This window comes from Streptomyces sp. NPDC029292 (genome assembly GCF_055569295.1).
Window position 1 is genome coordinate 1 of sequence record NZ_JBVHXR010000039.1, and the last position, 50504, is coordinate 50504.

At 70.8% G+C, this 50504-nt stretch carries 48 protein-coding genes; 13 read left to right on the top strand and 35 right to left on the bottom strand.

The genetic code is table 11. The annotated features are described in order from the left end of the window. Window positions 1–96 precede the first annotated feature (96 nt). Window positions 97–2025 (bottom strand): hypothetical protein, encoded by a 1929-nt coding sequence (locus ACZ4WS_RS45625; RefSeq protein WP_467989790.1) that lies wholly within the window; start codon window positions 2023–2025, stop codon window positions 97–99. 320 nt (window positions 2026–2345) lie between these two features. Here ACZ4WS_RS45625 and ACZ4WS_RS45630 point away from each other — a divergent pair, with 320 nt between their 5' ends. Continuing rightward, entirely contained in the window at window positions 2346–2765 is a 420-nt protein-coding gene (locus ACZ4WS_RS45630) for a hypothetical protein (RefSeq protein ID WP_467989792.1), read from the top strand. An 89-nt stretch (window positions 2766–2854) separates the two neighbouring features. On the opposite strand, the gene ACZ4WS_RS45635 is transcribed toward ACZ4WS_RS45630, so the two are convergent. The 10 genes from ACZ4WS_RS45635 to ACZ4WS_RS45680 form a co-directional block, all read right to left on the bottom strand. Continuing rightward, complete coding sequence (locus ACZ4WS_RS45635; protein WP_467989794.1) at window positions 2855–4402, bottom strand: DUF1996 domain-containing protein; 1548 nt, start codon at window positions 4400–4402, stop codon at window positions 2855–2857. Between the two features lie 212 nt (window positions 4403–4614). After that, window positions 4615–5268 (bottom strand): LuxR C-terminal-related transcriptional regulator, encoded by a 654-nt coding sequence (locus tag ACZ4WS_RS45640; protein ID WP_467989795.1) that lies wholly within the window; start codon window positions 5266–5268, stop codon window positions 4615–4617. Next, complete coding sequence (locus ACZ4WS_RS45645) at window positions 5253–6527, bottom strand: sensor histidine kinase (protein WP_467989797.1); 1275 nt, start codon at window positions 6525–6527, stop codon at window positions 5253–5255. Before ACZ4WS_RS45645 ends, ACZ4WS_RS45640 begins: the two co-directional genes overlap by 16 nt. A gap of 196 nt (window positions 6528–6723) precedes the next feature. Then, window positions 6724–7713 carry an SDR family oxidoreductase gene (locus tag ACZ4WS_RS45650; protein ID WP_467989799.1) on the bottom strand — a complete coding sequence of 330 codons (990 nt, stop codon included), beginning with the start codon at window positions 7711–7713 and terminating at the stop codon, window positions 6724–6726. Between the two features lie 92 nt (window positions 7714–7805). After that, window positions 7806–8420, bottom strand: a complete 615-nt coding sequence (locus ACZ4WS_RS45655) for a winged helix-turn-helix domain-containing protein (protein ID WP_467989801.1) — start codon at window positions 8418–8420, stop codon at window positions 7806–7808. Window positions 8421–8538: 118 nt separating this feature from the next. Further along, window positions 8539–8661, bottom strand: a complete 123-nt coding sequence (locus tag ACZ4WS_RS45660; protein ID WP_365343278.1) for a hypothetical protein — start codon at window positions 8659–8661, stop codon at window positions 8539–8541. An 89-nt stretch (window positions 8662–8750) separates the two neighbouring features. After that, window positions 8751–9689: a DUF6891 domain-containing protein gene (locus tag ACZ4WS_RS45665; protein WP_467989803.1), complete on the bottom strand. Its 939-nt coding sequence runs from the start codon at window positions 9687–9689 to the stop codon at window positions 8751–8753. Between the two features lie 86 nt (window positions 9690–9775). Beyond that, entirely contained in the window at window positions 9776–10804 is a 1029-nt protein-coding gene (glnII, locus tag ACZ4WS_RS45670; protein ID WP_467989805.1) for a glutamine synthetase, read from the bottom strand. A 401-nt stretch (window positions 10805–11205) separates the two neighbouring features. Beyond that, complete coding sequence (locus tag ACZ4WS_RS45675; RefSeq protein ID WP_467989806.1) at window positions 11206–11871, bottom strand: RlpA-like double-psi beta-barrel domain-containing protein; 666 nt, start codon at window positions 11869–11871, stop codon at window positions 11206–11208. A 135-nt stretch (window positions 11872–12006) separates the two neighbouring features. Further along, window positions 12007–12366, bottom strand: coding sequence for an arsenate reductase family protein (locus ACZ4WS_RS45680; protein WP_467989807.1), 360 nt, complete (start codon window positions 12364–12366; stop codon window positions 12007–12009). Window positions 12367–12659: 293 nt separating this feature from the next. Here ACZ4WS_RS45680 and ACZ4WS_RS45685 point away from each other — a divergent pair, with 293 nt between their 5' ends. Continuing rightward, window positions 12660–12968 (top strand): hypothetical protein, encoded by a 309-nt coding sequence (locus ACZ4WS_RS45685; protein WP_467989808.1) that lies wholly within the window; start codon window positions 12660–12662, stop codon window positions 12966–12968. Window positions 12969–13144: 176 nt separating this feature from the next. On the opposite strand, the gene ACZ4WS_RS45690 is transcribed toward ACZ4WS_RS45685, so the two are convergent. Then, on the bottom strand, window positions 13145–14341 hold the full coding sequence (locus ACZ4WS_RS45690; protein WP_467989809.1) for a winged helix DNA-binding domain-containing protein: 1197 nt from the start codon (window positions 14339–14341) through the stop codon (window positions 13145–13147). A gap of 213 nt (window positions 14342–14554) precedes the next feature. Between ACZ4WS_RS45690 and ACZ4WS_RS45695 the strand changes: the two genes are divergently transcribed. Continuing rightward, window positions 14555–15046, top strand: a complete 492-nt coding sequence (locus tag ACZ4WS_RS45695) for a hypothetical protein (RefSeq protein WP_467989863.1) — start codon at window positions 14555–14557, stop codon at window positions 15044–15046. Between the two features lie 5 nt (window positions 15047–15051). Further along, window positions 15052–16410 carry a DUF2252 domain-containing protein gene (locus ACZ4WS_RS45700; RefSeq protein WP_467989811.1) on the top strand — a complete coding sequence of 453 codons (1359 nt, stop codon included), beginning with the start codon at window positions 15052–15054 and terminating at the stop codon, window positions 16408–16410. 108 nt (window positions 16411–16518) lie between these two features. Here the strand turns inward: ACZ4WS_RS45700 and ACZ4WS_RS45705 are convergent, their stop codons facing one another. Both ACZ4WS_RS45705 and ACZ4WS_RS45710 read right to left on the bottom strand, forming a co-directional pair. Beyond that, a complete protein-coding gene (locus tag ACZ4WS_RS45705) occupies window positions 16519–18168 on the bottom strand; it encodes an alpha/beta fold hydrolase (protein WP_467989813.1) in 1650 nt (549 codons plus the stop codon). Window positions 18169–18189: 21 nt separating this feature from the next. After that, window positions 18190–18744: a DUF1269 domain-containing protein gene (locus ACZ4WS_RS45710; protein WP_467989815.1), complete on the bottom strand. Its 555-nt coding sequence runs from the start codon at window positions 18742–18744 to the stop codon at window positions 18190–18192. A gap of 282 nt (window positions 18745–19026) precedes the next feature. On the opposite strand from ACZ4WS_RS45710, the gene ACZ4WS_RS45715 reads away from it, so the two are divergent. Next, complete coding sequence (locus ACZ4WS_RS45715) at window positions 19027–19338, top strand: hypothetical protein (RefSeq protein ID WP_467989816.1); 312 nt, start codon at window positions 19027–19029, stop codon at window positions 19336–19338. A gap of 50 nt (window positions 19339–19388) precedes the next feature. Here ACZ4WS_RS45715 and pspAB read toward each other — a convergent pair whose 3' ends face one another. The 4 genes from pspAB to glnA form a co-directional block, all read right to left on the bottom strand. Next, the gene (gene pspAB, locus ACZ4WS_RS45720) at window positions 19389–19973 is read right to left on the bottom strand and encodes a PspA-associated protein PspAB (protein WP_467989817.1); all 585 of its coding nucleotides are present in this window, start codon (window positions 19971–19973) and stop codon (window positions 19389–19391) included. Between the two features lie 2 nt (window positions 19974–19975). After that, window positions 19976–20899 carry a zinc metalloprotease HtpX gene (htpX, locus tag ACZ4WS_RS45725; RefSeq protein ID WP_467989865.1) on the bottom strand — a complete coding sequence of 308 codons (924 nt, stop codon included), beginning with the start codon at window positions 20897–20899 and terminating at the stop codon, window positions 19976–19978. A 107-nt stretch (window positions 20900–21006) separates the two neighbouring features. Beyond that, complete coding sequence (locus ACZ4WS_RS45730) at window positions 21007–21495, bottom strand: hypothetical protein (RefSeq protein ID WP_467989819.1); 489 nt, start codon at window positions 21493–21495, stop codon at window positions 21007–21009. Window positions 21496–21635: 140 nt separating this feature from the next. Then, entirely contained in the window at window positions 21636–23045 is a 1410-nt protein-coding gene (glnA, locus tag ACZ4WS_RS45735) for a type I glutamate--ammonia ligase (RefSeq protein ID WP_467989821.1), read from the bottom strand. Between the two features lie 200 nt (window positions 23046–23245). Between glnA and ACZ4WS_RS45740 the strand changes: the two genes are divergently transcribed. Further along, on the top strand, window positions 23246–23713 hold the full coding sequence (locus ACZ4WS_RS45740) for an RDD family protein (protein ID WP_467989823.1): 468 nt from the start codon (window positions 23246–23248) through the stop codon (window positions 23711–23713). A 79-nt stretch (window positions 23714–23792) separates the two neighbouring features. On the opposite strand, the gene ACZ4WS_RS45745 is transcribed toward ACZ4WS_RS45740, so the two are convergent. The 4 genes from ACZ4WS_RS45745 to lipB form a co-directional block, all read right to left on the bottom strand. Further along, the gene (locus ACZ4WS_RS45745) at window positions 23793–24494 is read right to left on the bottom strand and encodes a DUF4191 domain-containing protein (RefSeq protein WP_467989825.1); all 702 of its coding nucleotides are present in this window, start codon (window positions 24492–24494) and stop codon (window positions 23793–23795) included. Window positions 24495–24574: 80 nt separating this feature from the next. Next, window positions 24575–24772, bottom strand: a complete 198-nt coding sequence (locus ACZ4WS_RS45750; protein ID WP_189190500.1) for an SCO2195 family GlnR-regulated protein — start codon at window positions 24770–24772, stop codon at window positions 24575–24577. Between the two features lie 303 nt (window positions 24773–25075). Beyond that, window positions 25076–26041: a lipoyl synthase gene (gene lipA, locus ACZ4WS_RS45755; RefSeq protein WP_467989827.1), complete on the bottom strand. Its 966-nt coding sequence runs from the start codon at window positions 26039–26041 to the stop codon at window positions 25076–25078. A gap of 107 nt (window positions 26042–26148) precedes the next feature. Next, window positions 26149–27246, bottom strand: coding sequence for a lipoyl(octanoyl) transferase LipB (lipB, locus tag ACZ4WS_RS45760; protein WP_467989829.1), 1098 nt, complete (start codon window positions 27244–27246; stop codon window positions 26149–26151). On the opposite strand from lipB, the gene ACZ4WS_RS45765 reads away from it, so the two are divergent. Continuing rightward, the gene (locus tag ACZ4WS_RS45765; RefSeq protein WP_467989831.1) at window positions 27194–28633 is read left to right on the top strand and encodes a regulator; all 1440 of its coding nucleotides are present in this window, start codon (window positions 27194–27196) and stop codon (window positions 28631–28633) included. The genes lipB and ACZ4WS_RS45765 overlap by 53 nt on opposite strands. Before the next feature lie 6 nt (window positions 28634–28639). On the opposite strand, the gene ACZ4WS_RS45770 is transcribed toward ACZ4WS_RS45765, so the two are convergent. After that, window positions 28640–30004 carry an NAD(P)/FAD-dependent oxidoreductase gene (locus tag ACZ4WS_RS45770; protein WP_467989832.1) on the bottom strand — a complete coding sequence of 455 codons (1365 nt, stop codon included), beginning with the start codon at window positions 30002–30004 and terminating at the stop codon, window positions 28640–28642. A 311-nt stretch (window positions 30005–30315) separates the two neighbouring features. Beyond that, window positions 30316–31233 (bottom strand): TIGR01777 family oxidoreductase, encoded by a 918-nt coding sequence (locus ACZ4WS_RS45775; RefSeq protein WP_467989835.1) that lies wholly within the window; start codon window positions 31231–31233, stop codon window positions 30316–30318. Between the two features lie 63 nt (window positions 31234–31296). On the opposite strand from ACZ4WS_RS45775, the gene ACZ4WS_RS45780 reads away from it, so the two are divergent. Beyond that, the gene (locus tag ACZ4WS_RS45780) at window positions 31297–31794 is read left to right on the top strand and encodes a GNAT family N-acetyltransferase (RefSeq protein ID WP_467989867.1); all 498 of its coding nucleotides are present in this window, start codon (window positions 31297–31299) and stop codon (window positions 31792–31794) included. A gap of 99 nt (window positions 31795–31893) precedes the next feature. On the opposite strand, the gene ACZ4WS_RS45785 is transcribed toward ACZ4WS_RS45780, so the two are convergent. Then, window positions 31894–32559, bottom strand: a complete 666-nt coding sequence (locus tag ACZ4WS_RS45785) for a TetR/AcrR family transcriptional regulator (protein WP_467989837.1) — start codon at window positions 32557–32559, stop codon at window positions 31894–31896. Window positions 32560–32738: 179 nt separating this feature from the next. Here ACZ4WS_RS45785 and ACZ4WS_RS45790 point away from each other — a divergent pair, with 179 nt between their 5' ends. Next, entirely contained in the window at window positions 32739–33524 is a 786-nt protein-coding gene (locus tag ACZ4WS_RS45790) for an SDR family NAD(P)-dependent oxidoreductase (RefSeq protein WP_467989839.1), read from the top strand. Window positions 33525–33536: 12 nt separating this feature from the next. Here the strand turns inward: ACZ4WS_RS45790 and ACZ4WS_RS45795 are convergent, their stop codons facing one another. After that, window positions 33537–34721, bottom strand: a complete 1185-nt coding sequence (locus tag ACZ4WS_RS45795) for a MarP family serine protease (RefSeq protein WP_467989840.1) — start codon at window positions 34719–34721, stop codon at window positions 33537–33539. A 367-nt stretch (window positions 34722–35088) separates the two neighbouring features. Between ACZ4WS_RS45795 and ACZ4WS_RS45800 the strand changes: the two genes are divergently transcribed. Continuing rightward, window positions 35089–35871 (top strand): peptidoglycan recognition protein family protein, encoded by a 783-nt coding sequence (locus ACZ4WS_RS45800; RefSeq protein ID WP_467989869.1) that lies wholly within the window; start codon window positions 35089–35091, stop codon window positions 35869–35871. A 36-nt stretch (window positions 35872–35907) separates the two neighbouring features. Here the strand turns inward: ACZ4WS_RS45800 and ACZ4WS_RS45805 are convergent, their stop codons facing one another. Next, complete coding sequence (locus ACZ4WS_RS45805) at window positions 35908–37107, bottom strand: M20 metallopeptidase family protein (RefSeq protein ID WP_467989842.1); 1200 nt, start codon at window positions 37105–37107, stop codon at window positions 35908–35910. Window positions 37108–37137: 30 nt separating this feature from the next. Continuing rightward, entirely contained in the window at window positions 37138–38577 is a 1440-nt protein-coding gene (locus ACZ4WS_RS45810; protein ID WP_467989843.1) for an MFS transporter, read from the bottom strand. A 134-nt stretch (window positions 38578–38711) separates the two neighbouring features. Between ACZ4WS_RS45810 and ACZ4WS_RS45815 the strand changes: the two genes are divergently transcribed. After that, window positions 38712–39764 (top strand): Lrp/AsnC family transcriptional regulator, encoded by a 1053-nt coding sequence (locus ACZ4WS_RS45815; protein WP_467989845.1) that lies wholly within the window; start codon window positions 38712–38714, stop codon window positions 39762–39764. Here ACZ4WS_RS45815 and ACZ4WS_RS45820 read toward each other — a convergent pair. Continuing rightward, window positions 39730–40059 carry a carboxymuconolactone decarboxylase family protein gene (locus tag ACZ4WS_RS45820; protein ID WP_467989847.1) on the bottom strand — a complete coding sequence of 110 codons (330 nt, stop codon included), beginning with the start codon at window positions 40057–40059 and terminating at the stop codon, window positions 39730–39732. The two genes, ACZ4WS_RS45815 and ACZ4WS_RS45820, sit on opposite strands and share 35 nt — an antisense overlap. Before the next feature lie 211 nt (window positions 40060–40270). On the opposite strand from ACZ4WS_RS45820, the gene ACZ4WS_RS45825 reads away from it, so the two are divergent. Beyond that, window positions 40271–40501 carry a hypothetical protein gene (locus tag ACZ4WS_RS45825; protein WP_467989849.1) on the top strand — a complete coding sequence of 77 codons (231 nt, stop codon included), beginning with the start codon at window positions 40271–40273 and terminating at the stop codon, window positions 40499–40501. A 22-nt stretch (window positions 40502–40523) separates the two neighbouring features. Here the strand turns inward: ACZ4WS_RS45825 and ACZ4WS_RS45830 are convergent, their stop codons facing one another. The 4 genes from ACZ4WS_RS45830 to ACZ4WS_RS45845 all read right to left on the bottom strand — a co-directional run bounded on the left by ACZ4WS_RS45830 (window position 40524) and on the right by ACZ4WS_RS45845 (window position 45901). Then, window positions 40524–41042, bottom strand: coding sequence for a DUF4240 domain-containing protein (locus tag ACZ4WS_RS45830; protein WP_467989871.1), 519 nt, complete (start codon window positions 41040–41042; stop codon window positions 40524–40526). A 103-nt stretch (window positions 41043–41145) separates the two neighbouring features. Then, a complete protein-coding gene (locus tag ACZ4WS_RS45835; protein ID WP_467989851.1) occupies window positions 41146–42117 on the bottom strand; it encodes a helix-turn-helix transcriptional regulator in 972 nt (323 codons plus the stop codon). 162 nt (window positions 42118–42279) lie between these two features. Further along, a complete protein-coding gene (gene aceE / locus ACZ4WS_RS45840) occupies window positions 42280–44982 on the bottom strand; it encodes a pyruvate dehydrogenase (acetyl-transferring), homodimeric type (RefSeq protein ID WP_467989853.1) in 2703 nt (900 codons plus the stop codon). A gap of 295 nt (window positions 44983–45277) precedes the next feature. Beyond that, a complete protein-coding gene (locus ACZ4WS_RS45845) occupies window positions 45278–45901 on the bottom strand; it encodes a GntR family transcriptional regulator (protein ID WP_467989855.1) in 624 nt (207 codons plus the stop codon). Between the two features lie 277 nt (window positions 45902–46178). Here ACZ4WS_RS45845 and ACZ4WS_RS45850 point away from each other — a divergent pair, with 277 nt between their 5' ends. After that, entirely contained in the window at window positions 46179–46859 is a 681-nt protein-coding gene (locus ACZ4WS_RS45850; RefSeq protein ID WP_467989857.1) for a hypothetical protein, read from the top strand. 61 nt (window positions 46860–46920) lie between these two features. Here ACZ4WS_RS45850 and sucB read toward each other — a convergent pair whose 3' ends face one another. After that, window positions 46921–48714, bottom strand: a complete 1794-nt coding sequence (gene sucB / locus ACZ4WS_RS45855; RefSeq protein WP_467989859.1) for a 2-oxoglutarate dehydrogenase, E2 component, dihydrolipoamide succinyltransferase — start codon at window positions 48712–48714, stop codon at window positions 46921–46923. A gap of 110 nt (window positions 48715–48824) precedes the next feature. Next, window positions 48825–50213 carry a dihydrolipoyl dehydrogenase gene (lpdA, locus tag ACZ4WS_RS45860; RefSeq protein WP_467989861.1) on the bottom strand — a complete coding sequence of 463 codons (1389 nt, stop codon included), beginning with the start codon at window positions 50211–50213 and terminating at the stop codon, window positions 48825–48827. Between the last annotated feature and the right edge of the window lie 291 nt (window positions 50214–50504).

The following is a 50504-nucleotide window of genomic DNA, read 5'->3' on the forward strand; positions in this document are numbered from 1 at the left end:
TGTAGACGTCGCAATCCACACCGAACCCGGAAGGCCCTCACTCGTTCAAGATCACCCAGCCGTGATCACTGTCACCAACCTCCGTGGACAGAACAGCTAGCGCAGTCCCGCGATCGACCTTCCGTCGTCCAGACTCCCCTTCAGCCCGGCCTGGGCCCCCCGCTTCGTCCGCACCGCGAGCACGCTGCCCTGCGCCGACCCGCTGACCCCGCCGGTCGCGGTGATCGACGCCGTGTCCTGGCTCCCGGCCGCCAGGAGGTACCAGGTTCCCGTGCCCGACTTCCACAGCACACCCGCCAGCACATGGGGGTCGCGGGAGCCGCACGCGGGCGAGTTCTCGGCCTTCGCCGCGACCGCCCCGTACGGCCCGCCCGGCGTGCGGAACTGCGCGAGCACGCGGGTGCCGCCGCCCCGCCAGGTGTCGGCCCGTGTGCAGACCCAGGCGGCGCTGCCGCTCGCGTCGGGCAGCGGCTGCTGCGCGTACTGCCAGGCGTTCACGGACCGCACGCCCTGCGAGCGCACGGAGGCGAGTGAGCAGGCGAACGGCGCCCAGGTCCGCAGCGCCTCGGAGCCGGACGCCTCGTGCGGTGCCGAGGGCTGCCCCGAGGTGAGGTGCGCCGGGGTCAGCTCGCCGAGGTCGGCCGTCAGACGCGTGCCCGAGTTGTCCGTCAGCTGGAGCACGTTCCACGACGTGCACGTGCCGGTCTGTGCCGGGCCGGCCAGCGGAGCGGTGACGCCTTCGGCCGAGAGGGCGAGGTCCATCGCACCGGAGGACGGCTTCATCAGGTCCCGCTCGGCGGCCTTGGTCACCCAAGGGGCCGTCAGATAGCGGACGTTGCCGTCGGCACGGTCGAGGACCACCGCGTCCGCCTCGGCCCCCGTCGCGCCGTCGACGCGGGCGAAGTCGAGGGCCGCCCCGGTCGTGCCGTCCTTCGGCTCGGCGTATCGCGCGATGCGCAGACCGTCGTAGAGAATCACCACACGCGCCTGGTCGACCTCGCCCGCGTACAGCAGCTGCGGCGGTCCGGGCGGGGCGCCCGACGGGGTGCCGGGGGTCGCCGAGACCGCCACGGACTCGCCGGGCCGTGCCCACACGGCGAGCGCGCGCCGCAGCAGTGCGCGGTTCCCGACGAGGTTCCCGCGCGCGGGCCACACGGAGAAGTCGGTGCGCGCGGACGACTCCCAGGCGGTGGCGGCCACCTTGGTCAACTTGCCGGGATCCAGGGCGGCTTCGGCCGCCGGGTTCTGCGCGTACGACGGCGCCGCGGCACCGTCGGGCCCCCACCCGTCCCCGGGCAGCACGAGCAGCGCACCGCACACGGCCACAGCCGCGGCGGCGGCCAGCGCGGCCTTCATGTGCTGCCTGCGCCGCATCAGGTCGGTGGGCCGGGCGTGCAGAGAACAGGGGTCGAACTCGGGGGAGTTGAGGAGGGATTCGTGGGCCTGCGCGCCACCGGCCTCCGCCAGCGCCGCGCCCGGGTCCTCGGCCCCGGCCGCCGTCAGCACCTTCCGTACGTCCGCGTCCGACAGCTTCTCCAGACCGCGCAGCACATAAGCGGCGCGGGCGGGTCCGGAGAGCGCGGACAGGCGCTGGTCCAGGGCGAGTTCGTCGGCGCCGCCCGAGCGCGGGAAGAGCCTGAGGCCCCACACCTGGGGCAGCAGCGGCGGCAGCTGGGACCGCTTGGGCCACGCCCGCCGCTTCAGCGGCAGGCCCGCCTCCAGCGCCGTACGCACCACTTGGAGGCGTACGAAGGCGTAGCCCGGGTCGCCGTCGCGGCCGCCGCCGGTCTGCTGGACCGGGATGACCGTGGCGTCACCGGACGTACGGCCCCGGGGCAGCGCGCGCTGGGTGAGGGCGTGCGCGGTCAGCACCCGGCGGTTGCGGCCGAGGCTCGGTGGCAGCACCAGATACGCGAGCCGGACGAGCCGCGGATAGTGCTCGACGAGCGCGGCCTCGGCCTGCTCGACGTCGACGACCGGTCCGGAGGCGGGTGCGGGGCGCGGGGCTACATCCTGTGACTGCACGTTCAGCAAAACGAGCGAATCATTGGATGGTCACGTTGGAGACCGGAGGCCCGGAAGGGGGCGTATCCGCCTCCGGGTCCAGTGCTGGTCGAGTGAGGTTCGCCATCGACCGCTGTTGACGCCCTCCCCCGCTGGGAGCGGGGGATTCAGGTCCGTGCCGCCGGCAGGGGACACCTTCGCGCGGACGTGCCCCTCGCGGCACCGGATCACCTCGCGGAACAGCGGTCGATTGAGCACGGGGCGTCCCGGAGCCGTATCGAAGGCAGAGCCCTCGCCGGGGCTCTCATCGGCGTGAGCGCCGACAGGTACCGGAGGAACGTATGAGGTTGACACGCGAGAAGCTTCTGGCCGGGGCGGCCGTGGCCCTGCTGATGCTCACCGGCTGCGGCGGATCGGGCGACAAGGCGGCCACGACCGAGGACACCGTCCCGGCCACGGCGACCGGCAGCCTGGAGGATCTGGCGGCCGAGGTGAAGTGCACGCCGGACATCCAGACGGACGCGGACGAGATCCGCCAGGGCGTCTGCAGGATCAGCGACGGCAAGTTCATCCTGGCGACCTTCGCCACCGACCGCGGGCAGCGCGAGTGGCTCAACGGGGCCAAGGACTACGGCGGTTCTTACCTCGTCGGCGCCAAATGGGTCGCCGTCGGGGACCAGAAGTTGGTCACGACGCTGCGCGGCCGGCTCGGCGGGACCCTGGAGGAGGGAGCCGCGCACGCCGGTCATCACAGCGGCTGACCGCGCGGGACTGCGGGGCAACGGAGAGAGCCGGTGGCGGGGAATCCCGCCACCGGCTCTCTCCGTGGGTGTTACTGCCGTGGGTGTTACTACTTGCAGCGCTGGCCGGTGTTGATGCAGTTGACCAGGGTGTTCATCGTGTTCTCGTCGAAGACGTTGATGAAGTCGTCGTGGTCGGTGGCCGGCTTGTGCAGCTGTTCCGGGAAGCCGTCCACCGCGTAGGCGTTCTTGACCTGCCCGTTCTGGATGACCGGCGCCGGCACGTTGTACACCAGGCGCATCGTCAGCTGCGGGATCGCCTTGAAGCCGTTCGCACAGTTGCCCTGGGCGTCGGCGAAGGCCACGTGCGTACGGTGGTTCGCGCTGTCGATGTTCTGGCCGTCCCAGCAGCTCTGGAAGGCGAACGTGCGCACCACGCTGCTGCCTTGGGGGCAGATCGGGTACTGCGTCGTCAGCTGCACCTTGCTCTCGAAGCCGGTGCAGCTCCAGTGGGCGTTGGCGTTCGCGAGGCCGTTGGTCGTGGTCTTCGCGTCACCGGTGATGATCCGCAGGAACTTCGGCATCGCGACGACCTTGCTCTTCGCGTTGCCGACGAACTTGATCTGCGCCTGCTTGACCTGCTGGATCTGACCGACGTTGCCTTCCTTGCCACCGCCGTCGTTGTTCTGGTCGAAGTCCTGCGTACCGTTCTGGATACGCACGACCGGCCAGTAGTACGACGACTTGTCGCCCTGGTTGGTGCAGCTGGTCTGAGCCGCCGCGAACGTGTCGTTGTTGGCGAAGGCGTCGTTCGACTGGTTACCGACGTAGTCGTGCAGGTGGTGCGCGCCGTTGGTGACGCCGGGAGCCACGATCACGTTGTCGGTGTTGAACTTCTTGTTGGCGTTCACGCCACAGGAACTCGTGAACGTTCCGGTTGAACCGCCGGCCCGGGTCCGCGCCTTCCGGGCCACATTCGGCTGGACCTTCGTGATGTCCACGAAGTCGGCCGCGACGGGACCGTTTCCGGCCTGACCGCCATTGCCGGCGGGCGCGGAGGCCGAGGCGCTCGGGGCCGCGCTGGCCGTGGCGCCGCCATTGTTGTTCTGGCCCTGCCCGGAATTGTTCTGGCCATTGTTGTTCTGACCATTGTTGTTGTTCCAGCCACCGGCGTTGGTCTGCGTCTGGTCGGCGGTGGTTCCGGCGCAGGTGGCAAGACCGTCCAGCGAGTCCGGTGCGGTGCCGCCGACCCGCGTGATCTCCAGCTGGATCCGGTCGATGATCGCCGCACGCCGGTCCTTGAGCGGTCCGAGCACGGAGTTCTGGACGAAACTGGCGTCCCTGGCCTGTGCATCCCGCGTGGTGGCAAGGCGTTGGTACGCGTCGGTGATCTGCTGGTCGAGCGTGGCGAGCTCGCCGTCGACCTCCGTACGGGCCTGGTTCGGCACGTCGGAGAGCTTCTGCCCGACATCGGGGCAGCTGATCGTGGCCACCTGGGCGGTGGCAGCCTTCGTGGTGTTGGGGGAGTTGTTCTCCTCGTGTGCCGAGGCGTAGAAATTCGCCCAGATCAGCCCGCCCCCACCGATCGCGAGAGCTGCCGACGCGGCAACGGCGCGAACGGCCAGCGGCGAACGGCGTTTTCGTATGTTGCGTCCCATGGAACTCCTCTGACTTCCTTGCGGGGCATCGAGGCGCCCGACAGGAGTGAAGCGGCTCCATTCCATACGCAGGGGGCGCGTGGGGCGTTCAGAAACCCAGGAAAATCTTAGAAGTTCATGAGGTCAATTCCGGCACAATGGGCCCAGAAGCCCGCGTTTCAACGGGAGTTGATCTCCCCCAGGAGGTTTGAACCAGCAGATTTGAATGATATTCAGCGCCCCTGATCCAAATACGCGAGGACCGCGAGCACCCGCCGGTTGTCGTCGTCCGAGACCTCGAGGCCCAGCTTGGCGAAGATGTTGGAGGTGTGCTTGGCGATCGCCCGTTCCGTGACCACGAGTTGACCCGCGATCGCCGCGTTCGAGCGGCCCTGCGCCATCAGTTCGAGCACCTCCAGCTCGCGCGGGGTGAGCCGCCCGAGCGGCTGGTCGACGGTGGACCGCCGCGACAGCAGCTGCTGGATGACTTGCGGGTCCATGGCCGTCCCGCCCGCCGCCACCCGTCGCACGGCATCGATGAACTGCTCCGCGTCGAACACCCGGTCCTTGAGCAGATAGCCCACCCCGCCCGTGCCGTCGGCGAGCAGCTCCCGCGCGTACAACTGCTCCACGTGCTGCGACAGCACGAGCACCGGCAGCCCGGGCCTGTCGCGGCGGGCCTGCAGCGCGCACTGCAACCCCTCGTCGGTGTGCGAGGGCGGCAGCCGTACGTCGACCACGGCGACGTCCGGCTCCAACTCGGCCAGGGCGCGGCTGAGTTCGGGCCCGCTCTCGACGGCCGCGGCGATCTCGAAGTCGTACGCCTCGAGCATCCGGACCAGTCCGTCGCGCAGCAGGAACAGGTCTTCGGCTAGCACAACGCGCAAGGGATCTCCATGGTGACCATGGTGGGACCGCCCGCGGGACTGCTGACGGCCAGGACGCCGTCGAATGTACCGAGTCGCCGCTCCACCCCGGAGAGTCCCGAGCCGGCGCCGATCCGCGCGCCGCCGCTGCCGTTGTCGGTGACCGCCATCCGCAGCATGCCGTCCGTGTGGTGCAGGTCGATCCAGAGGCGGTCGCCGCCCGAGTGCTTGACCGCGTTGGTCAGCACCTCGCTGACGGCGAAGTAGGCGGCGGACTCGACGGGTGCGTCGGGCCGCCCCGCGAGATCCACGTTCACCTCGCTCGCGAGGGGCAGCCGCAGCGCCAACGCCCGTACCGCGTCACCGAGTCCGCGCTCGGCGAGCACTGGCGGATGGATGCCCCGCACGAGATCCCGCAGCTCGGTGAGCGCGTCGGCGGAGGACTTGCGGGCCTGGGCCAGCAGTTCCTTGGCCTTCGCCGGATCCTTCTCGATCAGCGCCTCGATCGTCCCCAGATCCATGCCCATCGCCACCAGCCGCGCCTGCGCCCCGTCGTGCAGATCCCGCTCGATACGCCGCAGTTCGGCCGCCGAGGTGTCGACGGCGTCACGCCTGGTCTCGGTCAGCACGCGCACCCGCTCGGCGAGTTCGCCGTTCCCGGACGCGAGTACGGAGCGGGTGAGGAGGAAGTGGGCGCGCAGCAGCGCCGGGGAGAGGTAGTAGGAGCCGACGAGGAGTACGGCGGCCAGCGCGCCCGCGAGGAGTGCCGACCCCTGTCCGGAGATCGGCACGAAGCCGTACCACCATCCGACGTGCGTGCCGTCCGTGAAGACCCGCCACAGTCCGAGCGCCAGCGCGAACCCCTCCACCGGGTAGCAGAGCAGCGCGGCGGGCAGCACCGCGGTGACGAACCCGGCGGTCATGTCGAACAGCAGCCACGCCAGGTCCCGCCAGGTGGCCCGGTCCCCGAGCATCCGGAAACACCGCGCCCACGGGCTCGCCCCCTCCGGGACGGACCGATACGGCATGGCCGGAATCCGCACCCCGCACCACTCCGCGGCCACCACCCGCCGCCGGTCCGCGAACGCCCGCACGCCCGTCAGCACCCACGGCGTCGTGACGATTCCGACCCCGAGCGGCACGAGCACGATCGACACGACGGCCAGCACGAAGAGGGTGATCGACCCGGCCGGCCCCACGACCGCCAGCACAAGCCCGCGCCCACCTGCCACGACGACGTCCCGCACTCGCGCACGGATGTCGCTGCTCTGCGTCTCCATGCGCGTAGTCTTGCCGACCCGATCGCACAGGTCACTGGGCCGAGCACCCCGGCCGGGGTGGTGTTACCTGCACCCCAGATGGGCTGATTCTTGGCCCGTCCGGCGTTTGAGGACGAGGCCGTTCAGGCTGATAGCGGGGGTCTGGGGGCGGCAGCCCCCAGGTACGGGACGGGTAGGGGTGGAGGGGGCGAAAAACCTACCCCAGCACCTTCGCCTCCACCACAGGGTCCAGCCCCACCGCAGGCCGATCGGCCCGCTGCGGCGCAACCCCGCCAAGGCTCCGGAGCCAGCTCCAGGTGTCGGCGACGGTCTCCAGCACGGGCCGACACCGCAACCCGGCCCCCACCGCACGGGACACATCCGCCCGGTGCAGCGCATCGTGGAGATCAGTCCCACCCGGCACCCACACCGGCAGCTGAGTCCAGGGCTCGATCCCCGCGTCGAGGACGACATCGGGATCGGTCCACCGAAGCTCCACCTGGGCCCCGGTGACCTGAACGCACGCGTCGAGAAGCGCCCCCATCGTGGTGTGCCCCTGAGGCGCGACCAGGTTGTACGCCCCGCCCAGCCCCCGCTCCACCGCCCCGAGGACCCACTCGGCGAGGTCACGGACATCGACGTACTGGAGGGGGAGATCACGAGGCCCGGGCGCGAGCACGGGCCCACCACGGGCGACCCGGTTCAGCCACCACGGCAGGCGCCCGACGTTCTCGTACGGCCCGAGGATCAGCCCGGCCCGCACCAGCAGCGAACGCTCCGCCCCGAAGGCGTCGAGCACGGCCAGCTCACCGCCCCGCTTGTCCCGCGCGTAGTCGGTCTGCTCCGCGCCGGCGGACGCCCCCTCCACGAGGGCCGTTTCCTCGGTGTATCCGGCGGGCCGAGGCCACTCGTACACGGAGCAGCTCGACACATACACGTACTGCCGGACGCGACCGGCCAGCAGCCGCGCCGTGTCCCGGACGGCCCGCGGCGCCGCCGACCAGGTGTCGACGACGACATCCCACTCACCTTCGGCAAGCGCCGCGAGCCCGTCGGATGTGGTGCGGTCGCCCAGCAACGACCGTACCCCGGCAGGGGGTTCGTGCCGTCCCCGGTGGAAGACGGTCACGTCCCAGCCCCGTCCGAGCGCCGCCTCCACAACGGCGCGCCCCGCGAACTCCGTACCGCCCAGCATCAGAAGTCTCATACCGACGACTCTGCCCGGACGCTCCGCCGGACGGAACGGAAATCTGCTGACAGAAGATCCGCCGCGGCACGACCTCTGTCAGCGGCGCACGGTCAACGCCCCGTCGGCGGCGCGTACTTGTACCCCACCCGCCGCACCGTCTGGATCGCCTGCCGGTGCTCGGCACCGAGCTTGCGGCGCAGCCGCGCGACATGGACGTCGACGGTCCGCCCGTCGCCCACATGCCCGTAGCCCCACACCGTGGTGACCAGTTGGTCCCGGGTGTGCACCCGGTGCGGATGCGCGACGAGATGCGCGAGCAGCTCGAACTCCAGGTAGGTGAGGTCGAGGGGCTGCCCGTCGACCTCGGCGGTGCGCTGCACGGTGTCGACGCGGACGAGCGGGTCGTCGCCGGCGGCGGCCACCGACGGCTCGGGCCGGTCCGGCACGGCGACCGGCAGCACGGGCTGCTGGTCGGCGGGTACGAGGACCAGGTAGCCGATCATCGGCGGCTGGCCCGGCAGCACGGGCAGGGTGTGCTGGGGGGCGGGCAGCCAGGTGGCGCCCGGCGGCAGGAAGTCGGCGACGTCGACCACCTCGTCCCGGTCGACGGCGCGCAGTCGGTGCCGTGCCGAGCCGGTGGACGGGGCGGATGGGGGTCCCCCCGCTCGAGCGAAGTCGAGAGCGGGGGAGGTCGCGACGGAGGAGAAGGAACGGGTGTTCGCCATGTGAGGTCAGCTCTTTCGCGCGAGAAGTTCGTCGGAGAGCTCGACGACCGTGAGTTCGTGGTCTCAGTCGTCGAGGACGTACGTCGTGCGCGCTGGCCGAAGGCCGGGGTGTACGGCTTTAGAGGGCCCGCGCGTTCATCGCGCGGCAACACACCCGGTCGAAGTCGTGGTGCTGACGGGAAGGCCAGAAGGGCTCGAGGTCATGGCGACCCGTCGCGGTGTACTTCTGGAAGCTGGCCATGGTCCCATTGAAGCAGAAGCCGGAGCCGGGCAGGAGACTCCTCTCACAGGTCGGACGCTTCCTTGGCGTGAACTTGACGTTGCGTCTCCTTATCCGACCAGCCGTTTGTGCCACGTCAGGCCCGTGACCGTGATCGCTCTGTCCGGGGATCCGTCCCACTCCGTGGACAGTCCGGCCGCGGTGAGCGCCGCGACGACCTCGCGTCCGACGGCGGCCGTGGTCTCGGCCGAGTCGTCGAACCCGCCGTACAGCAGCGTCAGTCCGTGCCCCGCGGCCGCGCTCTCCGTGCACTGGGAGTGGAAATAGACGAAGCCCCGGGCTCCCTCGCCGCGCTCGGCGGCTATTTCCGTGGTGCCGCAGTTGCGGCAGCAGGTGAAGTTCTCGCGCGCGGTGATGCCGCTCGCGTCGAGTGCCGCGAAGACCCGGGTGACGCGCTCGGGGTCGGTGATCCCTTCCCAGGTCTCCTGCTCGGCGAGGCGCTCCAGCCAGAGCCGGTCGACGAGCTGCCGCGCCTGCGGCTTGGACACGGGACGGCTGTCACCGTCGACCAGGTACTCCTCGGCGTCCTCGGCCAGCTGCGCCCGGTCGCCGTAGCCGCAGCGCAGCAGCTCCCGGATCCGCTCCTCGACCTCTTCCCGTACGCCCTGCGGAAGCTCCGGGATCTCCTCCGGGGCATCGTGCCCGAGGGGCTCCCATGCGATCCCCGCGTCCCAGCCGTCCTCCTGCCGGGCCCAGCCCGCCATGGCCTCCGCGACCCGGTCGCGGTCGGCGAGAACCGTCCCGAAGAAGCGGCTGCGGCTCTCCCGGTACTCCAACTGGTAGTCCCCGCCGTGCTCGTGCCACGTCTGGATGAACACGTCCGGGACATCCGGTATGCGCTGCACGACCAGGTAGTGGTCGCCGTCACCACCGATCCGCTCCACCAGCTCCCGCAGCTGCTCCGCCGAAATCCGCGCGTGCTTCTGCCAGTTCTCCGTCTCGACCTTGATGGCGAGGGATGCGTCGGTGAGGGCCTTGTCGCTCTGCATGGATCAAGACTGGCACGCGCCACTGACAACGCGAGGGGGCGCCCACCGGGAATGGTGGGCGCCCCCTCGCAGGAGTCCGGAACGGATCAGACCTGGCCGGCCTTCTCCAGCGCGGAGCAGCACGTGTCGACGAGCAGACGCGTCACCACGTACGGGTCGACGTTCGCGTTCGGACGGCGGTCCTCGATGTAGCCCTTGCCGTCCTTCTCGACCTGCCACGGGATGCGGACCGAGGCGCCGCGGTTGGAGACGCCGTAGCTGTACTCGTTCCACGGGGCGGTCTCGTGCAGGCCGGTCAGACGGTCGTCGATGCCGGCGCCGTAGTTCTTGACGTGGTCCAGCGGCTTGGAGCCCTCGCCCAGCGACTCGCACGCGGTGATGATCGCGTCGTAGCCCTCGCGCATCGCCTTGGTGGAGAAGTTGGTGTGCGCGCCCGCGCCGTTCCAGTCGCCCTTCACCGGCTTCGGGTCCAGCGTCGCGGAGACGCCGAAGTCCTCGGCGGTGCGGTAGAGCAGCCAGCGGGCCACCCACAGCTGGTCGGAGACCTCCAGCGGCGCCAGCGGGCCGACCTGGAACTCCCACTGGCCGGGCATGACCTCGGCGTTGATGCCGGAGATGCCCAGACCCGCCTTGAGGCAGTTCTCCAGGTGCGCCTCGACGACGTCACGGCCGAAGATCTCGTCCGAGCCGACACCGCAGTAGTAGCCGCCCTGCGCGGCCGGGAAGCCGCCCTCGGGGAAGCCGAGCGGGCGCGAGCCCTTGAAGAAGGTGTACTCCTGCTCGATGCCGAAGATCGGCTCCTGGGCGCCGAACTTCTCCTCGACCTCGGCGAGCGCGGCACGCGTGTTGGACTCGTGCGGCGTCATGTCGATGTTGAGGACCTCGCACATGACGAGGACGTCGTCGCCGCCGCGGATCGGGTCCGGGTAGGTGGCGACCGGCTTGAGTACGCGGTCGGAGGCGTGACCCTCGGCCTGGTTCGTGGAGGACCCGTCGAAGCCCCAGATCGGCAGCTCGGCACCCTTGGCGTCGTCGCCCAGTATCTTCGTCTTGGAACGGAGCTTGGCCGTCGGCTCGGTGCCGTCGATCCAGATGTACTCAGCCTTGAAGGTCACGGGGCCACATCCTTCGGGGTGGGTCTTCAGTCGCACTGCGGGTGCTGCGGCGCTGCGGCACTGGGGCGCCGCGGGAGATGTCCGGCAGCCTGTCAACAGGCGATTTCCCGATCATTGCCCGAATGTGAACCCCGTGTTACCTGGGCTGTGTGTGCGCGGTGTCACTCGGCATCGCCCGACGGGAGCGTTCGCGACCGCGATCGGCGGCCCGGTCGCCTCTTGCGGATCCCGGGTGGGACGGCTCGTATGCGATGAGGGTGAGCGCGATTTATTCGAATCTTCCCTTTCTTCCCTTTCGTTGAGGTGTACGTCGATGGAGTGCGGACCGTTGCGGTTCGCGAACCGGTCCTGCCGCTCCCGGAGGGGGCGGCAGGACCGGAAATCAGCGGCAGCTGCGACTGTCACCCCACCTTCTCGATGCGGGCCTTGCGGATCAGGAACTTGCCGGGTTCCCGGACCTGTTCGAAGGCCGCGTTGTTCAGCAGGACGCAGCTGCCGGAGACCGAGGTGACCTCCACGGTGGTGGACTTGTTGTTGTCCAGGTTCGTGACCTTGAGCTTCGTACCGGCCGGGAACTGATTGCTGGACGCGGCCGGGGCGCCGCCCTCACCGGAGAGCGTGACGGTCGAACCGGCACAGACCTGCTGGCCGACGGCGCCACCGGCGTTGTCCGCGGGAGCGCTCTGGGCGGGCGAGGACTGTGCGGGAGCGCTCTGCGCGGGAGCCGACTGCGCGGGCTGTGTGGCGGCCTGGGAGTCCTGAGCCGACTCCCCGACCGTGCAGCCGGACGCCTTCTGCTGAACCTTGATCTGCGCGATGACGGCCTCGCGGTTGGCGATCCGGGCCGCCGACTGCGCGTCCGGAGTGGCCCGTTGGCCGTCGATGAACTTCTGGTTGTTGCCGAGCGCGGTGGCCAGTCCCTGGCAGACCGTCGAGTTCTGCGCGTTCTGCACGGACGCCGCGTTCGAGGTGGCGGCCAGGGCGAAGGCCCCTCCTCCGGCCACGGCCGCGGCGCTGACCAGCAGGGCGAGCTTCTTCTTGGTGCTGAGAGTTCTCCTGCGCGACATGAGCGCCTCCTGAATGAAGGGGAGCGTTACGCCGCTATGTACGAGATGCCGAACGTGGTTACTCAACAGTTACAGGGGTCACTGAAGTAACGTAGGTCACAAGGGAGTTGGCGACTGCGGGCGACTGCCTGGCGACTACCTGGACAAAGCGTCCCGTACTGCGTCATCGGTGCGTGCGACGAGGGCCGTCCCGTCGTCCGCGGTGATGATCGGCCGCTGGATGAGCTTCGGGTGCTCGGACAGCGCCTTGATCCACCGCTCTCGTGAACCCGCCTCCCGGGCCCACTCCTTCATCCCCAGCTCCTTGGCGACAGCTTCCTGCGTCCGCGTGATGTCCCACGGTTCGAGCCCGAGCCGCTCCAGTACGGCGCGGATCTCGTCCTCCGTCGGTACGTCCTCCAGATAGCGGCGGACGGTGTAGTCGGCGCCCTCGGCGTCGAGCAGGCTGATGGCGCTACGGCACTTCGAACAGGCCGGATTGATCCAGATCTCCATGCGCACACGTTACGGGAACCACCCCATCCCACCTGAGTCACGGCATCGCCGCCTGCGGTCGAAGGCGGTATCCCTCTCCTGCGCTCCGCGACGGGCGCTCTGTTCGATTTTCTCGCGTCTCACGCACACCTCGCGGACCTGGTGTGACACGGCGACAATTCCCTTGCTCACCTGGACCTTTGGGAGGCTCTGTGGACTCCCTGGATGTCAGTGGCAGCCAGTAAACTGGAAGCAGTGTTCGAGGGTGTCGCCGGGGGGTCCGGCGGTGCCCTGACCGCGACAGGAGGATGCCTGTGCCCGCTGCCGCACTGAAGCCGCTGCCCACTCAGTCCACGTCCAAGAGGGCGGTCCTGCTGGACCTGCCGTACGAGCCCATGGAGAAGCGCCCGCTGCCGCCGGGGCGTCCCCGCGAGTGGTACGTCACGCACAATCGCCGGCTCAAGGCGATGCGCCTTGCGATCGCTCTGCTCGACTCCGGTGTGTATGTGCCGAACCAGGCCCGTAACGAGACGATACGCACCACCGCGGAACTCATCGGCGTCCACCCGCCGTCGGACACCACGTGCCACATGGTCCGGGCGTTGATGAGGTACTCGCGCTGACCTCTTGGCGGGGGCGAGTTTTTTCGCCCCCGCCGCCCTTACCCGTCCCGTCCTGGGGCTCCGCCCCAGACCCCGCTCCTCAAACGCCGGAGGGGCTGAAATCAGCCCGTCCGGCGTTTGGGGACGAGGCCGTCAGGCCGACAGCGGGGGTCTGGGGGGCGGCGGGGGCGAGAAACTCACCCCGACGACAGCTCCCGTTCCAGTGGGGTCCGGAAGCGTGGAGTGACCCGGGTCCGCCCCACCCACGCCTGCAAGCGCGCAGCCTCCGTCGAGATGGCGTCGTGGGCGTCCCGCCCGAGCCCCTCCGCGTCCAGGACCCGCCACACCACCTCACCATCGGCCCGCTGCGCCCACCCTCCGACCACTCGCCCGTTCCACCACACCGTCGGCCCGACATTCCCACTGCCGTCGAAGAGGGCGGGCCGCAGCGAGGGGGAGAGGTACCAGTCCCGCTCCTGCCACCCCATGGCCGTGGGATCGAGACCGGGCAGCAGCGCGGCCCAGGGCGACGAGGGCCCGGCGACAGGACCGAGATCGCCGTCGGCCACGTATCCGGTCACCCCGCCGTCGAGCGACACGGCCACCGCCCCGATCGCGGCCAGCGAACGCCGCACATCGGTGACCTTCCATCCCGTCCACCACTTCAGGTCCGCCTCCGTGGCGGGCCCGCACGCCGTGAGCCGGCGGCGCAGCAGTTCGGGCTGGGCCTCGGCGGGCGGGAGTTCGGGATGTGGCGGGGCGACGGCCCAGCGGAACTGGCTGGACGTCCACGAGCCGAGTGGCCGGCCGCGTACGACCCTGCCCTCGACGCCGAGGACCCGCATCAGCCGGGACGACACGGTGTGCGGACTCTCGTAGCTCTTGCCCGCGCCGTACGTGAACTGTTCCTTCAACCGCGGCTCGTCCCGGGTGAGTTCGTTCACCGTGGCCTGCCCGCGCCGGGCAAGGGCGGCGAGCGCGGACGCCTCGACCTCCGCGAGCCACTCCTCGGTCAGCCGCCCGTCGCTGCCGCTCGTCATGTCCTTGATCAGCCCGGCCCGCGCCTTCGCGGCGATGGCGAGCCCGGTCGAGGCATGCACCACGGCGGCCAGCTCGGTGGGAAACACGAACACGGTGTGCCGCATGCCGTGCATCCGGACCAGGGACCGGTCCTCGTACAGCGCCCGGTCGACCTCCTCCACCGTCTTACCGGCGTCCGCCAGCCGCGCGCCCACCGCCAGATACACCGTCGCCGGATCGGTCCCGTGCAGCGCGACCAGCGACTCCGCGACCTCCTCGGGACCCGCCGCGCGCGCGGCCACCGCGAGCCGCTGGCGCAGCGCGAGCCGGGCCCGCCGCTCCGCCACCCCGATGTGCCGCCGCCGCTCGCCCACGCCGCCTCCGCCTCACCCGTACCGTCGCCACGCGCTTCGTCCTCATCCTCTCGAACGCCCGGCCCCGGCGGGCGCGCTTCACCCGTTCGCCGGACCCGGCATGCGTGCGCCCTGCTCGCGGCCTTGACTGAGGCAACCGCAGAAACGACGAGCACGTCGGGAGACGCGATGCAGAGGCTCGGCATACGAGGGATGGTGCTCGGCATACGACGGATGGTCCCCGGCATACGGGGGATGGTCCCGGCGGTGGTCGCGACGGCCCTGACGACGGCACTGGCCGTGTCCCTCACCGGCTGCTCGGACAACGGTTCGCCCGCGGGCACTGCCTCCAAGGCAGCGTCCGCGGCCGCCTCCCTCGCCTCCCAGGCCGGTGACGCCCTGGCCTCCGCGACCGCCGAGGCCGGCCGGAAGCTCGACGAGTTCAAGAACGGCGTGAACGCCAAGGGCGACGTGAAGGTCGGCGGCGTGACCACCGGCTCCGACGGGCGCTCCACGGCCAAGGTGACCGTCACCAACTCCGCCTCATCGACGAAGACGTACGCCGTCCAGGTCGACTTCCGTGACCCGGGCGGCAACCTCCTCGACACGGTCGTCGTCACCGTGGGCGACGTCGCGGCGGGCGCCTCGAAGGACGCCACCGCCCGCAGCACCCGCACACTCTCCGGCGACGTCCGCGCCGACGTCGCCCGAGCCGTGCGGCACTGACGGCCGTGGTCCAGAACGGCGCGACGCCCACCCCGGCGGACCGCGCGGCCCAGGGCAAGGCGGCCCGCAAGAGCGTCTCCCGCTCCGCGCACGCCACCTGGATCCCCGCCGCCGACCGGCCCGACCCCGTCGCCGTACTCGAAAGGCAGGGCAGGGACCGGCTTCAGGAGCTGCTGCCGATCCGGTACGGGCGGATGACCGCGTCGCCGTTCGCGTTCCTGCGCGGCGGCGCCGCCGTGATGGCCGCCGATCTGGCGGCCCAGCCGCACACCGGGCTCATGGTGCAGCTGTGCGGTGACGCCCATCTCCTGAACTTCGGCCTGTACGCCTCCCCGGAACGCAGCCTGCTCTTCGACCTCAACGACTTCGACGAGACGTTTCCGGGCCCCTTCGAGTGGGACGTCAAACGGCTCGCGGCCAGCGTCGCGGTCGCGGCCCGCGAGAACGGGCACCCGGAGGAGCAGGTCCGGCGCGCGGCGCAGGCCGCGGCGGGCGGGTACCGCAAGGCCGTACGGCGGCTCGCCGGGCAGAACGAGCTGGCCGTCTGGTACGAGCGCATCGACGCCGACCAGCTGCTCCCGCTGATCCGTTCCGCCAGGCGCCGCAGACGTGTCGAGTCGAGCCTCGCGCGCGCCCGCCGCCGCAGCAGTCTGCATGCGCTGGGCAAACTCACCGAGACCGTCGACGGACGCCGCCGCATCGTCCACGACCCGCCGCTGCTGGAGCCGGCCGGAGCCCCCGACATGGCCTCGCTCCGCAAGATCTTCAGCGACTACCGCTCCACGCTCTCCGAGGAGCGCCGCCTCCTCCTCGACCGCTACCGCTTCGTCGACGCCGCCCGCAAGGTCGTCGGCGTCGGCAGTGTCGGCACCCGCTGCTTCATCGTGCTGCTCGCCGGCCGGGACGCGGACGACGCGCTGTTCCTGCAGATCAAGGAGGCCGCCAAGTCCGTGCTCGAAGAGCATCTGCCCACCGGCCCGTATCTCCATCCAGGGCATCGGGTCGTCGCGGGCCAGCGGCTTCTGCAGGCCGCGAGCGACATCTTCCTCGGCTGGATGACCGGACCGCAGGGACGCGCGTTCTACTGGCGGCAGCTGCGTGACATGAAGGGCTCCGCGGACGTCGCCGGGATGGCCCCCGGCCGGCTGCAGAGCTACGCCGACCTGTGCGGCACCGCCCTGGCCCGCGCCCACGCCCGCTCCGGCGACCGCATAGCGATCGCCGCGTACCTCGGCGCCGCCGACACCTTCGAACGCGCCGTCGCCGACTTCGCGCTGCGGTACGCGGACCAGAACACCGCCGACCATGCGGCGCTGGGCGCGGCCGTGGCGGCGGGGGTGGTCGCGGCGGCACCCGGCGTCTGAGCGTCTGGCTCTGAGCGTCGGGGTCTCAGCCTCGGCGTCTGAGCCTCGGGGCCCGAGCGTCTGGGCCTGATCGTCGGCGTCCGAAGCCCCGCTCGGGGCCGCCCTCCCTCAGCCGTACAGCTCCAGCAGCCCCGCCACATACGCGGTGAGCCGCCCGCCCAGCACCTCCGGAGTCAGATCCGTGCGCCCCAGCTCGCGCCACGGCACGGCGACCTTCTCGGCGTCGGGGGAGTAGGCCAGCGCGTCCAGCAGCCGCCAGTACAAGTGGCTTTCGCCGTCGGAGAGTTGGCGCCCGCCCTGCGCCGCGTACCGCTCGCGGAACCCCAGTCCGTACGCCTCCCCGTGCAGCAGCGCGAGGGCCGTGGAGCAGTGGGCGACATCGAGGTCGGCCGGGCCCCACGAGGTCTCGACCCAGTCGACGACCCCGCTGATCCGCAGGGTGTCGCCCGCGCCGGTGAACAGCACGTTCCCGGGGTGGAAGTCCCGGTGCAGGAAACACCCGTCGTACGCAGGGGGTTCGCGCCGGATCACGTCCACGGCCCGGTCCCACAGCGCACCCTCACCGGCGGGCGTACGGACGCGCTCGGGCGACGTCCACGCCTGGTACGGACGCGGACGGTCCGCCGGAACCACCGCGTGGATACGGACGAGTTGACGTGCCAGCAGGTCGAGGCGGCGCTCCAGATCCTCCTCGTCGAGCCGTACCGCGCCCGGCAGCAAGGACATCAACAGCGAGGGATGGTCGCAGTGTTCGGCGTTGGCGTCGACGGCGTACAGCTCGGGCGCGGGCACGCCGTCGTGCGCGGCGAGCAGGGTGAGCACGGACGCCTCGCGGGCCAGCAGTCCCGGCGCGTGGAGCCGGAAGAACGGCTTCACGAAGGACCGCTGGACCAGACCGGTGCCGTCGTCGAGGGTGAGTTCGCGCATCTGGGAACTCCAGCCGCCGTACAGGGGCGTGGACTCCCGTACGCTCCTGCCCTCCGGAAGCTGCTTGGCCACCCAGGCCCGTGTCGCCGTCCACCCCTGGTCGCCGAGTCCGGTGAGTACGAGGTCCACGAACCGCTGCCGGTCCTCGGCGTGGTCACGGAACCAGAGCCCCAACATGTGCTCCGCGTCGGGCAGTTCGAAGCGGGTGAACTGGGCGCGGCTGGCGAGCGCGTCGGTCACGGCCTCGGTCACGGCGGGCGGGATCACGGTGTCGGTGCCCGGCACGGCGAGCACCGCGCGCCCCGCGTAGGCCCGCAGTACGCCGAGCGCGGGGGCCTGCCGCCAGCTGTCCGGCGTACGGATGAGCTCGCTGAAACGGCCGTCGCCCTCCCCGAAGGGAACCGGCCATGCCTCGGCGCCGTACACCGCGGGCGCGCACAGCCCCAGCGCCGCCACGCGCTCCCCGTAGTGCCCCGCGAGATCGGCCACCGTCTGGCCGCTCATGCTGAACCCGACGAGGATCAGCGGACCGCCCGCCGGGACTGTCGCGTCGATGACGGCGACGGCCTGCTCGAAGCGCTTCTGAAGACTCAACTCACTGAGTTCGCCGGTGCTTTCGCCATGTCCGGAGAAGTCGAGGGCGAGGCCGCGGCAGCCGCGTGCGACGAACTCCTCGAGCAGCGGGAGGAGTCGCTCCTTGCTTCCGTTGCCCGCGCCGTGCAGCAGGACGGCGGTGGCCGAATCGCCGCCGTCGGTTCCGTCGGTTCCGTCGGCGCCGCTGACGCAGCTCAGTCGTTCACCGTCGTGGTCGTACGTGAAGGAGGAAAGCATCCCCCGATTTACTCATCCCGCTCAGGTCGCCGGCGTACCGCTCTCCGTCTTCGTCGCGGTCTCCGTCTTCGCCTGCGTCTCCGTCTTGGCCTGCGCGGCCGCGACCGCCTCGCGCAGTGCGTCCTCCTGCTCCTGGCTCAGCGATGTCTGCACCAACTGGCCGCCGTACTGGGCGATTTGGGGGACCACCTTGTCCCCGGCCGCCTGCTTGACGAGGACGAAGAGCGCGGCGGCGCCCGGGCGCAGGTTCTGGCCGAGGTCCTTCATGAAGTTGTCGTTGATGCCCGTGTCCGTGACCGCGCCCCCGGCGGCCCCGGCCGCCGCGCCCACGGCCGCGCCGAGCAGCGGCGCCAGGAAGAGCAGCCCGATGACGCCGCCCCACAGCGCACCTCCGGCCGCGCCCACGGCCGTGTGGCTGACCGCCTGGTGCAGCTTGATCTTGCCGTCGTCGCGCCGCTCGACGACCACCGCGTCCTCCAGTTCGACGAGATGCTGCTTGGACAGCTCGAACAGCTTCTCGCGGACCTGATTGGCGGTGGCGAGGTCGTCGTAGGCGACGACGAACAGATTGCTCATGCGGGGGCACCCCTTCGCGCCTTTTGCCTGTTTCGCTCGACTTTATAGCGATAACTAAATCGGTGCAGGCCGGGAAAATGAGATGCGTGCGTGCGCGCGTCGTCCCTACGCTGGACACGCGTTCCGGAGCTGCTGAGCACCGCTTTCCGCCGGACAGGCATCAGTGGGCGTACTCAGGGCTACTCTCTACGCACCGACGGACGGCCGCCCACCCCCAGCGCCCCGTCGATCCATCCATCACGACATCAAGACCCGTCACTCACGCATGCAAGGAGTCCCGTCATGGGCACCTTGATCATTTCCGCGACCGCGATCCTGGTCGTTCTGGGCTTCTCCAACCACGTCCTCTGGCTCGCGGCGATCGCCCTTCTCTTCCTGTACGTCCGCTACGGCCGCACCGGGGAAAGCACGTCCCCGGCATCCTCGCCAGGCTCCGCGCCGGGCTCCCCCTCGGGAAGCTCGTCCGGATCCTCGGGCCGCGGGGACGCCAACTACCGCGCGTACCGCGACCGCCGAGACCGTCAGGCCAAGTGGGAGCGCCGCTACCGCAGGGAGCGCCCACTGGAGGCGCGCCGCCAGGAGCGCCAGAAGTAGCCCCACCCGGCCCAAAGCCCCAGGTCACAGGTCCAGGTCACAGATCCAGGTCACAGACCTGGGGCACCCCAGATGGGGAACCAGCGGCTCAGGTCCTGCTCGATCCGCAGATCGTCCGCGAGCGCGGCCTTGACCTGCAATTCCAGCGCGTTGTCGCGCCGCTGTCCGTCACCGGCCAGCGGCGCGAAGGGGTAGAAGGTCCCGCGCTTGTAGAGATAGACGAGCGCGAGCCGACGCTGCCCGGCGTCCTGGAAACCCGTCACGGAACAGAGCAGCTGCGGGCCGAAGCCGCTGCCCTCCAGCGCGCTGTTCACCGCGTGCAGATCACTCACCAGGGCGGGCAGGTCATCGGCTGCCCTTCGCGAGACCAGCCACGAGTACCCGTACTCGTCCCGGGTCAGCTCCACCGGTGGCCCGCTCCTTTCGGCGTCCGCGTCGATCAGCGCCTGCACCTCCTGGTGCGCCTCGGCGAAGGCCGCGCCCTCGACGCTCGCGAAGCACACCGCGCCCGTCCCGGTCGGGGTGAACCCGGCGGCCGCCTGCAGGGTCACGGCCGCCGACGGCAGCCCGAAGAGCCGGTCGAGGTCGGGCGCGACAGCTTTGGTCCGCCCGAGCAGGATGTCCAGGAACCCCATGCTCAGGAGGCCTTCCCGGGCGTCGCGGCCTCGCCCAACTCGGCGGAGATGCGCGCCAGTTGCTCGAGCCGCTGCTCCAGGCTCGGGTGGGTGGAGAAGAACTTCGAGATGCCCGGCTCGGAGCCGAAGGCGGGCGTGAAGTAGAAGGCGTTGAAGGCCTGCGCCGTCCGCAGGTCCTTCGTCGGGATCCTGGCGATGTCCCCGGTGACCTTGGTCAGCGCGGACGCCAGCGCCGAGGGCCGCCCGGTGAGCAGGGCCGCGGCCCGGTCGGCGGCCAGCTCGCGGTACCGGGACAGTGCCCGGATGAGCAGGAAGCTGATCGCGTACACGGCCGCGGCGACCACCATCACGGTCATGAAGATCGCCACCGTGTTCTGGTCCTTCCTCCCGCGCGCACCGAAGAGCTGCGAGTAGAAGGCGAACCGCACGATCAGCCCGGCGAGCACGCCGAGGAACGACGCCACGGTGATCACGGCGACGTCCTTGTGGGCCACATGCGACAGCTCGTGCGCGAGCACACCCTCAAGCTCATCGGCCTCCAGGCGCCGCAGCAACCCGGTGGTCACACACAGCACCGCATGATCGGCGTTCCGCCCGGTCGCGAACGCGTTCGGCATGTCCAGCTCGGACACGGCGACAAGCGGCTTCGGCATGTCGGCCACGGCACACAGCCGGTCCACGACGCCGTGCAGCTGCGGATACTCCTCCCGCTCCACGATCCGCCCGTGCATCGCGTACAGCGCGATCCGGTCCGAGAACCAGTACTGCGCGCCGAGCAGCCCCGCCGCGATCACCACGACCAGCACCCAGGACTTCAGCAACACGATCAACGCGGCGACGAAGGCCACGTACAGCAATCCGAGCAGAAACAACGTGACCGTCATCCGCACGGTCAACCGCCGATCACTCCGGAACCGGCTCTGCATCATGCATCACCCCGCACTCAGGCACTCGTCCCGCTTTCCATTGTGCGCCCGGGCTTGCCCATGAACAGGGCCCGAAAGGCTCCATGGACGGCAAAGAACGGCCGGTGTCAGGACGTGGGCGGGATCGCCTTGAAGTTCTCGCCACCGTAGAGAGACTCGTAGTGGATCTCGATCACCAGTCGCTGGGCTATGAGATCCCAGAACCAGCTGTGCTCGTCATCGCTGAACTGCTCAAGGTGAATCAAGAAGACGGACTGCCCCGCGAGGAGCACGGAACCCGGGCGTAGCGAGTAGGTAAGGGGCCACACCGGCAGCGATGCCTTGACGCGGTGCTGGGTGGGACGATTCCAGGGCCCGAAGTCTTCGCCGTCCAGTCGCACCACAGTGTTCGTCACGATGGCCGGGCCGAGACCGGCGTTGATGACCTGGAGGCCTGCATTGCGGTCTTCGTATCCCTTGATGCGTCGCATCTCCAGCAAGGGCCTGACGGATTGCCTGTTGTGCAGCCGGGTGGCCCTGGTCTGCGAGTAGCTGATCCAGAGCGAGCCGAGCGCTATCGCCGTCGCCGATATGGCCGTGACCGTGTCCGAGTTCATCCGGCTGCCCCCCCACGATGCCCCTGAGGCCATAGTCCTTCCCGATGGCCGCGGGCGTCACGCGTGACCCGGACAACACATCGGCCGTGCCCCTCCCGAAGGAAGGGCACGGCCGAGGTCGTGCGGCTGGTGCGACGGATTTACACGTCGAAGTACAGCTCGAACTCGTGCGGGTGCGGACGCAGCTGCAGCGGCGCGATCTCGTTCGTGCGCTTGAAGTCGATCCACGTCTCGATCAGGTCGGGCGTGAAGACGTTGCCCTGGAGGAGGAACTCGTGGTCGGCCTCGAGAGCGTCGAGGACGGCCGGGAGGGAGGTCGGGACCTGCGAGACGCCCGCGTGCTCCTCGGGGGCCAGCTCGTAGAGGTCCTTGTCGATCGGCTCGGCCGGCTCGATCTTGTTCTTGATGCCGTCGAGACCCGCGAGGAGGAGGGCGGAGAAGGCGAGGTACGGGTTGCCGGAGGAGTCGGGCGCGCGGAACTCGACGCGCTTGGCCTTCGGGTTCGAGCCGGTGATCGGGATACGCATGGCCGCGGAGCGGTTGCGCTGCGAGTACACCAGGTTGACCGGGGCCTCGAAGCCGGGGACCAGGCGGTGGTAGGAGTTCACCGTCGGGTTGGTGAAGGCGAGGAGGGAGGGGGCGTGCTTGAGGATGCCGCCGATGTAGAAGCGGGCGGTGTCCGAGAGGCCCGCGTAGCCCGCCTCGTCGTAGAACAGCGGGTCGCCGTTGGACCACAGCGACTGGTGGACGTGCATGCCCGAGCCGTTGTCACCGAAGATCGGCTTCGGCATGAAGGTCGCGGTCTTGCCGTTGCGCCAGGCGACGTTCTTCACGATGTACTTGAAGAGCTGGAGGTCGTCGGCCGCGGCGAGCAGCGTGTTGAACTTGTAGTTGATCTCGGCCTGGCCGGCCGTGCCCACCTCGTGGTGCTGGCGCTCGACCTGGAGGCCGGAGTTGGCCAGCTCCAGGGAGATCTCGGCACGGAGGTCGGCGAAGTGGTCGACCGGCGGGGTCGGGAAGTAACCGCCCTTGTAGCGGACCTTGTATCCGCGGTTGTCCTCGATGGCACCGGTGTTCCAGGCGCCGGCCTCGGAGTCGATGTGGTAGAAGGACTCGTTCTCCGCGGTCTTGAAGCGCACGCTGTCGAAGACGTAGAACTCGGCCTCGGGGCCGAAGTACGCGGTGTCGGCGATACCGGTCGACGCGAGGTAGGCCTCGGCCTTCTTCGCCACGTTGCGCGGGTCACGGGAGTACTGCTCGCCCGTGATCGGGTCGTGGATGAAGAAGTTGATGTTGACCGTCTTGTCGCGGCGGAAGGGGTCGACGCGCGCGGTGGACAGGTCGGCGCGGAGCGCCATGTCGGACTCGTGGATGGCCTGGAAGCCGCGGATCGAGGAGCCGTCGAAGGCCAGTTCCTCGTCCGGGTCGAAGGCCGTCGCCGGCAGCGTGAAGTGCTGCATCACACCCGGCAGGTCGCAGAAGCGGACGTCGATGAACTTGACGTCCTCGTCCGCGATGAACTTCTTGGCCTCGTCGGCGTTCTGGAACATCCAGCTCCTCCTACTCCCGCCCACAGGTGGACCGGGGTGGTAGTTCGTTCGTGCGGCCAGTGCGGTGGCACACGCTGGACCCGACCATAGGGACGGGGGATTTCTCAAGCGTGACCCATTTGTTTCACCCAAGTTAACCGGACCGGGCCCGCTGTACCCCACCTGTCCGCATGCCAAAACGGGCGCAGTACCGTGGACGGGTGGACAACAGGCAAGCAATCGGATCGTGGCTTTCCGGACCCCGCGCGGCGGCGGAGGAAGCCGGCGCGGACTTCGGATACCGGGGCGAGCAGCTCGGTCTGCCGGAGCAGGGACCGGGCTCGATCGCCCGTCCGGGACGGCGTCTGGGCGCCCTGGCCGTCGACTGGGCCCTGTGCCTGCTGATCGCATACGGGCTGCTCACCGACGGCTACGGCCAGGCGACCGGCAACTGGGCCTTGCTCGTCTTCTTCGTGCTCGGCTTGCTCACCGTCGGCACGGTCGGCTTCACTCCGGGCAAGCGCCTGTTCGGCCTGCGGATCGTGCCGGAGGGCGGCGGCCGGCTGAACCCGTTCCGCGCCCTGCTGCGGACCGTGCTCCTGTGCGCGTTCATCCCCGCCATGATCTGGGACCGCGACGGCCGCGGGCTGCACGACAGGCTCGCGCGCACCATCGAAGTGCGGATCTGATTCGATCCTCTCGTACGACGAAGGGGGCGCCCGGAGATCTCCGGGCGCCCCCTTCGTCGTACGACTCGTAGGAGGGATGTCAGCGGGACTTCGGCCCGCCGCGCGGCATCCGCATGCCCTTCGGCATCGGACCCTTCGGAAGCGGCATGTTGCTCATCAGGTCGCCCATCGCGCGCAGCCGGTCGTTGGTCGCGGTGACCTGGGGACCGGTCAGGACGCGCGGCAGCTTCAGCATCGCCGTGCGGAGCTTCTTGAGCCCCACCTGGCCCTCGCCGGTGCCCACGAGAATGTCGTGCACCGGGACGTCCGCGACGATCCGCGCCATCTTCTTCTTCTCGGCGGCCAGCAGGCTCTTCACCCGGTTCGGGTTGCCCTCGGCGACCAGCACGATGCCGGCCTTGCCGACGGCCCGGTGCACCACGTCCTGGCTGCGGTTCATCGCCACCGCCGGGGTCGTGGTCCAGCCTCGGCCGATGTTGTCGAGAACAGCCGCGGCTGCGCCCGGCTGTCCCTCCATCTGACCGAAGGCGGCGCGCTCGGCCCTGCGCCCGAAGACGATCGCCGACGCGAGGAAGGCGAGCAGAAGGCCGAAAATGCCGAGATAGACCGGGTGGCCGATCAAGAAGCCGATCGCGAGGAAGACACCGAGGGTGAGAATTCCGACAGCCGCGAGTACAAGACCGATCTTGGAGTCGGCCTTGCGGGTCATCTTGTAGGTCAGGGCGATCTGCTTGAGTCGCCCGGGGTTCGCAGCGTCCGCTGCGGTTTCCTTCCTCGCCATGCCACGAAGTCTACGTGGCCCGGGAAGCGCCGACGACGGCAGTACCGGGGAGCGGGGACGCGGTACCGCGGAAACGGCGGCTACGAACGCGTCGCGACGGCTTCCAGCACGCGCTGCGCCTCGACCCTGTCCTTGGCACGGCGGCGGTCCTCCAGGACGGAGGTCCAGGCATTGCGGCGGGCGGTGCGCTGACCGCTGCTCATGAGCAGCGACTCGACGGCACGGAGTGCATCGGTGAACGACGGGATGGCGGTGGCGCGTACGGGCGCGGCCTGCATGATGGAAGTCCCCCCTCGGGATCGGCGGCTCTGGTTGGGGCTGTACGTGGCGTAAGACCAGGGTCACTGATTGGTGTTACCAGGGCGTGACCGACCGGTCAAACACCAATGAAGCCTTGATGCGCGCGCCTCGCACGTTGATGTGCTCCAAACGGTGTCCCCATCAGCGGGGACGGCCGGGGCCGCGGTGAACGGACTCCGGCGGAGGGGGAGTTGCTTGTGCGCCGATTCACACAAAAGCGGTGGCACTCAGTGCCACCGCTCTCGGGTGCGACGTGTGTACGACTCGTGTCCTACGGCGTGTCAGACCGCCTGCGAAGCGACGTACGCGCCGCGCTTCTCGATGGCCATCTGGTACAGCCGCCCGGCGCGGTACGAGGAGCGGACCAGCGGGCCCGACATGACGCCGGAGAAGCCGATCTCCTCGGCCTCCTCCTTCAGCTCCACGAACTCGTGCGGCTTGACCCAGCGCTCCACGGGGTGGTGGCGCACGGAGGGGCGCAGGTACTGCGTGATCGTGATGAGCTCGCAGCCCGCGTCGTGCAGCTGCCGGAGCGCCTCGCTGACCTCCTCGCGGGTCTCGCCCATGCCGAGGATCAGGTTCGACTTCGTGACCAGACCGTAGTCACGGGCCTCGGTGATGACCTTGAGCGAGCGCTCGTAGCGGAAGCCGGGGCGGATGCGCTTGAAGATCCGGGGGACCGTCTCGACGTTGTGCGCGAAGACCTCGGGGCGCGAGGAGAAGACCTCGGCGAGCTGGTCGGGCTCGGCGTTGAAGTCGGGGGCGAGCAGCTCGACCTTGGTGCGGCCGCTCTCGCGCGAGGACGTCTGGGCGTGGATCTGGCGGACCGTCTCCGCGTACAGCCAGGCGCCGCCGTCCTCCAGGTCGTCGCGGGCGACGCCGGTGATCGTGGCGTAGTTCAGATCCATCGTGACGACGGACTCGCCGACGCGGCGCGGCTCGTCACGGTCGAGGGCCTCGGGCTTGCCGGTGTCGATCTGGCAGAAGTCGCAGCGCCGGGTGCACTGGTCGCCGCCGATGAGGAACGTGGCCTCGCGGTCTTCCCAGCACTCGTAGATGTTGGGACAGCCCGCCTCCTGGCAGACCGTGTGCAGGCCCTCGCTCTTCACGAGGCTTTGCATCTTCGTGTACTCGGGACCCATTTTCGCCCGGGTCTTGATCCACTCGGGCTTGCGCTCGATGGGGGTCTGGGCGTTCCGGACCTCCAGGCGCAGCATCTTGCGTCCGTCGGGTGCGACTGCGGACACATCGGCTCCCTGTAGCTTCGATTCTTCGGCGTACACCAGGGTACGCCCGTGCGGTTCTTGGTCTCCGGGGTGGGCAACCTTGGGGAACGTGGGTGCATTCCCCCAGGTCAGGCCGACGCCCGTTCCACCTCGCGCGGCTTCAGGTCCGCGTTCTCCAGTACGTCCCGCAGGTGCTTCTCCGCGACCGGCAGGACCTCGCCGATGGTGACCTCGCGGCCCAGCTCGTACGAGAGGGACGTCACGCCCGCGTCGCGGATCCCGCACGGGATGATCTTGTCGAAGGAGGACGTGTCCGGATTCACGTTCAGGGCGAAGCCGTGCATGGTGACGCCCTTGGCGACGCGGATGCCCATGGCGCAGATCTTGCGGTCCTCGCGGCGCTGGCCGGCGTTGGAGGGGGCGTACTCGGGGCCGTTGAGGCGGGGGTCGAACTCGTCGTCGGTCAGGCGGGGGTCGAAGTCGAGGGAGAGGCCGCCGAGGCTGGGGCGCTGCTCCACCGGGTCGCCGAGGACCCAGACGCCCGCCCGGCCCTCCACGCGGCTGGTCACCACGCCGAACTCCGCACAGACGCGGATCATGGCCTCTTCGAGGCGGCGGAGATGGGCGACGACGTCAACCGGGCGCGGCAGTTTCTGGATCGGATATCCGACGAGCTGGCCCGGGCCGTGCCAGGTGATCTTGCCGCCGCGGTCCACGTCGACGACGGGGGTGCCGTCGAGGGGCCGCTCGTTGTCCGCCGTACGCCGGCCCGCCGTGTAGACCGGCGGGTGCTCCAGGAGCAGACAGGTGTCGGGGACCTCGTCCAGGAAGCGGGCGGCATGCACACGGCGCTGCTCGTCCCAGGCCTCCTGGTACTCGACGGCCTCGGCACCGAATCCCATGTGGACGAACCGCAACTCACTCACGGCAAGCGCCTCCCTAGAAGCCCTCAGAACCCTTGTAAGGCACGTAACGCGCCCACGCCACTGTACGTCCGGCCGATGCCCGTCAGCCCTGCGGCCAATCCTCACACGATCGGATGAATGGTTGCCGAAGTGTGCGATCGGGTGCTTACGGACCGCTACATTCGCGCCGTTCACGAGGCCATAACGGCTGCTCACAGGCAATCCGGGCACGTCACAGGGACCCGGAAGGCAGGAGACCGCACCGCAGATGACGGAACGACCCGCGCAGCGCACCCCCAACCGACAGCTCGCCGCGCTCATCGCAGAAGCGGGGTTCTCCAACGCAGGTCTCGCCCGTCGCGTGGACCAGCTCGGCCTCGAGCACGGACTTGATCTGAGATACGACAAGACATCGGTCACCCGGTGGCTGCGCGGGCAGCAGCCACGAGGGACCACTCCCGCGCTCATCGCCGAGGTGTTCACCCGCCGCCTGGGCCGCCGGCTCGGCGCGCAGGACCTCGGGCTCGACGCCTGCGCCCCCGTGTACGCGGGGCTGGAGTTCGCCGCGACCCCCGAAGAGGCCATCGACATCGTCAGTGGGCTGTGGCGCAAGGACTCCGGCAGCCACGCCGAGCTGCGCAAGATCGCCTTCACCCCGGCGGGACTCGTCGTCCCCAGCCGGGACTGGCTGATCGGGCGGGCCGACGACCGGGTGAGCCGCGGCGACCCGGGCGGCACACGGGTGCCCGCACAGGGGCGGCCCGCCGTCCCTCGCCAGCGCAGCCAGACCGAGCGCGGCCCCGGCCAGAAGGTCACCGGGGGCGACATCGCCGCACTGCGCTCCGTCGCCGAACTCTTCCGCACGCTCGACCACGCCTACGGCGGCGGCCACGCACGCCAGGCCCTGGTCCGCTACCTGGAGCACGAGGCCGAGCCGATGCTGCGCGGCGCGTACGGCGAGCAGACCGGGCGCCGCCTGTTCGCCGCCGCCGCCGACCTCACCCGGCTCGCCGGCTGGACCTCGTACGACATCGCCGCGCACGGACTCGCGCAGCGGTACTTCGTCCAGGCGCTGCGGCTTTCGCAGGCGGCCGGGGACCGGGCGTACGGCTCCTATGTGCTGGTGACGATGAGCCGTCAGGCGGTCTACCTGGGGCACGGACGCGAGGCCGTGCAGCTCGCGCGGGTCGCCCAGCAGGGCGTCGGGACGACGGCGCCGTCCGTGGTGCAGGCGCTGCTGCACTCCGTCGAGGCGCGCGGGCACGGCGTGCTGGGGGAGGTACGGGCCTGCACGGCGTCCCTGGTGCGTGCCGAGCGCGCGCTGGAGGCGGCCAGGGCCGGCGACGAAGTCCCTTACTGGGCACGGTTCTTCGACGAGGCCCAGCTCGCCGACGAGTTCGGGCACTGCCACCGGGACCTCCAGCAGTACCGGGCCGCCGCGCAGCACGCCGAGCGCTCGCTGCAACTGCGGGCGCCCGGCTATGCGCGCAGCCGGCTGTTCTGCCGCGTGGTGCTCGCCTCCGCACGGCTCGGGCTCGGCGAGCTCGACCAGGCCTGCCAGCTGGGCGCGGAGGCCGCGGGGCAGGCGGTGGAGATGCGGTCGGTACGGGCCGCCGAGTACGTACGTGACTTCGAGCGCCGCCTGGAGCCCTACAAGGACGCGGCGCCCGTACGCGGGTACCGGGACAAGGTGGCGGCGCTGGGCTGAGGCGGCTCAGGCCGCGGTCTCCAGGGATTCCTCCAACGGGGTCATCCGGGCGCCCACGTCCGTGAGCAGGGCGTGGGCGGCCCGGCGGGCCGAGTGGAGCGCGCCCTGGAGCGTGCTCGTGTCCCGGTGGTCGCCGCACACGTACAGGCCCGCCAGCAGCCGTACCGGTCGGCGCAGGTCGTGCGGCGGGGGCATCGCCGGGACCGCCTCGGGGTCGTGGTGGACCGCGAGGAGTTCCCAGCGGGTGGTCGACGTCCCGTACAGGCGGGCCAGTTGGGCGCGGACCGTCGCGTCCAGGTGGGCGGCGGCGGGCGGTGTGCCCAGCACGGTCGAGGAGACCAGCGCGCGGCCCGCGGGGGCCCGGGTGGGGTCGACCTGGCTGATGACCGCGGTGTGCGCCACCGGGCCGCTCCGGTCGGCGTCCAGGAGCAGGGCCGGATCTGTGAGCGGGGGCTCGTCCGTGGTGTGGTGAAGGACCGTCACCGGGTGGAAGGCGGGGAGGCGCAGACCCGGCAGGAGCCGGGCGGCGGCGCGCGCCCCGGTCGCCAACAGGATGGCGCGGCAGGTGAGTTCACCGTGGTCCCGCGTCGTCACCGTGGTGGTGGAGACCGCGGTGACCCGTACGCCCGTGTGGACCGTGCCCGGCGGAAGGGAGGCCGCGAGGAGCTCCGGGAGCGCGTCCGCGCCGCCCTCCGGCAGACACAGACGGCCCGTCGCGAAGGAGTGCAGTGCCAGGTCCGCGCAGCGGCTCGAGGTTCCCAGGGCCGGGTCGCACAGGAGCGCGGCGAGGAGGGGGCGCAGGAAGCCGTCGACCGTGCGGGGCGGCAGGCCCCGGGTGGTCAACGCCTGCGCGGCGGGCACGTCCGGGCGGGTGAGGAGGCGGTCCGGTGGGGTGGCGGCGAGGCGGGCGAGGGCGGTGGCGAGGCGGGACTGGTCGTGGGGGGCGCCCAGGGGGCCGGGGCGCGGCGCTCCGCGGTACGGGCGGGCTCGGGGGAGGCGGGGGGCGCTCGCGAGGGCGCGTGCGGTGGTGAGTGCGCCCCTCGCGCTCCGGGGGGCGGTGGGGGTGGCGGCGTGATGGTGGCGGCCGTCGCTGTGAAGCAGGACGCCCGGGGCGAACGGGCGCAGGGTCAGGGTGTCCAGGCCCGGGGTGCGGCGCAGTTCGGGATACGAGGTGGACAGGAGCCGGCCCACGCGGTCGAGCCGGAAGCCGTCGATTTTCTCCGTGGACATGCGGCCGCCGACGTTCGGCGCGGCCTCCAGGACGGTGGTCGTCAGGCCTGCCCTGGTCAGATGCCGGGCGGCTGCGAGGCCGGCGACTCCGGCCCCCACGATGACGACGTCCACGTCTTGCGCGATCTCCGCTTGGCGCACGTGCCCCTCCTCGAGGTTGCGCGGCCGGTGAGGACGTCATGCCCCCAACAGGCCTTTGGGATACCCGAGTTCGGGTCGAGGGTGGAGGGGCGTCGGCGGTGGGGGAAGTCGCGCGGTGGGCGTGCACGGTCGCATGGGGGTGCATGTGGGGTGCGGGTGGGAGGGTTTCGCCCCCGCCGCCCCTACCCTCCCCGACTCTCGGCTTCGCTCGAGCGGGGGGGCCATCGTCCCTGGGGCTCCGCCCCAGACCCCGCCAGGGGGCGCTGCTGCCCCCTGGACCTCCGCTCCTCAAACGCCGGAGGGGATGTTTTTCAGCTGACGGCCGCCCGCAATGCCGCCTCGATCGACGGGAACGTGAAGTCGAACCCCGACTCCAGGAGGCGGGTGGGGAGGACGCGTTGGCTGCCGAGGATGTCGGAGGACATGTCGCCGAGGGCGAGGCGGAGGAGAGGGGCGGGGACGGTCAAGAGGGTGGGCCGGTGCAGGACGCGGCCCATGGCCTCCGTGATCTCACGGTTGGTGAGGGGATCCGGCGCGGTCAGGTTGACCGGACCCGACAGGGACTCCGTGTCGATCAGGTGCCGGATCGCGGCCACCTCGTCATGGAGCGAGATGAAACTCCAGTACTGGCGCCCGGTCCCCATCCGCCCACCGAGCCCCGCCTTGAAGAGCGGGAACAGCTTCCCCCAGGCCCCACCCCGGCCGGCCACCACCAGCCCGGTACGGGCGAAGACCGTACGGACGCCCGCCTCCCGGGCCGCGCCCGCCGCGGCCTCCCACTCCACGCAGACAGAGGGAAGGAAGCCGTCTCCGGGCGGCGCCGACTCATTCACCGCCCGCTCACCCGTATCGCCGTAGTACCCGATCGCACTGCCGTTGACGAAGACCCGCGGCGGCGAGTCGAGCGAGGCGACGGCGTCGGCCAGCGTCGCCGTGCCGAGCACCCGGCTGCGCCGGATCGTCGCCCGGTACTCCTCCGTCCAGCGCTGCGAAGCGACCCCCGCCCCCGCGAGATTGACCACCGCCGCGCACCCGTCGATCCCCGTCGGGTCGATCCGGCGCGCCTCGGGATCCCACTGGATCTCGTTCTTCGCCCGGGGCGGGCGCCGTACGAGGCGGACCACCTCGTGTCCGTCCGCGGTGAGGGAGTGCGCGAGGGCGGAACCGATCAGACCGGACGCACCGGCGATCGCGACGCGGGAACCGGGGGAAAGGGGTGAGTCGCTCATGCGTCCATCCTGCCCGGACATCCCGGAAATTTACGGGACGGGACCCCGTGCAGCGGCCGTATGGTGATCCTCATGCCGGTTCCGCACATACGTATCGCCACCCTCGACGACGAGGACGCCCTCGGCCGACTGGACCGCGTCACCTGGTCTCCGCTGCACGCCGTCATGCCGCGCCCCCGACCGCCGTACGAACCCTTCTACGGCGAGCGGTTCGGTCCGCGGGATCATCTCGTCGCCGAAATCGACGACAGCGTGGTCGGCTACATCCGGCTGGGCTTCCCGACCCCGCTCGCCAGCAACTCCCATGTCCGGCAGATCCAGGGACTCGTCGTCGCCGACGAGGCGCGCGGCGCCGGGGTCGGGCGGGCGCTGCTGCGGGCCGTGCAGGACGAGGCCAGGCGGCAGGGGGCCCGGCGCATCACGCTGCGCGTCCTCGGGCACAACACCCCGGCGCGCAAGCTGTACGAGTCCGAGGGGTTCATGGTGGAGGGGATCCTGCCGGAGGAGTTCCTGCTCGACGGCGCGTACGTGGATGACGTACTCATGGGGCGCTATCTCTGATCAGTGCCAGTGCCAGTGCCAGTGCCAGTGCCAGAGCCAGAGCCAGCCCTCGGTGTCGGATCCGTATCTGTGATCAGTGCTCAATGTCAGTGCTCAATGTCAGCTCTCAGTATTGGAGAGCAACGGGCGCATTCCGCCCATGAGTTGACGCAGGCAGCGGACCGCCAGCTCGGCGGGTGAGCCCGGTCCCTCGACCGCCGCGTCCGTCTGTGCCCAGGTCTCCAGCGCGACCCGGATCGCGTCCGTGGCCGCCGCGGCGGCGAGGCGCGCCTCCAGCGGGTCCGCGTCGGCGCCCGCCAGCCGGGCCACCACGGGGATCAGCCGTTCCTCCGACTCCTGGTTGACGCGGTACCAGACGGCCCGCAGTGCCGGGTCGTCCACGGCCGCCCGCAGCAGTGCGCGGGTCTGGTGCAGGCCCTCGGCGTCCGCGTCGGGGGCGGACAGTGCCTCCTTGATCGCGTGCTCCAGCGCCTCCGGCAGCGCCGTGCCCGGCTCCGTCGCGGCGAGCAGGGTGCGCCAGCGGTCGCCGCCGGCGGCGAGCAGCGGGCCCACGGCGTCCTGCTTGCCCCGGAAGTAGCGGTAGAAGGTGCGCAGCGCGACCCCGGCGCGGCGGGCGATGTCCTCCGCGGTGGTGCCGTCGGGGCCGTACTCCGTGAAGAGATCCGCGGCCGCGCGCGCGATGTCGAGCTGGGTCGCCGCCTTGCGGCGCTCGGTCAGGGAGAGGGCGGGGGGCTCGGGCGCGGGGGGCGACGGCTGGCTGCTCACGGGAGAAAGCGTACGCCCGGACAGGGCGGCTAGGCACTTTTCGCCGTGATGGCAAAACGTGCCACATCGGCGTAGCGTGTATCGCGCATTAAGGAGGTCGACGTCGAGAGACCCCGGCGCCGGCTGCGAGAGACAGAGAAATCGGGAAGCCCCCGGGAAGACGAGACTGGAGACCCACCATGAATCGCTACGAAGGACGCCGCGCGCTCGTCACCGGGGGCGGCTCCGGCATCGGCCAGGCCACCGTGCTGCGGATGCTGGCGGAGGGCGGCGCGGTCGTCGCCGCCGACGTCAGTGAGGCCGGACTCAAGGACACCGTCGCCAAGGCGGGCGCCGACGCCGGGCGACTGACCACGGTCGTCGTGAACATCGCCGACGAGGCCTCGGTCCGGGACGGAGTCGCTCAGGCCGTACGGGCCCTCGGTGGTCTCGACGTGCTCGTCAACGCGGCCGGCATCCTGCGCTCCTCGCACACACACGAGACGACGCTCGCCGACTTCAACCAGGTCATCGCCGTCAACCTGACCGGCACTTTCCTGATGATCCGCGAGGCGATACCGCACCTGCTGGAGGGCGAGAGCCCCGCCGTCGTGAACTTCAGCTCGACCTCGGCGATGTTCGCGCACCCGTACATGGCGGCGTACGCGGCGTCCAAGGGCGGCATCCAGTCCATGACCCACGCCCTGGCGAGCGAGTACAGCAAGCAGGGCATCCGCTTCACCGCCGTACAGCCCGGCTCGATCTCGTCGGGCATGACGGACGGCTCCGGTGCCAGCAGGCAGAGCGTCGGCCCCGGGCTGCCCGAGGACACCGACTGGAGCCTGTTCGCCAAGCTGGCCCCGGCGCTCGGTGAGGGCTTCGCGGGCCCCGAGGCCGTCGCCGGAGTCGTCGCCATGCTCGCCTCGGAGGACGGCAGGTTCATCACCGGCACCGAGGTCCGCATCGACGGGGGCACGCACTTCTGAGCCGACGCGGGCCTACGACGTGACGAGGTCGCCCGTGTCCACCGGTGACGTGGCGTTCGCCGCTTGCCGGGCATCGCCGGTGACCTCGTCCGCCGTCAGGACGTAACCCGTCTCGTTGTCCGAGGTCGAGCGGGCGAAGACGACGCCGTACACCTTGCCGTCGGTGGTGAGCAGGGGGCCGCCCGAGTTGCCGGGGCGGACGGTGGAGCGGATCGAGTAGATCTCGCGGATGACGGTGTCCGTGTTGTAGATGTTCTGGCCCTTGGCGTTGATGCGGCTCGCGACCGTGGCCGCCTGGAGGTCGAGGCCGCCGTCCTGCGGGTAGCCCGCCACGACCGCCGAGTCGCCGCGCGAGGCGGTGTCGTCGAAGCTGAGGACGGGCGCCCGCAGACCCGGGACGTACAGGACCGCGACGTCCTTCTGTGAGTCGAAGAGCACCACCCTGGCTTCGTACGCGCGTCCGACCCCGCCCACCCGTACGGTCGGCCGGTCGATGCCCGCCACCACGTGCGCGTTGGTCATCACATGCTCCGACGTGTATACGAAGCCGCTGCCCTCGCGGCCTTCGTTGCCCGAGACGCCCTCCACCTTCACGGTGCTCAGCTTGGCGGCGTTCGTCGCGGTCGCCGTGACGCTGTCCCCGGAGGGCTTCGCGACGCCCGCCGTCGGCTCGTTCTCGAACGGGTTGAAGACCTGCGGGAAGCCCGCCTCCGTGAGCGCGGAGGTCGCGCGCGAGAACCACGTGGGGGTGGTCTCCGGCATCGCGTTCTGTACGGCGCCCAGCAGCGCCGAATTCCGTATCGACTGCGTCACCACGGCGGACGAGGACGCGCCCAGGACGCTCGCGGCCACCCAGGTCACCAGCAGCACGGCCACCGTGTTCGCCACGGCGCCGCCGATCCCGTCGGCCACCCGCAGCGGTCCCCGGTCCAGCTCGCGGCGCAGCTTCAGCGCCAGCCGTCCGGCCAGCTCGTGGCCCACCACCGCGGGCACCAGCACCGTCAGCACGGCCGTCACCGTCGCCGCCGATGTGCCCGCCGTCACCAGGTCCATCATCCAGGGCAGCACCCATACGCCGATGACGGCGCCGCCCACGAAACCGGCCAGCGAGACACAGCCCGCGACCAGGCCGCGACGGTAGCCGGACGCCGCGTAGACCAGGATCACCAGCAACAGCAGGAGGTCGAGCACGTCCACGGAGCCGCCTTTCTCTCGGGCCCCTTAGTACGCGTGGGGCGGGCCCAGTGATCAGACACGCGCGCGTGACGCCACGAAGACGCCACACGTGCGTGGACCTGTAAAAACGTCCCGCACCAGGGCAATGGTTCCACCGGGTGGCACAGCACACATCGCGGATGAAGTGGATCAGGGTCAGGGTGAGTGCATGCGTGTCTCCCGGAAGACGCGGGGGGCACGAAGACGGAGTGGGGAGCGAGTGCGGCGTGCGGTGAGTCGGGGACGTTGGGGTCGTTGGGGTCGTCGGGCGCCTGGGGCTGTGCGTCGGCCGCGGGGCCTACGGCTGGCGTGGGTGGCGTGGGTGGCGTGGGTGGCGTGGGCGGCGCGGATGGCGCGGGTGCCGCGTGGCGTGCGGCTTCCTCGGCCGGCCCTCGTGCTGCTCGGGTGCGTGCCCGGTCTCGTCGCCGGCGTCGCGCTGGTGATGTGCGCGGTCGGGGTGGGCCGTACGGGGGCCTATGCCGACCAGCCGCCGGTCGCGGCCCGGCCCGCCGTGGCGCACCCCGCGGCCCGGCCGCCCATCGTGCCGCGGTCGCGCTGGCTGGACGCCCAGAGCGCGCACGTTCAGCCGCCGCCCCGGTACGACGACCGGGTCGTGGCGATCTTCGTCCACCACACCGACTCGCCGAACGGGTACGACTGCGCCGACGCCCCGCGCATCATCCGGTACCTGTACGCCGGCCAGACCGGCGCCAAGCGGTGGGACGACATCGGCTACAACTTCCTCGTCGACCGCTGCGGCACGATCTACGAGGGCCGTGCGGGGGGCGTCGACCGGCCCGTCACCGGGGCGCACGCGCAGGGCTTCAACCACCGCACCGCCGGGATCGCGGCCATCGGTACGTTCACGGCGGGGACGCCGGTGCCGCGGGCGATGACCGATGCGATCGCCAGGCTTGCCGCGTGGAAGCTCGGGCTGTCCGGCATCGATCCGCGTGCCACGGTGCGGCTCGTGTCCAGCAACAGCCTCAGCCGGTACGCCGCCGGGACCTCCGCCGCGCTGCCCACCCTGGCCGGGCACAACGACGGCTTCATGACCAGCTGCCCGGGGGCGGCGCTGTCGGGCCGGCTTCCTGAGATCCGGAGGCTGGCGGCGCGGTTGCAGGGGCGGTGACCTCTGGGGGGATGAGGCGGAGGGGGGCGAAAACCACTACCCCCGCACCCGCCGCCACGCCATCTCCGCCAGCACCGCCGCCCCCGCCGGCAGCGCCGCGTCGTCGAACACCGCGTACGGGGAGTGGTTGAAGGGCGCGGTCGCGGGGTCCGTGTCCGCCGGGCGGGCGGAGAGGCCGAGCTGGACGCCGGGGGCGGCCGCGGTGACGCGGGAGAAGTCCTCGGAGGCCATGATGGGGTGCTCGGCGGTGAACCAACTCGCCTCACCGTAGAGGTCGTGGACGACCTCGCGGCCGAGATCCACCGCTTCCTCCGCCGCGATCATCGCCGGATAGATCTCCTCCGCGGACACATCGGCCGTCATGCCCCAGCCGTCCGCGATGCCCTCGACGAGCCGCACCGCGCGGGGCAGGAATCCGGTCATCGCTTCGGGGGAGGTGGAGCGGACCGTCGCCTCGAACTCGGCGGTCCCCGGGATGATGTTGAGCTTCGTACCGGCCTGGAACACGCCGACGGTCAGCACCACCGGGTCGAACACCGACGTGGTGCGGGTGACCAGGTTCTGGAGCGCGAGGACCATCTCGGCGGCCACCGGCACCGGGTCGGCCGCCGTGTACGGGGTCGAGCCATGGCCGCCCTTGCCGCGCACGGTCACCTTCAGCTCGGCATTGCCCGCCGTCTGCGTACCCACCCGGCCGTGGAAGGTGCCGCACTCACCGCCGTTGGAGGAGACGTGCACCGAGTACGCGCCCACGAGCGGCGAGCCTGCCGCCTCCAGCAGCCCCTCCTCGATCATCAGGCCCGCCCCGTCGTACCCCTCCTCACCCGGCTGGAACATGAAGACCACCGTGCCGGACAGTTCCTCCCGCCGGGCGCTGAGCAGCCGCGCCGCGCCGACCAGGATCGCCACGTGCTGGTCGTGGCCGCAGGCGTGCATCACGCCGTCGATCCGCGACTTGTACGGGACGTCGGCGAGTTCCTGGAGCGGCAGCGCGTCCATGTCGCCGCGCAGCAGTACCGCCGGGCCGGGGCGGCCACCGCGCAGCACGGCGGTGACGGAGGACAGGCCCTTGCCGGTGGTGATCTCCAGTGGCAGACCCGCGAGCGCGTCGAGCACCTTCGCCTGGGTGAGAGGGAGTGCGAGCCCGGTCTCCGGATCGCGGTGCAACGCGTGCCGCAGGGCGGCCAGTTCGGGGGCGATCGCCTCGGCGGCGGTGCGGAAGGAGTGGGTGGTCATGGGGGTACGGCTCCTCAACCTCGGGTGTCGCTAGGCGAGTTCATGGGGCGTGCGGCGGCGCGCGAACAGGATCAGGGCGGCGGCCAGCAGACCCGACAGCGCGCAGGTCAGCCAGACGATCCGGTACGCGTCCACGGACGGCAGCGGCGAGTTCGCGAGCAGGACGTTGCTGAGCGCGACCGCGAACAGCCCGCCCGCGATCCCGCCCGCGAGCGTGCGTACGGTGTTGTAGATGCCCGCCGCGATGCCGGTCTGACCTGCCGGGGCGCGCTCGGCGACCAGCGAGGGGAAGCCGCCGGACATGAGACCGACGCCGAGGCCGACGAACGAGACGGTGACCGCGAAGGACGTACGGCTGTCGTGCAGGACGCACAGCAGGCCGTACCCGGTGGCGAGCAGCGCCGCGCCCGACGCGATGGTGCGGTGCAGCCCGACGCGCGCGGCCAGCCGCGAGTGCAGTGAGGCGCCGATCACCGAAAGCACCTGACTGGGCAGGGTGGTGAGCGCGATGGCCATCGTGTCCAGCCCGAAGCCGTAGCCCGCCGCCCCCGAATCCGTCGCCAGGAACGTCGAGTTGGGGGACTGCGAGCCGAACAGTGCGATCGCGAACAGCATCGCGGCCGCCTGCACCGGCCACATCGAACGGTGCCCGATGACCCGCAGGTCGACGGCTGGCTCGGGGGTCCGCAGCTCCCACCAGGCCCATCCCGCGAGGACGGCGAGCCCGCCCAGCAGACAGGTGAGGACCGTCGACGAGTCCCAGCCGAGCTTCGACGTCTGCGACAGCCCGTACTGGAGCAGCAGCAGCGCCACCGCGAGGCCGACGAACCCGCCCGCGTCGATCCGCTGCCGCATCCGCGTGCCCGTCTCCGGGACCAGGAAGAACGCGCACACCAGCGACAGCGCGGCGAGCACGACCAGCACGCACAGCGCCGGACGCACGCCGCCGAGCAGATCCTCCGCGAAACCGGACATCAGCGAGCCGAGCGTCACCCCGCCGGTCAGACAGCCGACCAGCAGCCCGATGGCCCGCCGCCCCTGCTCGCCCTGCGCGCGGTCCCGGGTGATGGCGATGTTCAGCGGCAGCCACGCGGACTGCGGGCCGCTCAACACCCGCCCGAGCAGCAGGAGTTCGTACGACGGCGCGAACGCGACGAGCGCGGCGCCGAGCACCGTGAGGGCCAGCGCGATGCGCAGCATCAGCCGGTGCCCGTACATGTCGCCGAGCTTGGTGAGCACCGGCACGCACACGGCGGCGGCGAGCAGCTGGAGGCTGGTGACCAGCCCGATGTCCCCCGCGCCGACATGGTGCAGCGCGGCGATCGACGGCAGCAGCGGCGGCAGGAAGCCCTGGAAGATACCGCTGGTCAGCTCGACGAAGGCGAGGAAGCCGACGACCGCGCCGATCCGGACGGGGGCCGAGGCCGCGTCCGTTCTCGGTGGGGCGGCGGGCGACGGGGAGACGCTCATACGGGCTCCTGGGCTGAGGGAGTGCGGAGGGTCGGGCGGTCACCGGTGGGGGCGGGATTGCGGAACACCGTGTGACACCGCGCTCAACCCGCCCGGAATCTGGCCGAAATCCGTCAGCTGTTACGTTCATGGCGATGGAATCCGTCACTGTCTCCGAACTGGATCTGCAGCTGCTGCACGCGCTCCAGATCAGCCCCCGCGCGCCCTGGAGCGTGATCGGCCAGGTCCTCGGCATCAGCCCGTCGACCGCCGCCCGGCACTGGGAGCGGCTCAGCGGCGAGGGCCTGGCCTGGGTCACGGCGTACCGCCCGGACCTCGCGGGACAGCATGGCGACCCGGTGAACGGGCTGGTCACGGCCGCCTGCACGCCGAGCATGCTGACCGAGACGGCCGAACGCCTCGCCACCCACCCCGAAGTGCTCTCGGTGGAGATCGTCTCCGGCGACGGCGACCTGTTCGTCACGATCGGCGCGGCCGACCGGCACGCCTTCGCGGACTACATGCTGGGCTCGTTCACCCGGCTCGACGGGCTGCTGACCTCCAGCACCTGCTGGGTGACCCGGCTGCACCGGGAGGGCAGCAAATGGCGGCTGCGGACGCTCGGCCCCGACCAGGTGCGGCGGCTTGGCGCGCTCACCGCCCCGCGCACCGCGAGCGCGCTCGCACAGCCGCCGAGCACGCTCCTGGACGAGGCCGACGAGCGCATCGTCGCGGCGATGGCCGGGGACGGCCGCGCCTCGTACGCCGCGCTCGCCGAGACCGCCGGGATCAGCGAGCCGACCGTACGCCGCCGCCTCGGCCGACTCCTCGACTCCCGCCGTATCGCCGTCCGCTGCGACCTGGCCTGGGAGGTGGTGGGCTGGCCGGTCCCCACGACCGTCGCGCTCCGCATGCCCGCCGACCAGCTCGACGAGGTCGCCCGCTCGCTGACCGTCCTGCCCGACGTCCGCCTCGCCGCGGCCTGCGTGGGCGAGGCCGACCTCATCGTCACCATGTGGCTGCCCGCCCTGGCCGACGGCCACCGTTTCGCCGCGATGCTCACCGACCGCTATCCCCGGGTGCGGGTGGTGCGCTGGCTCACCGGGCTGCGTACGGTCAAGAGGATGGGGCAGTTGCTGGACGACCGGGGGCGGGCGCGGACGGCGACGCGGGTCAGTCAGGAGCACCTGGCGGTACGTCGTCCCTGATGTTCGCCAGACCCAGGAACTGGTCGCCCGACGGGTCCACGTCCACATCGAGGCCGTTCATCAGGCCCGCCGGCAGCACGTAATACCCGGCGACCATGATGATCTCGACCGTCTCCCGGGCCGTGAAGTGCCCGCGCAGGGCGTCGAGTTCGGACGGGTCGAGGGTTCGGTCGACGCGGACGATGGCGGGTCCGGTCAGGTCTGGGGCATGGGACATCATCCGGAAGGCGTCCAGCGGGACCGGGAGCCGGGCCAGGGCGTCCGCGGGCCGGTCGGGATACGGCCTACGGGCCACGGGGACCTCACAGGGGCGGGCTCCCGACGATATCCGCCGACACAGCGAAGGAAGCACGGCACCAGGCAGCGCCGCCAAAGGAGTTGGAGCGCGCGGCGACCGCGTGACTCTCAGCGTCGACGGCAGCCACAGTCACGCCGCAGCTGGTTCACAGACTCCCCAGAGCCACGGGTCCTACGGTCTTCGCAGAAGCCGACTGGAGGTGGGGATCATGAGCAGCAGTCGTACACACACCACGGAGAAGACGCCCGGCTGGGCCACGGCGGCGCGCAGCCCGTGGACGGTCGTCTGTGCGGTGGCGACGGTCATCCTGGGCCCGGCGGCGGTCACGGCGTCCGCGCTCGACCAGGCCAACGCGGCGCCGCTGTACCACGCGGTCAAGGCCGACCAGACGCAGGCGTACATCCCGGCGGACATCAGCCGCAGGCGAGCGTCGGCCTGAGCCGGGGCGGAACAAAGGACGGTCAGTCCCGGAACCGCTCCCACAGCTTGGGATAGCGCTCCGCGAGAGCCGACTCGTTCTCGAAGTCGGCCGGTGTGCCCGGGGGCTCGGGCGGCGCGGGCGGGACGCCCAGGTCGGGGGCGACGACGCCGGTGAGCTGCTCGTACGCCTCGTCCGCCGCGTAGCCCAGCTCCTCGCCGTCGCCGTCGACCTCCTCGTCGAAGTCGTCCAGGAGGTCGGCGAGCGAGTCGGGATCGTGCACCGCGCCCTCGAAGACCTCCCGGCCCTGGCCGATCAGCCAGCACCGGAAGAAGTCGAAGGCGTCGTCGCTGGCCCCGTCGAGCAGCACCCAGGCCGCGCCCCACAGGTCCCAGTGGTACGCGCGGTTGTACCGGGACTCGAAGTGCCGGGCGAAGTCCAGGACAGCGTCCGGGTCCAATTGGATGAGCCGCTCGACGAGCAGGTCGGCCTGCTCCTCGGGGTCGCCCTCGGCGGCATCGCGCGTCGCGTCCACCAGCTCCCAGAACTCCGTCTCGTCCATCACTGGTCCAGCATCGGCCCTGGGCGGAAGGGACGCACGTGGAGTGGCGCAGATTGTTATGCGTGCACATGCCGAAGGTAAAACCGCCAGATACCCGCGGGTTTCAGCGGTAGAGGGACGCGATCCGCACGGCGTCCAGGGCGAACCGCTCCCGCAGGGCCGCCGGCTCGAGTACCTCGGCCTCCGGCCCCAACGCCGTCAGCTGGGTGTGGGCGACCTCGTCCGACTCGACCGGCAGCGTGACCGTGACCCAACCCCGCTCGTCGGGCGGGCCGCAGGCCGACAGCGCCTCCCGCGCGGACGCGGGATCAACGGCGTACGGCAGTCTCCGGATGCCCTCCTGGGACAGCCGGACCACGACCTCCGCCCGCAGGATGGACCGCGCGAACTGCTCCGCCCGCTCATCCCAGAACGCGGGAAGGTCGAACTCCTCGTCCCGCCCGAAGCGCTCCTCGTCCGCTTCCACCGCCGTGAAGCGGTCGATGCGGTACACCCGGAAGGAACCCGGCTCCGGCACTCGCGCGCACAAATACCAGACCCCCGCCTTCAACACGAGCCCGTACGGCTCGAGCGTCCGCTCCGCCTCGGTCTCCCCGCGCCGGTAGCGCGCGGTGATCCGGCGGTCGTCCCACACCGCGTCCGCGACGGCGGGCAGCAGCTCGGGCGTCTCGGGCTCGCTGAACCAGGCGGGCGCGTCCAGATGGAAGCGCTGCGCCGCCGTACGCGAAGCGTCCCGCAGGGAGGGGAGGAGAGCGGCGGACACCTTCAGGCGGGCGGCCGAGGCCGCGTCCTCCAGACCCATCTCGCGCAGCGCCCCCGGCAGCCCGCTCAGGAACAGCGCTTCCGCCTCACTCCGCGCCAGCCCGGTCAGCCGCGTCCGATAACCCCCGATCAGCCGGTACCCACCGGCCCGCCCCCGGTCCGCGTACACCGGAACGCCCGCCTCCGACAGCGCCTGTGCATCCCGCGTGACCGTCCGCTCGGACACCTCCAGCTCTCGCGCCAGCTCGGCGGCGGTCATCGACGGCCGGGACTGGAGCAGCAGCACCATCTTGATCAGGCGGGCAGCGCGCATACGTTCATGATGCCGGGCCGCACTGACAGCGAAGGGGCGCGGCAGATACGCCGAAGAGGCGCGGCAGGAACGTACGAACGCCGAAGAGGCGCGGCAGGAACGTACGAACGCCGAAGAGGCGCCGCAGCCGAAGCCACCGCGCCCCTTCGTCAAGCACAGGCCTTACAGGCCGTAGCGCTCCCGCGCTTCCTTCACCGCGGACGCCTTGACCTCACCACGGCGGGCGAGCTGCGCCAGCGCCGCGACGACGATCGACTGGGCGTCGACGCCGAAGTGGCGGCGGGCCGCCTCACGGGTGTCGGACAGACCGAAGCCGTCGGCACCGAGCGAGGAGTAGTCCTGCTCGACCCACTGCGCGATCTGGTCCGGGACCTGACGCATGTAGTCGGAGACCGCGAGGACCGGGCCCTCGGCGCCGTGCAGCGCCTGGCGGACGAACGGCACGCGCTCCTCGCCGCGCAGCAGCGCCGCGTCGGCCTCGAGCGCGTCGCGCCGCAGCTCGGTCCAGGAGGTCGCGGACCACACGTCGGCGGCCACACCCCACTCCTCGGCGAGCAGCTTCTGCGCCTGAAGGGTCCAGTGGATGGCCGTACCGGAGCCGATCAGCTGGATGCGGGCGGCGTTGGCGGCCGGGGACAGCCCCGCCGACTCCGCCGTGTTGAAGCGGTACAGGCCCTTGACGATGCCCTCGTCGATACCGAGACCGGCCGGCTTGGCGGGCTGCGGCATCGGCTCGTTGTAGACCGTCAGGTAGTAGAAGACGTTCGGGTCCTCGCCCGGGGCCGCCTCGCCGTACATGCGGCGCAGGCCGTCCTTGACGATCGTCGCGATCTCGTACGCGAACGCCGGGTCGTACGACAGCGCCGCCGGGTTGGTCGCGGCGATGACCGGGGAGTGGCCGTCCGCGTGCTGCAGACCCTCGCCCGTCAGCGTCGTACGGCCGGCCGTGGCGCCGACCAGGAAGCCGCGGCCGAGCTGGTCGCCGAGCTGCCACATCTGGTCGGCCGTGCGCTGCCAGCCGAACATCGAGTAGAAGATGTAGAAGGGGATCATCGCTTCGCCGTGCGTGGCGTACGCGGTGGACGCGGCGATGAAGTCCGCCATGGAACCGGCCTCGGTGATCCCCTCGTTGAGGATCTGGCCGTCCTTGGCCTCCTTGTAGTACATCAGCTGGTCGCGGTCGACCGGCTCGTACGTCTGGCCCTTGGGCGAGTAGATGCCCAGGGACGGGAAGAGGCTCTCCATGCCGAAGGTGCGCGCCTCGTCGGGGACGATCGGCACCCAGCGCTTGCCGGTCTGCTTGTCGCGGACGAGGTCCTTGACCAGGCGGACGAACGCCATCGTCGTCGCGATGTTCTGCGTGCCGGAGCCCTTGTCGAAGGACGCGAACGTCTTGTCGGCGGAGGCGGGCAGCGGCGCGAGGGCGTGCGTGCGGCGGGCCGGGGCGGGGCCGCCGAGGGCCGCGCGGCGCTCCTGGAGGTAACGGACCTCGGGGGCGTCGGCGCCGGGGTGGCCGTAAGGCACCACACCATCCACGAACTGGCTGTCGGAGATGGGCAGTTCGAGCAGGTCACGCATCTGCTTGAACTCGTCCGTCGACAGCTTCTTCATCTGGTGGTTGGCGTTCTTGGACGCGAAGCCCTCGCCGAGCGTGAAGCCCTTGACCGTCTGCGCCAGGATGACCGTCGGCGCACCCTTGTGCTCGACCGCGGCCTTGTACGCGGCGTACACCTTGCGCGCCTCGTGACCACCGCGGGAGAGGTGGAAGCACTCGAGGATCTTGTCGTCGCTCAGCAGCTTCGCCATCTCGACGAGCGCCGGGTCGGCGCCGAAGAAGTCCTGGCGGATGTAGGCGGCGTCGCGGGTCTGGTACGTCTGCACCTGCGCGTCGGGTACCTCGCGCAGGCGGCGTACGAGGGCGCCGGTGGTGTCGAGCTGGAACAGCTCGTCCCAGGCGTTGCCCCACAGCGACTTGATGACGTTCCAGCCGGCGCCGCGGAACTGGGCCTCCAGCTCCTGCACGATCTTGAAGTTCGCGCGGACCGGGCCGTCGAGGCGCTGCAGGTTGCAGTTGATGACGAAGGTCAGGTTGTCCAGACCCTCGCGGGAGGCGAGTGCGAGTGCCGCCGTCGACTCAGGCTCGTCCATCTCGCCGTCGCCGAGGAACGCCCAGACGTGGGACTGGGAGACGTCCTTGATGCCGCGGTTGGTCAGGTAGCGGTTGAAGCGCGCCTGGTAGATCGCGGAGAGCGGGCCGAGGCCCATCGACACCGTCGGGAACTCCCACAGCCAGGGGAGGCGGCGCGGGTGCGGGTACGACGGCAGACCGTTGCCGCCGGACTCCTGGCGGAAGTGGTCGAGGTGGTGCTCGTTCAACCGGCCGTCGAGGAAGGCGCGGGCGTAGATGCCGGGGGAGGCGTGGCCCTGGATGTAGAGCTGGTCGCCGGACCCGTCGGCCTCCTTGCCCTTGAAGAAGTGGTTGAAGCCGGTCTCGTAGAGCCAGGCTGCGGAGGCGAAGGTGGCGATGTGGCCGCCGACGCCGTATTTGCTGCCGCGGGTCACCATCGCGGCCGCGTTCCAGCGGTTCCACGCGGTGATCCGGCGCTCCATCTCCTCGTCGCCGTCCACGGTGGGCTCGGCGGAGGTGGGGATGGTGTTGACGTAGTCGGTCTCAAGCAGCTTGGGCAGCGCGAGACCGTTGCCCTCGGCGCGCTCCAGCGTGCGGCGCATCAAGTACGCGGCACGGTGCGGCCCGGCCGCCTGGGTGACGGCGTCCAGGGAGGCCTGCCATTCGGCAGTCTCCTCGGGGTCGCGGTCCGGGAGCTGGTCGAGCTCGCTCGGCTGGATTGCGGTGGGGTCGGTCATTGCGCCGCCTTCCGGATGCGGAGGGGGGTTCCCTCGTCGGCAAGGGGTTTTCGGGGTGCCCTTTGTCTTTGGCAGGACAGGGCGGCGGGCTCTGGTGGAAGCCCGCCGACGACTGTAACTCCCTGATCGATGATCGATCAAAGGGGTGACGCCGAAAACCTCTTCACATCGAGAAAGTCGGCACGGGGTGCCTTCACGGCAGGCACCGGGTGCCTTGGATTCGAAGGGTTTTCCCAGGTGAGCGCGGGTGTGCTCCGCTGTGACCCGCGCTGTGTCCCCGCCGTGTGCCGCTGTGTCAAGGCCGCGGCGCGCAGCCCAGCACATGCGCCTTCACCAGGTCCGCGATCAGCGGATCCCGGCGGCGGAAGGCGTCCACGAGCGCCTCGTGCTCCTCGGCGTACGACTGCTGCACGGTGCCCAGCCACCGGATCGACAGGGCCGTGAACACCTCGATGCCCAGGCCTTCCCAGGTGTGCAGGAGCACGGAGTTGTTCGCGGCGCGCACGAGTTCGCGGTGGAAGCCGACGGTGTGCCGGACCTGGCCGGTCCCGTCCGCCAGCCGGTCGGCCTCGTACAGCGCCGCGACGTGCGGCTCCAGGGCCGAGCAGTCCTGGGCGAGCCGCTCGGCCGCCAACTCGGCGGCGATGGCCTCGAGACCCGCTCGTACGGGGTAGCTCTCCTCCAGGTCGGCGGCCGTCAGATTCCTCACCCGGACGCCCTTGTTGGGCGCCGACTCGATCAGCCGCAGCGACTCCAGCTCACGCAGCGCCTCCCGCACCGGGGTCTGGCTGACCTCCAGCTCGGTCGCGATCCGCCGCTCCACGATCCGCTCGCCCGGCTTCCAGCGCCCGCTGACGATCCCCTCCACGATGTGCTCGCGGATCTGTTCGCGCAGCGAGTGGACGACGGGCGCGGTCATGAAGGCTCCTTTGGGAGGGGTACGGGACCCCGAGGGCGTTTGACGTTTAGACAATAAGGCCGCATCCCGGTCGGTGAGAGGCGCACGGGGGCGCTTTCATGCAGGTGAGACGAGACTTACACGCTGTCAGAGTGGCTGCGACTGTAAAGACCCGTACCGGCTGGTGCCCGGAGGCGTCACGGCCGTGTCACCCCATGAACTGGCGAGGCCTGCACGGCGTGGGGGTCGGCACAGGGGTTCCCGCGAGGGGCACCCCCGTGAACGCCAGGGGGACGGCATGAGCGGATGGGGACGGAAGCGGGGGCTGCGCTGGGCGATGGCGGCAGTGGCGGCCGGCACGGTGCTCGGCATCACCGGCTGCCGGCCGATGGACACGGGGGCGGCGGCGCAGCCGAGCGACGGTACGCAGACCGCCTCACCTGCCGTGGGCTCGGCCGGTCAGCCCGTCGGCCCCGGCGGCGCCTGCGTCTTCGTCAAGCCGGACGGCGCCCAGAAGTTCGGCCACACCGGCTGGGGCTTCCGCGTCACGGGCACCGACCGCTGGGAGTACGGCGCGGTGGAGAACCCGAGCAACGCGCTCTACACCCCGCCCGGCGGCGACATCGGCGCCTGGCACGCGCAGGGCTCGTACGCCCAGATGCTCAGCGACATGTCACGCGACGCCTTCTACCCGGGGAAGTCGACCCATCCGTACAGCCGCTACCGCTGCACCTCCTCCTCCACCAGCGATGTCGCCGCGGCCCGCGCGATGGTCGCTACGGTCGCGCATCGCGGCTTCCTCGTCGGCATCGACCCGAAGACCGGGGATCTGGGCTCGCGCGACTGCCTGGACGCCACGTACGACGTTCTCAAGGCCTACCGGACGCGGCACCTGACCCCCGCCTACCAGACGGAGATCCCGAACGTGTGGGTGGAGACGCTGGTGCTGTGGACGGACAGGACGCTGAAGCCGCGCTAGAAACGCGCGACCCCCGCCCGGAGTTCCGGACGGGGGCAGCGTGCCAGCGAAGCAGGCAGGACTACAGGCCGAGCTCGACCTCGAACTCGCCCGCCTCCAGGATCGCCTTGACCGCGGTCAGGTAACGGGCCGCGTCGGCGCCGTCCACCAGACGGTGGTCGTAGGAGAGCGTCAGGTACGTCATGTCGCGGACGCCGATGACGGTGCCCTCTTCCGTCTCGATGACGGCCGGACGCTTGACCGTGGCGCCGATGCCCAGGATCGCGACCTGGTTCGGCGGCACGATGATCGTGTCGAAGAGCGCGCCGCGCGAGCCGGTGTTGGAGATGGTGAAGGTCGCGCCGGACAGTTCGTCCGGGGTGATCTTGTTCGCCCGGACCTTGCCCGCCAGGTCGGCGGTGGCCTTGGAGATACCGGCGATGTTCAGGTCGCCCGCGTGCTTGATGACCGGGGTCATCAGGCCCTTCTCGGAGTCCACCGCGATACCGATGTTCTCGGTGTCGAAGTAGGTGATCGTGCCCTCTTCGACGTTGATCCGGGCGTTGATGGCCGGGTGGGCCTTCAGCGCCTGGGCCGCCGCCTTCACGAAGAACGGCATCGGGGAGAGCTTGACGCCCTCGCGGGCCGCGAAGGAGTTCTTCGCCTGCGCGCGGAGCTTCATCAGGCGGGTGATGTCGACCTCGACGACCGAGGACAGCTGGGCCTGCTCGTGCAGGGCCTTCACCATGTTGTCGCCGATGACCTTGCGGATGCGGGTCATCTTGACGGTCTGGCCGCGGAGCGGGGACACCTCGAGGGCCGGGGCCTTCTTGGCGGCGTGGCCTCCGGCAGTCACAGCGGCAGCGGCCGGAGCCGGAGCGGCGGCGGCGGCCTTCGCGGCCTCGGCGGCGGCGATGACGTCCTGCTTGCGGATACGACCGCCGACGCCGGTGCCCCTGACGGCGGCCAGGTCGACGCCGTTCTCGGCGGCGAGCTTGCGCACCAGCGGGGTCACGTAGGCGCCGTCGTCACCGGTGGTCGCGGCGGGAGCCGGGGCCGGGGTGACGGGGGCGGGCGCGGCGACCGGCGCGGGAGCCGGAGCGGCGGGCGCGACCGGGGCCGGGGCGGCCGGAGCGACCGGGGCCGGGGCGGCGGCGACCGGCGCGGGGGCCGGAGCCGCGGGGGCCGGGGCGGCCGGAGCGGGCGCCGGAGCGGCGGCGGGGGCAGCCGGAGCGGCAGGCGCGGCGGCGGCCGGAGCCGCGCCGGGCGCACCGATGACGGCCAGCTTCGCGCCGACCTCGGCGGTCTCGTCCTCGCCGACCACGATCTCCAGCAGGACGCCGGAGACCGGCGCCGGGATCTCGGTGTCGACCTTGTCCGTGGAGACCTCGAGCAGCGGCTCGTCCTCCGTGACCTCCTCGCCGACCTCCTTCAGCCAGCGGGTGACGGTGCCCTCGGTGACCGACTCGCCCAGCGCGGGCAGCACGACGTCGGTACCGGTGGCGCCACCTGCCGGGGCGGCGGGAGCGGCGGCGGGGGCCGGGGCGGCCGGAGCCGCGGGGGCCTCGGCGACCGGGGCGGGAGCGGCCGCGGGGGCGGGCTCGGCGGCCGGAGCCGGGGCGGCGGCGGGCGCGCCCGTGCCGTCGTCGATGACGGCGAGCTCGGCGCCGACCTCGACCGTCTCGTCCTCGGCGACCTTGATGGAGGCGAGCACACCGGCGACGGGAGAGGGGATCTCGGTGTCGACCTTGTCGGTCGACACCTCCAGCAGCGGCTCGTCGGCCTCGACGCGCTCGCCCTCGGCCTTCAGCCAGCGGGTGACAGTGCCCTCGGTGACGCTCTCGCCGAGCGCCGGAAGGGTTACGGAAACCGGCATGGTTTCTGTTGCTCCTTACGAATGTGCGGAAGTCTGTGGTCGTCGTCGCGCCCAACTGCGACGCGGTGACTGGGTTCGGCCCGTGGCTGAAAAGTCAGCCGGTCGGCCGGTCAGTCGTGCGAGTGCAGCGGCTTGCCCGCGAGGGCCAGGTGGGCCTCGCCGAGCGCCTCGCTCTGCGTCGGGTGGGCGTGGATGAGCTGGGCGACCTCTGCGGGCAGCGCCTCCCAGTTGTAGATCAGCTGGGCTTCGCCGACCTGCTCGCCCATACGGTCGCCGACCATGTGGACGCCGACCACGGCACCGTCCTTCACCTGGACGAGCTTGATCTCGCCCGAGGTGTTGAGGATCTTGCTCTTGCCGTTGCCCGCGAGGTTGTACTTCAGAGCGACGACCTTGTCCGCGCCGTAGATCTCCTTGGCCTTGGCCTCGGTGATACCCACGGAGGCGACCTCGGGGTGGCAGTACGTCACCCGGGGCACGCCGTCGTAGTCGATCGGAACGGTCTTCAGACCGGCCAGACGCTCCGCCACCAGGATGCCTTCGGCGAAGCCGACGTGCGCGAGCTGGAGCGTCGGGACCAGGTCACCGACGGCGGAGATGGTCGGGACGTTCGTCCGCATGTACTCGTCGGCCAGGACGTAGCCGCGGTCCATCGCGACGCCCTGCTCCTCGTAGCCGAGACCGGCCGAGACCGGGCCGCGGCCGACGGCGACGAGCAGCACCTCGGCCTCGAACTCCTTGCCGTCGGCAAGGGTGACCTTGACACCGTTCGCGGTGTACTCGGCCTTCGAGAAGAAGGTGCCCAGGTTGAACTTGATGCCGCGCTTGCGGAACGCGCGCTCAAGAAGCTTGGAGGAGTTCTCGTCCTCGACCGGGACGAGGTGCTTGAGGCCCTCGATCACCGTCACGTCGGTGCCGAAGGACTTCCACGCCGAGGCGAACTCGACGCCGATGACGCCGCCGCCCAGCACGATCGCGGACTGCGGGACGCGGTCCAGGACCAGCGCGTGGTCCGAGGAGATGATGCGGTTGCCGTCGATCTCCAGGCCCGGCAGCGACTTCGGCACGGAGCCGGTCGCGAGGAGCACGTGGCGGCCCTGGATGCGCTGGCCGTTGACGTCGACGGAGGTGGGGGAGGACAGACGGCCCTCACCCTCGATGTACGTCACCTTGCGGGACGCGATGAGACCCTGCAGACCCTTGTACAGGCCCGAGATGACGCCGTCCTTGTACTTGTGGACGGCCGGTACGTCGATGCCCTCGAAGGTGGTCTTGACACCGAACTGCTCGCTCTCGCGGGCCTGGTCGGCGATCTCGCCCGCGTGCAGCAGAGCCTTGGTGGGGATGCACCCGCGGTGCAGGCAGGTACCGCCGACCTTGTCCTTCTCGATCAGGGCGACGTCCAGGCCCAGCTGCGCTCCGCGCAGCGCCGCGGCGTAACCGCCGCTACCGCCGCCGAGGATCACTAGGTCGAAAACGGTGCTGGCGTCGTTCGCCACGTCACGTCCTCCATGCATGTGCGCCGTACGCCGGTCGTCAGTGACCGGTCGGCGGCTGGTGTCCGGCCGCTCTTTCTCGGCCCTGTGGTGGGGCCCTGTCCTGCCGAGAACCCATCTTCGCACTTGTCGGCGGCGTTCGAGACGCCGGGCCGGTGTGTGAGACGTCGCACTCTCCGCCGTGGCGAGTGAGCCGAAGGGGCGCGGGGGGGGGGGGGGGGGGGGGGGGGGGGGGGGGGGGGGGGGGGGGGGGGGGGGGGGGGGGGGGGGGGGGGGGGGGGGGGGGGGGGGGGG

Coding starts and splice junctions, on each gene's coding strand:
- pspAB (WP_467989817.1), bottom strand. CDS start 19,973: ATGGGGTTCCTGGACATCCTGCTCGGGCGGACCAAAGCTGTCGCGCCC.
- ACZ4WS_RS45750 (WP_189190500.1), bottom strand. CDS start 24,772: ATGCAGGCCGCGCCCGTACGCGCCACCGCCATCCCGTCGTTCACCGAT.
- ACZ4WS_RS45730 (WP_467989819.1), bottom strand. CDS start 21,495: ATGAACTCGGACACGGTCACGGCCATATCGGCGACGGCGATAGCGCTC.
- lipB (WP_467989829.1), bottom strand. CDS start 27,246: ATGAGCGCGGCGAGCTGTCGGTTGGGGGTGCGCTGCGCGGGTCGTTCC.
- ACZ4WS_RS45850 (WP_467989857.1), top strand. CDS start 46,179: ATGAGCGGATGGGGACGGAAGCGGGGGCTGCGCTGGGCGATGGCGGCA.
- ACZ4WS_RS45665 (WP_467989803.1), bottom strand. CDS start 9,689: ATGCAGAGCGACAAGGCCCTCACCGACGCATCCCTCGCCATCAAGGTC.
- glnA (WP_467989821.1), bottom strand. CDS start 23,045: ATGTTCCAGAACGCCGACGAGGCCAAGAAGTTCATCGCGGACGAGGAC.
- ACZ4WS_RS45765 (WP_467989831.1), top strand. CDS start 27,194: ATGACGGAACGACCCGCGCAGCGCACCCCCAACCGACAGCTCGCCGCG.
- ACZ4WS_RS45790 (WP_467989839.1), top strand. CDS start 32,739: ATGAATCGCTACGAAGGACGCCGCGCGCTCGTCACCGGGGGCGGCTCC.
- ACZ4WS_RS45705 (WP_467989813.1), bottom strand. CDS start 18,168: ATGCTTTCCTCCTTCACGTACGACCACGACGGTGAACGACTGAGCTGC.
- ACZ4WS_RS45845 (WP_467989855.1), bottom strand. CDS start 45,901: ATGACCGCGCCCGTCGTCCACTCGCTGCGCGAACAGATCCGCGAGCAC.
- ACZ4WS_RS45745 (WP_467989825.1), bottom strand. CDS start 24,494: ATGGCGAGGAAGGAAACCGCAGCGGACGCTGCGAACCCCGGGCGACTC.
- ACZ4WS_RS45675 (WP_467989806.1), bottom strand. CDS start 11,871: ATGTCGCGCAGGAGAACTCTCAGCACCAAGAAGAAGCTCGCCCTGCTG.
- ACZ4WS_RS45815 (WP_467989845.1), top strand. CDS start 38,712: ATGGAATCCGTCACTGTCTCCGAACTGGATCTGCAGCTGCTGCACGCG.
- ACZ4WS_RS45635 (WP_467989794.1), bottom strand. CDS start 4,402: ATGGGACGCAACATACGAAAACGCCGTTCGCCGCTGGCCGTTCGCGCC.
- ACZ4WS_RS45630 (WP_467989792.1), top strand. CDS start 2,346: ATGAGGTTGACACGCGAGAAGCTTCTGGCCGGGGCGGCCGTGGCCCTG.
- htpX (WP_467989865.1), bottom strand. CDS start 20,899: ATGCAGAGCCGGTTCCGGAGTGATCGGCGGTTGACCGTGCGGATGACG.
- ACZ4WS_RS45660 (WP_365343278.1), bottom strand. CDS start 8,661: ATGGCCAGCTTCCAGAAGTACACCGCGACGGGTCGCCATGACCTCGAG.
- ACZ4WS_RS45835 (WP_467989851.1), bottom strand. CDS start 42,117: ATGCGCGCTGCCCGCCTGATCAAGATGGTGCTGCTGCTCCAGTCCCGG.
- ACZ4WS_RS45650 (WP_467989799.1), bottom strand. CDS start 7,713: ATGAGACTTCTGATGCTGGGCGGTACGGAGTTCGCGGGGCGCGCCGTT.
- ACZ4WS_RS45680 (WP_467989807.1), bottom strand. CDS start 12,366: ATGGAGATCTGGATCAATCCGGCCTGTTCGAAGTGCCGTAGCGCCATC.
- ACZ4WS_RS45810 (WP_467989843.1), bottom strand. CDS start 38,577: ATGAGCGTCTCCCCGTCGCCCGCCGCCCCACCGAGAACGGACGCGGCC.
- ACZ4WS_RS45830 (WP_467989871.1), bottom strand. CDS start 41,042: ATGGACGAGACGGAGTTCTGGGAGCTGGTGGACGCGACGCGCGATGCC.
- ACZ4WS_RS45645 (WP_467989797.1), bottom strand. CDS start 6,527: ATGGAGACGCAGAGCAGCGACATCCGTGCGCGAGTGCGGGACGTCGTC.
- ACZ4WS_RS45710 (WP_467989815.1), bottom strand. CDS start 18,744: ATGAGCAATCTGTTCGTCGTCGCCTACGACGACCTCGCCACCGCCAAT.
- ACZ4WS_RS45655 (WP_467989801.1), bottom strand. CDS start 8,420: ATGGCGAACACCCGTTCCTTCTCCTCCGTCGCGACCTCCCCCGCTCTC.
- aceE (WP_467989853.1), bottom strand. CDS start 44,982: ATGACCGACCCCACCGCAATCCAGCCGAGCGAGCTCGACCAGCTCCCG.
- sucB (WP_467989859.1), bottom strand. CDS start 48,714: ATGCCGGTTTCCGTAACCCTTCCGGCGCTCGGCGAGAGCGTCACCGAG.
- ACZ4WS_RS45825 (WP_467989849.1), top strand. CDS start 40,271: ATGAGCAGCAGTCGTACACACACCACGGAGAAGACGCCCGGCTGGGCC.
- ACZ4WS_RS45775 (WP_467989835.1), bottom strand. CDS start 31,233: ATGAGCGACTCACCCCTTTCCCCCGGTTCCCGCGTCGCGATCGCCGGT.
- ACZ4WS_RS45805 (WP_467989842.1), bottom strand. CDS start 37,107: ATGACCACCCACTCCTTCCGCACCGCCGCCGAGGCGATCGCCCCCGAA.
- ACZ4WS_RS45695 (WP_467989863.1), top strand. CDS start 14,555: ATGGTCCCCGGCATACGGGGGATGGTCCCGGCGGTGGTCGCGACGGCC.
- ACZ4WS_RS45715 (WP_467989816.1), top strand. CDS start 19,027: ATGGGCACCTTGATCATTTCCGCGACCGCGATCCTGGTCGTTCTGGGC.
- ACZ4WS_RS45800 (WP_467989869.1), top strand. CDS start 35,089: ATGGCGCGGGTGCCGCGTGGCGTGCGGCTTCCTCGGCCGGCCCTCGTG.